The 57671-nt window shown below is 70.6% G+C and carries 51 protein-coding genes and 1 riboswitch (2 of these 52 running past the window's edge); of the genes, 18 read left to right on the top strand and 33 right to left on the bottom strand.

Annotation, left to right across the window (positions count from 1 at the left end; translation table 11 throughout):
* Together murJ and G531_RS0102975 are read right to left on the bottom strand one after the other, a co-directional pair.
* Positions 1-1617, bottom strand: partial view of a murein biosynthesis integral membrane protein MurJ gene (gene murJ, locus G531_RS24305; RefSeq protein ID WP_145978736.1) — the 5' portion only. 2583 nt of this gene lie to the left of the window's left edge; the window shows 1617 of its 4200 coding nt (coding positions 1-1617); the start codon lies at positions 1615-1617; its stop codon lies off the left edge, out of view.
* An 89-nt stretch (positions 1618-1706) separates the two neighbouring features.
* On the bottom strand, positions 1707-3776 hold the full coding sequence (locus G531_RS0102975; protein WP_145978735.1) for a DUF6049 family protein: 2070 nt from the start codon (positions 3774-3776) through the stop codon (positions 1707-1709).
* 166 nt (positions 3777-3942) lie between these two features.
* On the opposite strand from G531_RS0102975, the gene G531_RS0102970 reads away from it, so the two are divergent.
* Together G531_RS0102970 and G531_RS24300 are read left to right on the top strand one after the other, a co-directional pair.
* On the top strand, positions 3943-4746 hold the full coding sequence (locus G531_RS0102970) for a PP2C family protein-serine/threonine phosphatase (RefSeq protein WP_026926109.1): 804 nt from the start codon (positions 3943-3945) through the stop codon (positions 4744-4746).
* A gap of 5 nt (positions 4747-4751) precedes the next feature.
* The gene (locus G531_RS24300; protein ID WP_026926108.1) at positions 4752-6437 is read left to right on the top strand and encodes an FHA domain-containing protein; all 1686 of its coding nucleotides are present in this window, start codon (positions 4752-4754) and stop codon (positions 6435-6437) included.
* Between the two features lie 84 nt (positions 6438-6521).
* On the opposite strand, the gene G531_RS0102960 is transcribed toward G531_RS24300, so the two are convergent.
* Positions 6522-7913, bottom strand: coding sequence for an FAD-binding protein (locus tag G531_RS0102960; RefSeq protein WP_026926107.1), 1392 nt, complete (start codon positions 7911-7913; stop codon positions 6522-6524).
* 198 nt (positions 7914-8111) lie between these two features.
* Here G531_RS0102960 and G531_RS0102955 point away from each other — a divergent pair, with 198 nt between their 5' ends.
* From G531_RS0102955 to rplI, 8 genes are all read left to right on the top strand, one after another.
* A complete protein-coding gene (locus G531_RS0102955) occupies positions 8112-9188 on the top strand; it encodes an RDD family protein (RefSeq protein ID WP_026926106.1) in 1077 nt (358 codons plus the stop codon).
* Positions 9189-9228: 40 nt separating this feature from the next.
* Positions 9229-9804, top strand: coding sequence for a dCTP deaminase (gene dcd / locus G531_RS0102950; RefSeq protein WP_026926105.1), 576 nt, complete (start codon positions 9229-9231; stop codon positions 9802-9804).
* A gap of 8 nt (positions 9805-9812) precedes the next feature.
* Positions 9813-10634: a hypothetical protein gene (locus tag G531_RS20050; protein ID WP_051214969.1), complete on the top strand. Its 822-nt coding sequence runs from the start codon at positions 9813-9815 to the stop codon at positions 10632-10634.
* Between the two features lie 72 nt (positions 10635-10706).
* Positions 10707-12545, top strand: coding sequence for an AMP-dependent synthetase/ligase (locus G531_RS20045; protein ID WP_035757067.1), 1839 nt, complete (start codon positions 10707-10709; stop codon positions 12543-12545).
* 269 nt (positions 12546-12814) lie between these two features.
* Positions 12815-13102 (top strand): 30S ribosomal protein S6, encoded by a 288-nt coding sequence (rpsF, locus tag G531_RS0102935; RefSeq protein ID WP_026926104.1) that lies wholly within the window; start codon positions 12815-12817, stop codon positions 13100-13102.
* 92 nt (positions 13103-13194) lie between these two features.
* Complete coding sequence (locus G531_RS0102930) at positions 13195-13782, top strand: single-stranded DNA-binding protein (protein ID WP_026926103.1); 588 nt, start codon at positions 13195-13197, stop codon at positions 13780-13782.
* 98 nt (positions 13783-13880) lie between these two features.
* Positions 13881-14117, top strand: coding sequence for a 30S ribosomal protein S18 (gene rpsR / locus G531_RS0102925; RefSeq protein ID WP_026926102.1), 237 nt, complete (start codon positions 13881-13883; stop codon positions 14115-14117).
* A gap of 14 nt (positions 14118-14131) precedes the next feature.
* Positions 14132-14581 (top strand): 50S ribosomal protein L9, encoded by a 450-nt coding sequence (rplI, locus tag G531_RS0102920; RefSeq protein ID WP_026926101.1) that lies wholly within the window; start codon positions 14132-14134, stop codon positions 14579-14581.
* An 80-nt stretch (positions 14582-14661) separates the two neighbouring features.
* On the opposite strand, the gene argE is transcribed toward rplI, so the two are convergent.
* The 8 genes from argE to G531_RS0102880 all read right to left on the bottom strand — a co-directional run bounded on the left by argE (position 14662) and on the right by G531_RS0102880 (position 21833).
* Positions 14662-15822, bottom strand: coding sequence for an acetylornithine deacetylase (gene argE, locus G531_RS0102915; protein ID WP_026926100.1), 1161 nt, complete (start codon positions 15820-15822; stop codon positions 14662-14664).
* 19 nt (positions 15823-15841) lie between these two features.
* The gene (locus G531_RS0102910; protein WP_026926099.1) at positions 15842-17164 is read right to left on the bottom strand and encodes an MATE family efflux transporter; all 1323 of its coding nucleotides are present in this window, start codon (positions 17162-17164) and stop codon (positions 15842-15844) included.
* A gap of 16 nt (positions 17165-17180) precedes the next feature.
* On the bottom strand, positions 17181-17594 hold the full coding sequence (locus tag G531_RS20040) for a DUF2568 domain-containing protein (RefSeq protein WP_035757064.1): 414 nt from the start codon (positions 17592-17594) through the stop codon (positions 17181-17183).
* Positions 17595-17657: 63 nt separating this feature from the next.
* Positions 17658-18101, bottom strand: coding sequence for a GNAT family N-acetyltransferase (locus G531_RS0102900; RefSeq protein ID WP_026926098.1), 444 nt, complete (start codon positions 18099-18101; stop codon positions 17658-17660).
* A gap of 33 nt (positions 18102-18134) precedes the next feature.
* Complete coding sequence (locus G531_RS0102895) at positions 18135-18647, bottom strand: hypothetical protein (RefSeq protein ID WP_026926097.1); 513 nt, start codon at positions 18645-18647, stop codon at positions 18135-18137.
* Between the two features lie 183 nt (positions 18648-18830).
* Positions 18831-19694, bottom strand: a complete 864-nt coding sequence (locus G531_RS0102890; protein ID WP_081683774.1) for an ABC transporter permease — start codon at positions 19692-19694, stop codon at positions 18831-18833.
* Positions 19694-20671: a daunorubicin resistance protein DrrA family ABC transporter ATP-binding protein gene (locus tag G531_RS20035; RefSeq protein WP_035757061.1), complete on the bottom strand. Its 978-nt coding sequence runs from the start codon at positions 20669-20671 to the stop codon at positions 19694-19696. The genes G531_RS0102890 and G531_RS20035 overlap by 1 nt, the downstream gene beginning before the upstream one ends.
* A gap of 571 nt (positions 20672-21242) precedes the next feature.
* The gene (locus G531_RS0102880) at positions 21243-21833 is read right to left on the bottom strand and encodes a hypothetical protein (protein ID WP_026926095.1); all 591 of its coding nucleotides are present in this window, start codon (positions 21831-21833) and stop codon (positions 21243-21245) included.
* A gap of 185 nt (positions 21834-22018) precedes the next feature.
* Between G531_RS0102880 and G531_RS0102875 the strand changes: the two genes are divergently transcribed.
* The 3 genes from G531_RS0102875 (at position 22019) to G531_RS20030 (ending at position 25190) form a co-directional block, all read left to right on the top strand.
* A complete protein-coding gene (locus G531_RS0102875) occupies positions 22019-24334 on the top strand; it encodes a beta-glucosidase family protein (protein ID WP_051214968.1) in 2316 nt (771 codons plus the stop codon).
* 185 nt (positions 24335-24519) lie between these two features.
* Positions 24520-24756 (top strand): ribbon-helix-helix protein, CopG family, encoded by a 237-nt coding sequence (locus G531_RS0102870; protein WP_145978734.1) that lies wholly within the window; start codon positions 24520-24522, stop codon positions 24754-24756.
* Positions 24753-25190, top strand: a complete 438-nt coding sequence (locus G531_RS20030) for a type II toxin-antitoxin system VapC family toxin (protein ID WP_035757058.1) — start codon at positions 24753-24755, stop codon at positions 25188-25190. The genes G531_RS0102870 and G531_RS20030 overlap by 4 nt, the downstream gene beginning before the upstream one ends.
* A 7-nt stretch (positions 25191-25197) precedes the next feature.
* On the opposite strand, the gene G531_RS0102860 is transcribed toward G531_RS20030, so the two are convergent.
* The 7 genes from G531_RS0102860 to G531_RS0102830 all read right to left on the bottom strand — a co-directional run bounded on the left by G531_RS0102860 (position 25198) and on the right by G531_RS0102830 (position 30548).
* Positions 25198-25623, bottom strand: coding sequence for a hypothetical protein (locus G531_RS0102860; protein ID WP_026926092.1), 426 nt, complete (start codon positions 25621-25623; stop codon positions 25198-25200).
* Positions 25624-25700: 77 nt separating this feature from the next.
* A complete protein-coding gene (locus tag G531_RS20025; RefSeq protein WP_051214986.1) occupies positions 25701-26510 on the bottom strand; it encodes a metallophosphoesterase family protein in 810 nt (269 codons plus the stop codon).
* Positions 26511-26548: 38 nt separating this feature from the next.
* Positions 26549-27064 carry a ferritin gene (locus tag G531_RS0102850; protein WP_026926091.1) on the bottom strand — a complete coding sequence of 172 codons (516 nt, stop codon included), beginning with the start codon at positions 27062-27064 and terminating at the stop codon, positions 26549-26551.
* A gap of 5 nt (positions 27065-27069) precedes the next feature.
* Positions 27070-27648, bottom strand: a complete 579-nt coding sequence (locus G531_RS20020; RefSeq protein WP_145978733.1) for a nucleoside/nucleotide kinase family protein — start codon at positions 27646-27648, stop codon at positions 27070-27072.
* Positions 27645-28454: an energy-coupling factor transporter transmembrane component T family protein gene (locus G531_RS0102840; RefSeq protein WP_051214967.1), complete on the bottom strand. Its 810-nt coding sequence runs from the start codon at positions 28452-28454 to the stop codon at positions 27645-27647. The genes G531_RS20020 and G531_RS0102840 overlap by 4 nt, the downstream gene beginning before the upstream one ends.
* Positions 28451-29902 (bottom strand): ABC transporter ATP-binding protein, encoded by a 1452-nt coding sequence (locus G531_RS0102835; protein WP_026926089.1) that lies wholly within the window; start codon positions 29900-29902, stop codon positions 28451-28453. Before G531_RS0102835 ends, G531_RS0102840 begins: the two co-directional genes overlap by 4 nt.
* Before the next feature lies 1 nt (position 29903).
* Positions 29904-30548 carry an ECF transporter S component gene (locus G531_RS0102830; RefSeq protein ID WP_026926088.1) on the bottom strand — a complete coding sequence of 215 codons (645 nt, stop codon included), beginning with the start codon at positions 30546-30548 and terminating at the stop codon, positions 29904-29906.
* Positions 30549-30623: 75 nt separating this feature from the next.
* A riboswitch (TPP riboswitch) is annotated at positions 30624-30731 on the bottom strand.
* A gap of 130 nt (positions 30732-30861) precedes the next feature.
* Between G531_RS0102830 and G531_RS24295 the strand changes: the two genes are divergently transcribed.
* Both G531_RS24295 and G531_RS0102820 read left to right on the top strand, forming a co-directional pair.
* Positions 30862-31680: an alpha/beta fold hydrolase gene (locus G531_RS24295; RefSeq protein WP_051214966.1), complete on the top strand. Its 819-nt coding sequence runs from the start codon at positions 30862-30864 to the stop codon at positions 31678-31680.
* 71 nt (positions 31681-31751) lie between these two features.
* Entirely contained in the window at positions 31752-32759 is a 1008-nt protein-coding gene (locus G531_RS0102820) for an MsnO8 family LLM class oxidoreductase (protein WP_211221754.1), read from the top strand.
* Positions 32760-32834: 75 nt separating this feature from the next.
* Here the strand turns inward: G531_RS0102820 and G531_RS0102815 are convergent, their stop codons facing one another.
* From G531_RS0102815 to G531_RS0102795, 5 genes are all read right to left on the bottom strand, one after another.
* Positions 32835-34406, bottom strand: a complete 1572-nt coding sequence (locus G531_RS0102815) for a DUF4073 domain-containing protein (RefSeq protein WP_026926086.1) — start codon at positions 34404-34406, stop codon at positions 32835-32837.
* Positions 34407-34549: 143 nt separating this feature from the next.
* Positions 34550-35857: an MFS transporter gene (locus G531_RS20010; protein ID WP_081683773.1), complete on the bottom strand. Its 1308-nt coding sequence runs from the start codon at positions 35855-35857 to the stop codon at positions 34550-34552.
* Positions 35858-36938: 1081 nt separating this feature from the next.
* The gene (locus G531_RS0102805) at positions 36939-38114 is read right to left on the bottom strand and encodes a thiolase family protein (protein WP_026926085.1); all 1176 of its coding nucleotides are present in this window, start codon (positions 38112-38114) and stop codon (positions 36939-36941) included.
* Between the two features lie 65 nt (positions 38115-38179).
* On the bottom strand, positions 38180-40357 hold the full coding sequence (locus G531_RS20005) for a transglycosylase domain-containing protein (protein ID WP_051214965.1): 2178 nt from the start codon (positions 40355-40357) through the stop codon (positions 38180-38182).
* A gap of 224 nt (positions 40358-40581) precedes the next feature.
* Entirely contained in the window at positions 40582-43344 is a 2763-nt protein-coding gene (locus tag G531_RS0102795) for a cation-transporting P-type ATPase (protein ID WP_026926084.1), read from the bottom strand.
* A 234-nt stretch (positions 43345-43578) separates the two neighbouring features.
* Between G531_RS0102795 and G531_RS24290 the strand changes: the two genes are divergently transcribed.
* Both G531_RS24290 and G531_RS0102785 read left to right on the top strand, forming a co-directional pair.
* Positions 43579-44601, top strand: a complete 1023-nt coding sequence (locus G531_RS24290; protein WP_145978634.1) for a class F sortase — start codon at positions 43579-43581, stop codon at positions 44599-44601.
* A gap of 240 nt (positions 44602-44841) precedes the next feature.
* Positions 44842-46086, top strand: a complete 1245-nt coding sequence (locus G531_RS0102785; RefSeq protein WP_051214963.1) for an endonuclease — start codon at positions 44842-44844, stop codon at positions 46084-46086.
* A gap of 78 nt (positions 46087-46164) precedes the next feature.
* On the opposite strand, the gene G531_RS19995 is transcribed toward G531_RS0102785, so the two are convergent.
* Positions 46165-47463 carry a YibE/F family protein gene (locus tag G531_RS19995; RefSeq protein ID WP_145978635.1) on the bottom strand — a complete coding sequence of 433 codons (1299 nt, stop codon included), beginning with the start codon at positions 47461-47463 and terminating at the stop codon, positions 46165-46167.
* Positions 47464-47635: 172 nt separating this feature from the next.
* Here G531_RS19995 and G531_RS0102775 point away from each other — a divergent pair, with 172 nt between their 5' ends.
* On the top strand, positions 47636-48550 hold the full coding sequence (locus G531_RS0102775; protein WP_026926082.1) for a DNA-3-methyladenine glycosylase family protein: 915 nt from the start codon (positions 47636-47638) through the stop codon (positions 48548-48550).
* Between the two features lie 45 nt (positions 48551-48595).
* On the opposite strand, the gene G531_RS19990 is transcribed toward G531_RS0102775, so the two are convergent.
* The 9 genes from G531_RS19990 to G531_RS19975 form a co-directional block, all read right to left on the bottom strand.
* A complete protein-coding gene (locus tag G531_RS19990) occupies positions 48596-50053 on the bottom strand; it encodes a sensor histidine kinase (RefSeq protein WP_051214961.1) in 1458 nt (485 codons plus the stop codon).
* A gap of 4 nt (positions 50054-50057) precedes the next feature.
* Positions 50058-50750 (bottom strand): response regulator transcription factor, encoded by a 693-nt coding sequence (locus G531_RS0102765; RefSeq protein ID WP_026926081.1) that lies wholly within the window; start codon positions 50748-50750, stop codon positions 50058-50060.
* 85 nt (positions 50751-50835) lie between these two features.
* Entirely contained in the window at positions 50836-51816 is a 981-nt protein-coding gene (locus G531_RS19985) for a cobalamin biosynthesis protein (protein WP_035757054.1), read from the bottom strand.
* Positions 51816-52340: a bifunctional adenosylcobinamide kinase/adenosylcobinamide-phosphate guanylyltransferase gene (locus tag G531_RS0102755; RefSeq protein WP_026926080.1), complete on the bottom strand. Its 525-nt coding sequence runs from the start codon at positions 52338-52340 to the stop codon at positions 51816-51818. The genes G531_RS19985 and G531_RS0102755 overlap by 1 nt, the downstream gene beginning before the upstream one ends.
* Positions 52341-52345: 5 nt before the next feature.
* A complete protein-coding gene (locus tag G531_RS0102750; protein ID WP_026926079.1) occupies positions 52346-53116 on the bottom strand; it encodes an adenosylcobinamide-GDP ribazoletransferase in 771 nt (256 codons plus the stop codon).
* Between the two features lie 13 nt (positions 53117-53129).
* Entirely contained in the window at positions 53130-54143 is a 1014-nt protein-coding gene (gene cobT / locus G531_RS0102745) for a nicotinate-nucleotide--dimethylbenzimidazole phosphoribosyltransferase (RefSeq protein WP_026926078.1), read from the bottom strand.
* A 31-nt stretch (positions 54144-54174) separates the two neighbouring features.
* Positions 54175-55260, bottom strand: a complete 1086-nt coding sequence (gene cobC, locus G531_RS19980) for an Rv2231c family histidinol phosphate aminotransferase CobC (RefSeq protein ID WP_051214960.1) — start codon at positions 55258-55260, stop codon at positions 54175-54177.
* Entirely contained in the window at positions 55254-55868 is a 615-nt protein-coding gene (gene cobO, locus G531_RS0102735; protein ID WP_026926077.1) for a cob(I)yrinic acid a,c-diamide adenosyltransferase, read from the bottom strand. The genes cobC and cobO overlap by 7 nt, the downstream gene beginning before the upstream one ends.
* Before the next feature lie 140 nt (positions 55869-56008).
* A protein-coding gene (locus G531_RS19975; protein WP_051214959.1) for a penicillin-binding transpeptidase domain-containing protein crosses the window boundary here: on the bottom strand, positions 56009-57671 show its 3' portion. The gene runs 233 nt beyond the window's last position; only the last 1663 of its 1896 coding nucleotides appear in the window; its start codon lies beyond the right edge, outside the window; its stop codon occupies positions 56009-56011.

Raw genomic sequence — 57671 nt, 5'->3', positions numbered from 1 at the left:
GAACGCCATCAGCGTCCAGCCCACGTACGCCGCGTCCTCCGCCCCGGCGCCGTGACCGAACAGCAGCCGGACCACCGGATGGGCCAGGGCGAGGAAGGCGACCGCAGCGGGCAGGACCAGGGAGGTGGCCAACCGGATGGTCCGTAGGGTCTCCTCGCGTACGCCGGCCAGATCCCCGTTGGCGGCCAGCCGGGAGGCCGAGGGCAGCATCGCGGTGGCCAGGGACACCGTGATCAGCGAGTGCGGCAGGACGAACATCAGGTAGGCGTTGTTGTAGACCGTGAGACCGGCCCCCGACCCGCCCGCGGTCGCCGAGGTCGCCAACCGGTCGACCACGACCAGCACCAGCTGGTTGACCGCGACGAAGCCCAGGGTCCACTTGGCCAGATGGAAGGTGTGGCCCAGCCCCTGACCCTTCAGGTCGAACCGGGGACGGTACCGATAGCCGATCTTGCGCAGCCAGATCACCATCACCGCCGACTGCACGATGATGCCGAAGGTGGCGCCGCCACCGAGCAGGCCGGCCTGGGGTCCGGTGAACGGGGACGCGCCGTCGGAGGTGCCCCAGATCCCCAGATAGAGGCCCAGCACCAGCAACTGGATGATGTTGTTCGCGATCGGGGCCCACATCATCGGGCCGAAGTGGTCGCGGGCGTTCAGCACCTGACCCAGCAGGAAGAACACGCCGTAGAAGAACACCTGCGGCATACACAGGTACGCCAGGAACACCATCGACTTCCAGTGTTCGGCCAGCTCGGGCGCCCGCCAGGCGTCGGCGGAATAGATCGTGGTGACCACCGGGGCGCCGACGGTCAGGATCAGCGTGACCGCGCCGATCAGCAGGCTGAAGGCGGTGATGATCCGGTTGGTGTACGCCTCACCCCCGTCGGCGTCGTTCTTGGCCGCGCGGACCAGCTGCGGCACCAGGACCGTGTTCAGCGCACCACCGGCGAACAGGATGTACAGGCTGGTCGGGATCGTGGTGGCGATGTTGAACATGTCGGCCTGGCGGGTGCCGTTGCCGAGCACGAACGCCAACAGCGCGACCCGGACGAAGCCGAGGATGCGCGAGACCATGGTGCCGGCTGCCATCAGCGCCCCGGCCGAGAGCAGGCGCGAGGTCGCGGCCCGCCCGCCGTCGCGGTCGGCAGTGCCCGAGTCGGGCCCGGGCGAGTCGGCCGAGTCGGCCGAGTCGGAGCCGGGGGAGTCAGGGCCGTCGGCGGGGGAGTCGGGGTCGGGGCGGTCGCCGTCCGAGCGCGGCGACATCGACCGATCCGGCGCCTCGGGAGCCGAACCCGCCGACACCGGATCGACCACCGGCAGGACGGTGGTCTCCGCGTCCGCTGCGGACACCGGCCCGTTCCCCGTCCCGCCGTGCGGCGCCTGCCCGGTCCCGCCGGAGGGCAGGGGCGCGGTCGCGTCGTCGGCGACCACCGGCAGTGCCGCGGTTTCGGCGTCGGCGTTGACCGGGGCAGTGCCCTGTTGCCGGGTCAGCGGTGGCGTCGGCAGCGGCCGGGTGCGTACCGCCTCGGGCTCGTCCGGGCTGTCGGCCGGGGCCCACGAGTCGGGCGCCCGGCGGTCGCGCTGCGTGGGCTGGTCCGAGGTCGAGAGAGGCACCGTGTCGGGGAGGTCATCCCGGCCGGCGGGAGGCGTGCCTCGCCACCTGGCCTGTGCTGGATCGGTGGTGATCTCGCCGTGTGGATCGGTCACTCCCGATTACCTCCCCCGGGTTGGTCGTTCGGCTGGGCTCCGGCAAGTCTCTCACGGGTAACCTGCCGAATCCGTAACGCTGTGGCGGCCAGGAGCACGAGTCCTGACGCGATGACGATGATCCAGCCGATCTGGCCGAAGTTGGTCGCCTCGACGGTGAGCCGGATCGGATGACCCAGGCGGATCCCGCCCGGGGTGGACACCTGGGCGGTGACCTGCACCGGCCCGTTCACGCTGGCGCGCGGCTGGATCGGGACGGTGACCGACTGGCCACTGGGCACGATCACATCGGTCACCGTGTCGATCCGCAGCCGCTGCGGGGCGTCGGAGTCGAAGACCAGGGACACCTGGACGTCACGGTCCAACCGATTGGTCACCGTCACCGGGAAGGAGCCGGTCTGCCCCGACATGATCACCGACGGCTGCGAGGACACCGAGACCTCCGACCCGCGGATCAGCCCGTCCAGAAACTCGGTCTGCGGGTCGAGATAGCCGGCGAAACCCGTGGGGTTGCCCCGCCACCACGCGCTGTGCGCCCGCAGCAGCGACCGGGCGACCACCGATTGCAACTCGCTCGGGTCGACCATCACCTGCAGGTACGCGGCGTACTGCTCGTTGAGCGTCGAGATCCGGCCGAGCTGAATCGGATTCAACTGCGCGGCGGCGTCGGCGGCGGTGTACTCGAACTGGGTGGTACCGCCGCTCGGAGGGCGTTCGCGCACCAGGGTCTGCAGCGGCTGGGAGCGGGTCCAGGGGGCCTGGGCCGCCACCTCGGCGCGGGCATCCTCCGCGGAGGTGAGCACCCGCACCTGGGTCGGTTTCGGGTCCAGGGTGGCGGTGAGGTACCCCTCGGCGAGCAACCGCTGCGTCCGCTGTACCACCGTCCCGGCCGGCTGCGGGCCCGGGCCGCCGGACAGCAGGTCGGCGTCGTAACCGATCACCGGCGCGCCGGCGAGGGAACCGATCACGGACTGGTCCCCGACGGTGGTGGAGGCCAGGATCGCCGCCGGCCGAATGCGTTCCAGTAGCGGGATCGTGTCGTTCGACAGCGCTCCGCCGGGTTGGTAGGCGAGCAACGGCAACCCGTTGTACTCGGTGAACTCCGAGGTGGCGGCCAGCGATTGGGTGAGCAGCGACTGATCGGGCTGGTCGGCCAGGGTGTTCAGGTCCGGAACCGCCGCGAGGAGCCGGTAGCCGCGATCCTTGGGCAGGTTCGCCAGCTGGGTCAGGTACGCCCGGGCCTGATCGGCGCCGGCTCCCTCCTGCAGGCCGTCGGGGGTCTGCACCTGATAGCCGTCGCTCATTATCGTCAGTTCCCGGATCAGGTTCGGGTCGATCGCCCAGGAGACATCGCTGCGCTGGGCGATCCGGATGAGCTGGTGCAGGCGATTGCCCTCGCTCAGGTCGTCGGACAGGTGGTCGTCGCTGAACACGCCCTCCCGGATCATCGAGGGGGGACTGCTCAGGATCGCGATCGTGGGAGCGGTCACCGTCGCCGGGGTGACGGTGCGCGCCGGCACGGTGACCAGGGTCCGGCCCCGGCCCAGGGTCTGGTTCCCGCCGCGGCCGACCTGCCCCAGGGCATGCGCGCCGATCAGGTAGTTCCCGACCCCCAGACCCAGGTCGGCGACCTTGACCCGCACCTCGAACGGGAGGCTCTCCCCAGGGGCGAGTTCGGGGTGTTGCTCGTTGGTCAGGGTCTGGAAGGCGCCGTCGGAGGTCATCCGGCGGCCCAGCGGCGTACCGGCGTCGCTGGCCAGCGCCGAGGCCAGGTCGGCGCGCGTGTTCAGGGGTGTCCGATCACGCCAGAAGAGCACCTGCAGATCGGTGACCGGCTGATCGGTGTTGTTCGTCGCGGTGCCGCGCAGCGTCAGGGTCCCGTCGGGCCCGGGGAGCGCGGGGGAGAGTTCGGTGAAGGTCAGGCCGACCTGCTGGGTGGTGTCGGCGGCGTACGCGGCCGGCATCGGGACGGCCCCGTCGGGGCCGCCCAGCAGCGGCGCCAGGGTCAGCAGAGCCAGCAACACGATCAGCACCAGGCGGGTGCTGCCACGACGAACTCGGCTCACGGCGGTCAGTGTAGTTGGGGGACCTCTGAAACTACGGCTTCAGCGGTGGAGGGTGGCCGCAAGGGGGCCCGAACACCGCCCGAGGCTGAAGTAGTGGTGCAGGTGACCTGGCCCTGGCGCCAGGAAGAAGGGCGCGCGTCAAGCCCTCGAGCATTAGGGTGACCGCGTGGACATCCTGACGTACGGAGCACTGACCCACCGCGGAGCGGTCAAGAGCGCCAACGAGGACGCAGTGCTGGCACTCTCGCCGGTCTTCGTGGTGGCCGACGGGGTGTCCGGCTCGGTGGGCGGGCAGGTGGCGAGTCGGCTGATCACCGATCGGTTCGCCGAACTGGCGCTGACCGCGCCGCTCACCCCCGACCAGGTGGTCGCCACGCTGGAGGAGTGCCACCTGGCCGTACGCCGGGCCCAGATGCAGGACGGGCACGAGGCCGCCTCGACCGCCTGCGGCGCGGTCGGCCTGTCGGTGGGGGACCAGGCGTACTGGATGATCTTCAACGTGGGCGATTCCCGGGTGTACCGGCTCAGCGGGGAACCCTGGGAACTCACCCAGGTGAGCGTGGACCACTCGCTGGTCCAGGAGATGGTCGATGCCGGCCAGCTCACCCCCGAGCAGGCCCGCAAACATCCCGATCGCAACGTGGTGACCCGGGCGGTCGGGGCCGAGGAGCCCTTCGACCCGGATTTCTGGCTGGTTCCGATGGTGACCGGGGACCGGCTGCTGCTGTGCTCCGACGGCCTGCTGCGGGAGACTCCGCTGCCCCGGGTGGAGGAAATCCTGCGGGGCACCCCGGATCCGATCGAGGCTGTGGACAAGTGCCTTGCGCTGGCCCTGAGGCTGGGCGCGCGTGACAATGTGTCAGTGATCGTGGTCGACGTCGGAAGTCTCACCGAGGACACCGACCTCACCCGGGCCCGGGTGGGCGGCATCGAGGAACTGACCGTGGCGATCTCCGAGAACGGGAGTTGACGACAATGGTGAACACAGCCGGGGAGAACCCCGCCGGGATGAGGACGACCGGGAAATGGCGCGCGGTGTATGCGCCCGGACGGTGGGTGGTCCTGTCCGGGCCGACGTCGCTGGTGATCCTGCAGCCCGCGCCGCCGAAGGCCTCGGCGAAGCTCAACCAGATCTGGGAAACCCTGGTGGGGGCGGATTCCCTGGAGAACCTGGTCGAACAGCTGGCCCAGTACCGGCTCGACATGATGCCTGATTTCGCGGCCTTCTTCTGGGCCGGGAACCAGATGCGGTCGCTGGTCCGCGGCCAGTTGCAGGTACGCAACCTGGACACCTCCGAGGTGATCGCCGACGGGGCGGGCTACCTCACCTGGAACGAGGTCGGACTGGGCGATGTGCGCCGGGTCCGGGTGGAAATGGAAACCGTCGAGATGGACCGGGTGCTGCAACTGCCGCTGGTGGTCGGCGGGGTCGCGGCCTCGGTGATCGATCTCGATGCCACCGATGCCGCGGTGATCCGCAGCCCCCAGGACGCCGGTGCCGCCCACGCCGGGGCTGGGCAGGCCGGGTCTGGGCAGGCCGGGGCTGTCCGGGCCGGGGTTGCCGGGGCCGGGGCCGAAGGCCTCGGGGAGACCGAGCCGATGGCGATCGAGGATCTCGACACCCAGTACGATCGGCCGGCCCAGGGCCGACCCGAGCCGGCGGCCCCCGACGCGAACCCGTTCGCTTTCCCCGCGGCGGGCCGGCCCGCCGAACGCCCCGCCGACCGGTACGCGGCCGAGGCGCACGCAGAGGAGGCCGACGTCCCCGGCGCCGGAGCGATCCCGCCCTATCCCGGCCCGCCGGCCCCGGTCGGGGCCGCCGCGGCGGGCGGGCCGATCCCCGGGGGCCCGGCCGGCCCCGCTCCCCTCCCGTTCGGGGGCCCGGGTGGGCCGCAGGGTCCGGGTCAGCCGGGTGGGCCGCAGGGTCCGGGGCAGCAGGGTGGGCCGCAGGGCCGGCCCGATCCGTTCGGCTTCAGCCCCGCCGCGGGCGCGCAGAGCCAGCCCCAGCGCGGGTACGGCGAGCAGGGCGGTCCCGGCTACGGTGCGGGGTTCAGCCCCGCGTACACCCCGCAGCGGCAGGCGGATGCGCCGCCGCCGCAGCATCAGCAGTGGGCGGCTCCGGAGCGTCCGCAGGGTCCCGGCCAGCCGGGTCCGGCACCCCAGGGACCCGGTGCGCAGGGCCCCGGACCGCAGCAGTTGGAGGAGGGCATGGTCCTCGCGGTCGAGTGCAGCCTCGGCCACCCCAACCCACCGGAGAACCAGCGCTGCCGGGTGTGCGGCAACCCGACCGGCGGGCAGCCGCATCCGGTACCGCGACCGGTGCTGGCCGTGCTGCGGCCCAGTTCCGGCGGCGAGGTCGAAGTGGATCGGCCGGTGCTGATCGGACGCTCCCCGGCGGCGAACCGGGTCGGCCGCGAGCAGTTGCCGAAGCTGCTGACCGTGCCCAGCCCCAGCAACGACATCTCCCGGACCCACCTCCAGATCGCGCCGGAGGGCTGGGAACTGACGGTCACCGATCTGCATTCGACCAACGGCACCGCGCTGTTGTGGCCCGGTCGGCACGAGGCGGAGCGGCTGACCCCCGGCGAGGCGGTCCGGATCCAGCCCGGCTGCATCCTCGACCTCGGCGACGGCATCCGGATCAAGGTCGATCAGCCCTGACCCGGATCGATCGACCCGGACCCGGAGCAATCAACTGACGGGAGCGGGCCGGCCACCGTGGGCCGGCCCGCACCCGCGGGTCGCTCAGGCCGGCGTCGCGGCGAGGGCGGCGTGGATCGCGTCGGCGGCGCGCAGTCCACCCACCCCGGCCCAGGCCAGACCCCCGGCATAGTACGGGGCGTACACCCCGCCGGCGTCCGCGCCCACCGCGTACACCGGCCCGGCCACCGCCGCGCCGGCGGCATCCTGCAGCCGGAACTCGCCGGTCACCCGGAGTCCGCCGGTGGTGAAGGTGATGCCCGGGATCAGCGCCACCGCCCGGAACGGCCCCTGGGCCACCGGATCGGCGAACCGGGTCCGGGCCGGGGACAGGTCCACCGTCGGGTCGCCGTCACGGCAGACGGTGTTGTACTCCGCCAGGGTCCGGGTCAGCGTCGCGGGGTCCACGCCCCAGTCGGCCACCTGGTCGACCAGCTCGGCCAGGGTGTCGGCCCGGGCGGTGCGGGCGCCCAGATCGGCGGCCAACTGGAACGAATCATGGTCGCCACCCCCGCCGGCGGTGCCCGGCGCGACGCCGAGGCGCAGCACCCGCTCCCGGTACACCCGGTCGTCGAAGATCGCCAGATAGCGGGGATCCGCGCGCCGCGCCGCGTGCTGCGGCATGACCTCTTCCAGGACGCCGGAGCCCTCGTCGACGAAGCGCAGGCCGTCCCAACCGACGATGACGCAATGGTCGGTGTAGTACTGCCCGACCCGGATCCAGTTGATCGGGGTCTCGTAGTGGATCGGATAGGCCAGCGAATGGCCGTAGAAGGTGTCCAGCCGGTCGGTCACCGCGGCCCCCAGCCGCTGCCCGATCTCGAGCGCGGTGCCCCGACTCTCCACGTTGCCGCGCAGGACGATCCGGGACAGGTCACCGCCGACATGCTGTTGGACCAGTTCCTTGCTGGCGTGATAACCACCCGAGGCGAAGATCAGGCCGCCGGCGCGGACCGCGTACGCCGCATCCCAGGCGCCGGTACCGGTGATGGTGAGCGAACCGTCGGCCACCTGCACGTCCTCGACCCGGGTCCGGCCGACATAGGTGCCACCGCCGTTGAGGAAGCGCTGGTACAGGTGCAGGGCGACCGGTTCCTGGATACCGGTGGTGGTTCCGGCGAAGCGGCGGCCACGGCCGACGCCGATGATGTCCTCCTCCGGCTTCAGCTCGACCCCGATCTCCTCGAGGTAGTTCCACAGTTCGTCGACCCCCTCGACCAGGGCGGCCTGCAGCGCCGGGTCACCGTCGGGAGCGATCCGGCGCAGGGTGTCGCGATCGTTGGCGGTCCACACGATGCCGCCGGAGAATTTCATCGAGCCGCCGGGACGCTCGGAGGCCTCCACCAGACAGACCGACAGTCCGCGATCGAGGCCACGATTGGCGGCGACCAGGCCACCCATTCCGGCTCCGACCACGACGAGGTTGTAGTAATCCATGGGCGCACCTTTCGCCGACCAGGATTCCGCGGCTCTACGTTGAGGCGCAGATCTCCGTTATTTCGCGATGGTACACGAAACTTCGGTGCGCGGGGTCGAAGGGGAGAGGTCGCGGGTCCGTTGGAGCGGGGAATGCGCCACCGGCCGCGCTACCGTAGCCCGCGAGTGCTGATGGACCCGGCGAACTGCAGGAGGGTGATGACCGAGTCGTACGCCCCCGCCCCCGGTACGCCCGCTCCGGGCAACTCCGGGATTCCGGCGGCCGAGGGGCCCACTGCCGAGCCGGCCGGGCTGGGTCTGCGCTTCCTGGCCGCGGTGGTGGATTCGATCGTGCCGCTGGTGGTGGTCGCGGCGTACGGGCTCGGCCTGACGGTGATCACCAACGCGAATGTCCTGCTGGTGGTGACCGTGCTGGCCGGGCTGATCCTGCTCGGCTGGGCGGGCTTCGTCTGGTGGTCGGGGGCCGAGCGGGCCGCGACCCCCGGCATGCGCGTGCTCGGGCTGGAGATCGTCGGGATCCGCGACGGGCGGCAGATCGGGTGGGGACGCTTCGCCGCCCGACAATTGGCCGCCGGGGTGCTGGCCGCCCTCATCGTCCCCTACATCCTGATGCTGGTGTGGCTGGTGATCGACGATCAGTACCGGGGCTGGCACGACCGGGCCGCCGGGGCCATCGTGGTGTCGCAGCGGCCGGTGGCCCGGGAGCGGCCGATGGCGCCGCAGCCGCGACCCCGGGCGCGTACGGTCGGCCTGCCGGCGCATCTGACCGCAGCCGCCGGTACGCCGCCACCCCCGGCACAGCCGGCACCCCCGGTCTCGGCACAGCCGGCACCTCCGGTCTCGACGCCATCCCCGCGTCCGGTCTCGACGCCGGACGACCCTGACGCCACCTCGGTCGCCCCGCCGGGCAGCCGGCACACCCCGCCGACGGTCCGGTCCGCACCGGAGGTCGGCTGGGTGATCGCCCTGGCCGACGGGCGGCGGCTCCCGGTGCGTCCGGCCGTGCTGCTCGGCCGCAATCCCGAACCCCGGCCGGGCGAACCCGCCGCCCCGGTCCGGGTGGACGACGCCACGCGTACGGTCTCCAAGACCCACCTGCTGGTTGCCCTCGACCGGGACGGGGTGTTCGTGATGGATTGTGGCTCGACCAACGGCTCGGGGGTCGAGGAGCCCGGCGGCCGGTTCCGCCGGCTGAATCCCGGCGAGGCGGCGCGGGTCGGCGAGGGACAGCGGGTCTCCTTCGGCGATCATGTGCTGCAGTTGCTGCGTGAGTGAGCGGTAACCTCGGCGCGAATGAGCCGGTAATCTCGGCCCCATGCTTCTGTCAGACCGAGATCTGCGGACTCAGATCGATGCCGGCCGGATCGTGCTCGATCCGTACCTGCCCGCCATGGTGCAGCCCTCCAGCATCGACGTACGCCTGGATCGGTACTTCCGGGTCTTCGAGAACCACAAGTACCCGGTGATCGACCCGGCCGAGCCGCAGTCCGAACTCACCCGGCTGGTCGAACCCGACGGCGACGACCCGTTCGTGCTGCATCCCGGCGAATTCGTCCTCGGGGCGACGTACGAGTCGGTGTCCCTGCCCGACGACATCGCTGCCCGGTTGGAGGGCAAGTCCTCACTGGGCCGACTCGGGTTGTTGACCCACTCCACCGCCGGATTCATCGATCCCGGCTTCTCCGGTCACGTCACCCTCGAGCTGTCCAACGTCGCGACGCTGCCGATCAAACTGTGGCCGGGGATGAAGATCGGCCAGTTCTGCTTCTTCCAGCTCACCTCTGCGGCGGAGTTCCCCTACGGATCAGAACGCAACCAGTCCCGGTACCAGGGGCAGCGCGGACCGACCCCGAGCCGCTCGGCGCTGAATTTTCATCGGACCCAGCTCTGAGTGTGTCAGTGCCGGTGGCGTGGGTCGCCGCCGTGGTCGGCATGCTCTGCTACGGCGCGGCCTCGGTGATCCAGGCCGTGGCCGCGCGCCGGGCCACCGGCGCCCGGGTGGTGGTGCAGCCGGGCTACCTGGTCGGGATGGGCCTGGATCTGCTGGCCTGGGTGTCGTCGGTGGTCGCGATGCAGGCGCTGCCGCTGTTCACCGTGCAGGCGGTGCTGGCCGGGTCGTTGGCGGTGACGGTTCTGCTGGCCCGGCTGTTCCTCGGGGCGCGGCTGTTGCGCCGCGACGTCGTGGCCGTGGTCGCCACGGTGATCGCGCTGGTCGTGGTCGGTGCGGCGTCCGGCACCGAGGCCGCGGTGCGGCCCTCGATCCTCTTCGACGAGGTCCTGCTGGTCGGGCTGGTCGGAGTCGGGATCGCCGTGGCGGTGCTGTATCGCCGGCACCATCCGGCGGTGATGGCCGTGCTGGCGGGCCTGGGGTTCTCCGGGGCGGCGGTCGGTGCCCGCGGCCTGCCCCTGGACCATGGACTGGTCGGGCTGCTGGGGTCGTGGACCCTCTGGCTGGTGCTGGGCTTCGGCGCGATCGGGATGCTCGCCTATGCGCGGGCCCTGGAGCAGGGCAGCGTCGGCCCGGCCACCGCCCTGCTGTGGGTGGTGGAGATCATCGTGCCGGGCGTGATCGGCTGGTACTGGTTGGGCGACACCGTCCGGCCGGGGTGGGCCTGGCCGGCGGTGCTGGCGATCCTGGTCGCGACGGTGGCCTGCGGGGTGCTCGCCTTCAGCCCGGCCCAGCCCGAACAGGCCCCGGCCGAATCCGAGCCCGGTCAATAGTCCACCACCGGCGGTGTTGCCGAAGCCACTGGGCTACGGTGGAGTATCACGGACGAAGGTGAGCAGAAGTCAATGACAGCAGAAACCCTGGGGCGGCTGTTCGAACGGTCAACGAAGACCTGGCCCACCCGAACGGCCCTGCGGATCGCCGAAGGATCCGATTTCGCGGTGACCAGCTATGCCGAGTTGGGTCAGGAGATCACCTGGCTGGGCGCGGCCCTGATCGATCTCGGCGTCGAGCACGGCGATCGGGTAGGGATCTTCTCCGGCAATCGGCCGGAGTGGTTGGTGGCCGATCTGGCCTGCCTGCACATCGGCGCCGTCACCGTTCCGCTCTACCAGACCTCGACCCCGCACCAGGTCCACCACATCCTCGCCGACTCCGGCGCCAAGGTCATCTTCGTGGCCGGGCAGTCCGAGGCCGAACGGGTCGGCGCGGTGGTCAACGAGCTTGCCGATCCGCCCGTGGTGATCAGCTTCGATCCCGGCGTACAGCTGGACGCGGCGGCCGGTCAGGGCCGGGTCTGCACCGATTTCGCCACCCTGCTGGCCCGGCACCCCGACCGGGCCGAGGAGGTCCGGGCCCGGGCCGACCGGGTCACCGGAACCGACCTGGCGACGCTGATCTACACCTCCGGCACCACCGGGGAGCCCAAGGGCGTGATGCTCACCCATCAGGCCTTCCTGCACGAGATCGAATCCTGCGTGGACGCGTTCCCGTTGGACTGCGAGGACCAGGGGCTGGCCTTCCTGCCGCTGAGTCATTCCTTCGAGCGCGCCTGGAGTTTCCTGCTGCTGTCGCTGGGTGCGCAGATCACACTGTTGCCGGATCCGAAGCGGATCGCCGAGGCGATGCCGCAGACCCGGGCGAACGTGATGGTGAGTGTGCCGCGGCTGTACGAGCAGGTGTACGCGGTGGTGCACCAGAAGGTCGCCGGTTCCAAGGTACGCAGCGGCATCCTCAAGTGGGCCCTGGAGGTGGGCCGGCAGGCCCAGCTGGCCGGGGACAAGCGCAGCCGCGTCCTCACCGAGCAACTGCGGATCGCCGACAAGCTGGTCTTCTCCAGCATCCGGGAGGCCATCGGCGGGCCCAAGAAGCTGCTGTCCTCCGGCGGGGCGCCGCTGCGCCAGGAGGTCGCGGAGTTCTTCTGGGCCGCCGGCATCCTGATCAACGAGGGCTACGGGCTCACCGAGGCCGCGCCGCTGATCACCTTCAACCGGCTGCACGGTTGGCAGTTCGGCACCGTGGGCCAGGTCCTGCCGGGCGGGGAGTTGAAGATCGTGCCGCCACCGGAGAGCACCTTCGAACCCGGACACGGCGAGATCTGGTTCAGCGGCCCCAACATCATGGTCGGCTACTGGAACAAGCCCGAGGCGACCAGCCAGGTCATCGTCACCGACCCCGACGGCAAGCGCTGGCTGCGCACCGGGGATGTCGGCTGGATCGACGAGCACGGCTATCTGCGGATCACCGACCGGATGAAGGACCTGATCGTCACCGAGGGGGGCAAGAACATCGCCCCCGGCCCGCTGGAGGCCGAACTGATGGCCGACCCGCTGATCGAGTACGCCGTCGTCATCGGGGACAACCGGCCCTGCCTGACCGCCCTGATCCGGCCCTACGTCCCCGAGCTGGAGCGGATCGCCGGGGAACTCGGCGTACACGGACCGGTGGAGGAACTGGTCCGCAACCACAAGGTGCGCCACGTGGTGCACCAACGGATCGCCGAAGCGACCGCCGACCTGCCCGGCTATGAACAGATCCGTGGGTTCACCCTGATCCCCGAGGAGTTCAACCTGGACAACGGGATCCTCACCCCGACCCTCAAGGTCCGGCGGCGCGAGGCGATCCGTCGCTACGGTGCCGACATCAAGGAGATGTACGACACCATCGCGAACCGGGTGAAGTAGCGCCGCGCCCGCGGGTCGAGCTTCACCACATCCACCCAACGTCACCATCGGTAACCCGGCGTCCCGGCGCGCCGAAGCTGCGGACCCCACTGTGACGCTGCCTGACCGCACCGAAGCGCGATTCCGGACTTGGTCCGGGGTCGCAAACCCGATAACGTTGTCCCTTGGTTCATCGAACCGCCCGGGCCACCGATTGGGCCGGGCAGCATTCGCCCTCCTGCCATGGGACAGACCCATGGCCGCAAGACCAGAGGAGGTGGAGTACGCGTATGCGCAAGTACGAGATCATGATGATCATCAGCCCCGAGCTGGACGAGCGTCAGGTGACTCCCCGGGTGGAGAAGTACCTCGAGCTGATCACCAACAACGGCGGCAGCGTCGACGAGTTCGATCTGTGGGGCAAGCGTCGGCTCGCCACCGAGATCAACAAGAAGACCGAAGGCATCTACGTCGTGCTCAAGCTGACCAGCACCCCTGCCGACGTGCAGGAGCTGAATCGTCAGTTCGGCATCAACGAGCAGATCATGCGCACCAAGGTGTTCCTGCTCGACAAGTGAGCCCCGATCACCGGACTGCGGCCCACTGATTTTTTGTCGGGGGCCGGTGGCAGTCTTGGTCCCGAAGCATCGACGATCGATCCGGAGAGTTCATGGCAGGCGAAACAATCATCACGTTGGTCGGCAATCTGACCGCCGACCCCGAGCTGCGATTCACCCCGTCGGGGGCAGCGGTGGCCAACTTCACCGTCGCGTCCACCCCGCGGAACTTCGACCGACAGGCCAATGAATGGCGTGACGGCGAAGCCATGTTCATCAACTGCGCCGTGTGGCGGCAGGTGGCCGAGAACGTCGCCGAGTCGCTCACCAAGGGCACCCGCGTCGTCGTGCAGGGCCGACTCAAGTCGCGCTCCTACGAGGCGCAGGACGGCTCGCGGCGGACGGTGTTCGAACTCGATGTCGACGAGATCGGGCCGTCGTTGCGGTACGCGACCGCGAAGGTGACCCGCACCAGTGGCGGCGGATCCGGCGGCGGTGGCGGCAACTACGGCGGCGGTGGCGGCGGTGGCAACTACGGCGGTGGCTCCGATGGGGGCTACGGCGGTGGCGGTCAGCCGCGCCAGCAGCAGAACGATCCCTGGGGCCAGGGCAGCCCGGCCAACCAGGGCAACCAAGGTGGGAACCGTTCGGCGGGCAACGATCCCTGGGCGCAGGCCCAGAACGAGGATCCGCCCTTTTGATCCCATCCGGCCCGGGCTCCGGGCCCCCTCCCCTCGGGGAATCCTCAATCGAACCATTCCGGCGCAAGCCGGGCTCAACTGAAAGGGAGAGCACCACAATGGCATCACCTCGCAAGCCGATGAAGCCGAAGAAGGCGGTACCGGTCAAGTCGACCCGGGTCGCCAACATCGACTACAAGGACATCAACACCCTGCGCAAGTTCATCTCCGAGCGCGGCAAGATCCGTGCCCGTCGGGTGACCGGACTGTCCGTGCAGGATCAGCGCAAGATCGCCCTGGCGATCAAGAACGCGCGCGAAGTCGCCCTGCTGCCGTACGCCTCGACGGCCCGCTGAGAAAGGACACCAGCATGAAGCTCATCCTGACTGCCGCGGTGGACCACCTCGGGATCGCCGGCGACGTCGTCGACGTCAAGGACGGCTACGGCCGCAACTACCTGCTGCCCCGCGGGTTCGCCCTCCGGTGGACCAAGGGCGCGGAGAAGCAGATCGAGGGCATCAAGCGGGCGCGCGACGCCCGGGAGATCCGCTCGCTGGATCACGCCAAGGAGGTCCGCGAGCAGATCGAGGGCCTGACCGTGCAGGTTGCGGTCAACGCCGGCGAGAACGGCAAGCTGTTCGGTGGCGTCACGGCCGCCGACATCGCCCAGGCCGTGAAGAAGGCCGGTGGCCCGGCCCTCGACAAGCGCGCCATCAAGATCGCCAAGCCGATCAAGCAGGTCGGAACCGCGTCGGTGGGCGTCAAGCTCCACGATGCCGTGACCGCGAAGCTCCCGGTGGAGGTCGTCGCCGCTCAGTGAGCGACCCCACCAGCTGAACGGCCGGTCCCCACGTGGGGGCCGGCCGTTCTGGGTTCGAGTGTGCTCGGGGTGGGCCGGGTTCAGCTCAGTTCGGCGATCAGGCTGAGGACGAACTCCTCGGCGGCGACCAACTGCTCCAGTGGGACGAACTCGTCGGCGCGATGGGCGACCTGGATGTCGCCGGGGCCGCAGACCACCGCGGGCATCCCGGCCCGGGAGAACTGACCCGCCTCGGTGCCATAGGTGACCTGATCGGTCGACGGGATCCCGCCCAGCCGGTGCGCCAGGGCGACGACGTCCGCGTCCGGGTCGGTGCCCAGCCCGGGCACCTGCACCCGCGCCTCGATCCGCAGGAAGGTCGCCGGGTCGACCGCCTGCATCTCGGCCTCGAGTTCGGCCGCCTTTGCCCGGATCCGGTCCATCGTGGCGTACATGTCGACCGCGGGAATGGTCCGGAAGTCGAATTCGAAGGTGCAGTCCTGCGGGACGGTGTTCACCACGATGCCACCATGGATCAGGTTCGTGCCGATTGTGGAGTACATCACTTCGTAGCCCTCGTCGAAGGGACCCTCGGTACGCCAGGAGACCCCGATCTCGCGGAGGAAGCCGATCAGCCGGGCGGCGTACTCGATCGCGTTGACGCCCTGGTTGGTGAGCGAGGAATGCGCGGCCCGGCCCCGGACGGTGGCAACGCCCATCGTCACCGACTTGTGCCCGGTGATCACCCGCATCATCGACGGTTCCCCGATCACCGCGGCGCGCGGGGCCAGGCCGCGCTCGGCAATGTCGCGGACGATCTGCTCGCCGCCGACACAGCCCGGCTCCTCGTCGTAGGAGATCGCCAGATGGATCGGCTCGGTCAACCGGGCGGCGATCATGTCCGGCAGCAGGGTGACCAGGACCCCCAGGTAGCCCTTCATGTCGGCCGAGCCGCGGCCGTACAGCTTGCCGTCGCGGACCTCGGGGGTGAACGGGTCGCTGGTCCAGTCCTGTCCGTCGACCGGGACGCAGTCGGAGTGCCCGGACAGGATCACCCCGCCGCTGCGGGTTCCGTCGGCGGCCGGCACGGTGATCAGCAGATTCGCCTTCGTCCCGTCCGGGTTGGGGCAGAGCTGCGGATCCAGCCCGAGCCGGGTCGCCTCGGCGGCGATCAGGTCGATCACCGGGCGGTTGCTGATCCGGCTGGTGGAGTCGATGCGGATGAGGCGTTGGGCCCAGTCGAGGCTGCGGGGTTCCGGCATGGCGCCACCTTAGCCCGACTCAGCGCGCGCCCAACCGCATCCAGCGGGAACCGCGGGCGCGGGCAGTCAGGGTCACCCCCCGAGCCAGCATGAACACCCCGAACGCGATCCACAGCCAGACCAGGCCGGCCCGGGTCTGGTCGACCAGCAACGCGCAGGGCAGGTACGCCACCAGGGTGATCACCCCGGCGACGGCGAGGTAGCGGGCGTCCCCGGCTCCGATCAGGACGCCGTCGAGGACGAAGACCACCCCGGCGATCGGCTGCAGGGCGGCGACCACCAGCAGCATCGCCGAGATCTGCGCCTGCACCGCCGGGTCCGGGGTGAACACCGCCGGGAGCACCCGGTGCACCGCAACGATGAGGATGCCGAAGACCACTCCGGCGCCCACTCCCCAGACCACCAGGCGGCGGGTGATCGTGCGGGTGCTGGCGGCATCCCCGGCCCCCAGGTAGCGGCCGACGATCGCCTGGGCGGCAATGGCCAACGCGTCGTGGGCGAAGGCCAGGGTGGACCAGATGGTGTACCCCACCTGGTGGGCGGCCAGCACGATCGAGCCGTGGTGGGTGGCCACGAAGGTGGTCACCGTGATCGCGCCCTGCAGCGAGATGGTGCGCAGGAACAGCCAGCCCCCCGAGCGTGCCGCGCCGAGCACCCCGGCGGGGTGGAACCGCAGCCGCACCCCGTGCCGCCGGGCTCCCCGGATCACCACGAATCCCAGGATCAGCGACCCGATTCCCTGCGCGATCAGCGTGCCCAGCGCCGAGCCGGCGATCCCGAGGCCGACCCCGTACACCAGGAACACATCCAGCGCGATGTTGGCCAGGTTGATCGTGACGGTGACCTTGAGTGGGGTGCGGGTGTCCTGCAATCCGCGCAGCACCCCGGTGGAGGCGAGCATGGTCAGCAGGAACGGGAAACCGAAGGACGCGATTCGCAGGTACGCCCCGGCCGCCCGGGCCGCCTCGGGTGGGGCGCCGTACAGGGCGATGATCGGCTCCTGCAGGAACTGCAGGGCGATCGTGATGGCGACCCCGAGGAGCGCGGCCAGCACGATCCCGTCGATGCCCCCGGCCAGTGCCCCGCGCCGGTCGCCGGCGCCCAGCCGACGCGAGACCGTCGCGGTCGTCCCGTACGCCAGGAAGACACACAGCCCGTTGATCAGCCCGATGATGTTGGTCGCCACGGCCAGTCCGGCGAGTTGGGTGGTCGCGAGGTGTCCGATGATCGCGGAATCGGCGAGCAGCAACAGGGGCTCGGAGACCAGCGTGGCGAAGGCCGGGACGGCCAGGGCGAGAATCTCCCGGCTCAGGCCGCGCGGGGGTGGGGGCTGGTCCGACACAGGGCCAGCGTAGAGCCTAGGCCGGGGGTCGCCGGGGTGGTTTCGGTGCCCGGTGCGCGGGGTCTGCCCCCGAGTGGGGCGCCGCTGCTCCCGGTGTCGCTGCCCCCGGCAGGGTGGGTGCGGTGCGGGCGACCCCGACGTGCGCGACGACGATGATCAGGGCCAGGACGGCAGCGGGAATCGGCCATCCGGCCAGGAACAGCAGCACCACCGCGGCCCCGAACACGACGACCTTCACGACCACCTTGACCGGGCCGGGTGCCCGCGATCGGGGCGAGGCCGCGAACGCCCAGCCGATGATCGCCACCGCCGCGGCGGCCACCCCGAGCAGCCCGCCGGGTACGCCGCCACCGGCCAGGGCGGACGTGGCGACCCCGATCGCCGCCCACGCGCCGAGCTCGGCGAGAAAGACCAGCGTGAGCCAGAACACACTGCCAGCGTAGTCCGGGCGGGGCGGGGCAGGACGGCTCGGGAGGGAGCCGGCCCGGCGCGACTACGACGCCGTCATGGCCTTGCGCATGGTGACGTGTCGAATACCCGCCTCCAGGTACGGCTCGGAGGCGACGGCGTACCCCAGCGACTCGTAGAACCCGGCGGCATGCTCCTGGGCATGCAGCTCCAGGGTGAAATCCCCGGTGGCCCGGTCCCGGGCCACCTCTTCCAGGGCCGCCATGATCCGGCGGCCGAGGCCGGTGCCGCGCCGGGCGCTGCGGACGGCGACCCGGCCGATGAGCACGGTGGGGGAGCCGACGTCGAGCAGGCGTCCGCTGGCCACGGCGTCCTCGCCGTCCAGACCGACCAGGTGGACGGTGGTCGGCAGGTCGTCGGCGGCGTCGAGTTCGAGTTCCTCGCTGACCCCCTGCTCGTCGATGAAGACCTCCCGGCGTACGGCCAGGTAGCGATCCATCAGAGCAGCGTCACAGACCTCGAACCTCATGTCCGCAGGCTACGGCGTCGCCGCGCCGACCGGCTACGCGACGCGGTCGGCGGGATCCAGGCGCAGGCCGATCGTGGCATCGGTGGCGTCGAACATGGTGGTCGGGTTCAGGGCTGCGGCGAAGCGGTCCATCTGGTCCTGGCTCTCGGCGACCACGGTGGCCGCCAGATTGAAGCGACCGGCCTCGCGGGAACCGTTGGTGCCGCCGCGGGCGAGCACGCCGAGCGATTCCCGCAGTTGGGTGACCCGGTCGGCCAGGGCGTTGACATCGAAGCGGGAGTCACTGATCATCCAGGCGCGCAGGTAGCGCGCCGCGGTCAGGTCCGGGGTGGCCGGCCCGGACATGTCGACCCCCACGATCGAGGTCGACTCCGCCATCAGCACCTGCATCACCTCGCGGTACGCCGGATGCGCCCACAACTGCGGCAGTCCCCGGCTTTCGGGCAACAACACCGCGAGGGCTCCCGTGTGCCCCTCGGCGTCCTGGTCCCGATTCGGTCCTACGTATACCTGGGCGACCTGCTCGAGCTCGATGGTGGCGCTCAACAGATCCGCTATGCCGTCCGGCGATGAGCCGGAACGGGCCCGGTACACCAATCCGTGGAAATGCATCCTGCCCCCTTCAGCAGAAGAAACCCGGCTGTGCAACCCGCTGAGGCTGAGTGTAACCATCCCTGTCAGCGCGCAGAGGCGGGGGTGCCTCTGCGCGCTGCGGGTGGGGGTGGGGGCTCAGCGGGCCGAGATCTTCTTGAACCGGGCCACGCACAACGGCACGAAGATGGCGAGCATCACCACCGAGCCGATCAGCACGGTCGGCACCGGGTGCTGCATCGGCCAGGTGTCGGGCAACGGGGCCGATCCGGTGTTGCCGAACAGCTCCCGGGCCGCCTGGACCAGCCCGGAGACCGGGTTCCAGTTGGCCAGGAACTCCAGCGGGCCCGGCAGGTTCGAGGACTGGACGAAGGCGTTCGAGATGAACGTCAGCGGGAACAGCACCATGAAGGAGGCGTTGTTGATCGTCTCCGGGGTACGCACCAGCATGCCCAGCAGTGCCATCACCCAGCTGAACGCGTACGCGAACAACAGCAACAGCCCGACTCCACCGAGGAAGGACATGAAGCCATTGGTGAAGCGCCAACCGACCACCAGCCCGGTCAGGATCATGATCACCATCGAAATGGCATTCAGCACCAGGTCGGCACTGGTCCGTCCGACGATGACCGCGATCGGATTCATCGGCAGGGTCCGGAATCGGTCGATCAGGCCTTCCTTGAGGTCCTGGGCCATCCCGGATCCGGAGAAGGTGGCGCCGAAGACCACGGTCTGCCCGAAGATGCCGGCCATCAGGTAGTTGGTGTAGTCGGTGCCCTCCACCCGGATCGAGCCGCCGTAGACCTGGCTGAACAGCAGCACGAACATGATCGGCTGGGCGACGGCGAACAGGATCATGTCCGGGGACCGGCGCAGTTTGATCAGATTCCGGTTGGTGATGGTCCAGCAGTCCGACAGCACGGCTGCCGCTCCGCTGACAGTCGGGACCAGACGTCGGCTGGTCGCCTGGGTGACCGGGGCGGTGAGGGTGTCGCTGGTCATCAGGCGACCTCGCTCTCGGTATCGGTGTCGGCCACGGCACCATGGCCGGTGAGGGACAGGAATACGTCGTCCAGGGTGGGCCGACGCATGCCGGCATCGTGCAGGGGTACGCCGCCGGCAGACAGTTCCCCGAGCACCAGTTGCAGCTCGGCGGGCCCCTGCTCGACGGCCACGTCCAGATCCCGCGGACTGGTCACCCGGACCGGACCGGCACCGTGGCGCTGCAGCACATCGCGGGCGACGTCCTGGTCGACGCCATCGACCAGGGTGATCACGACCCGGTGGCCGCCGACCTGGGCCTTCAGCTCGTCGGCGGTGCCCTCGGCGATCACCTTGCCCTGATCGATCACCGAGATGTGATCGGCCAGTTGGTCGGCCTCCTCGAGGTACTGCGTAGTGAGCAGCACCGTGGTACCGGTCTGCACCAGGTCCTCGATGATCGCCCACAAGGCAAGTCGGCTGCGCGGATCCAGACCGGTGGTCGGTTCGTCCAGGAACAGGATCGGCGGGTTGATCACGATCGCGCAGGCCAGGTCGATGCGGCGACGCATGCCGCCGGAGAACCCCTTCACCGGCCGATCGGCGGCGTCGACCAGATCGAAGGCCTCGATCAGCTCGGTCGCCCGGGCCCGGGATCGGCGCCGGCCCAGGTGGTAGAGGCTGCCGACCATCGCCAGGTTCTCCCGGGCCGTCAGGTTCTCATCGACCGCGGCGTACTGACCGGAGGCGCCGATGATCTCGCGGACCCGGCTCGGTTGCTGCAGGACGTCCAGCCCACTGACCGTGGCGGTCCCGGCGTCCGGTCGGATCAGGGTGTTCAGCACCTTGACGGTGGTGGTCTTGCCGGCGCCGTTGGGGCCCAGCAGCGCCTTCACGGTGCCCTCGGGCACCGACAGGTCGAGCCCGTCCAGCGCGCGCACCTCACTTTTTCGGGTGCGATAGATCTTGGTGAGACCGGTGGCCTCGATGATGGCCATGGCTCTCCCTTCGTTGGGGGCCGGTGTCTCCGACCTCGATCGAGGCTAGAGGTCGAATAGGACAGCTCGTGTCCTCAGTGACCCGGTTGGGGTGGGGGCTGTCGTCCACTGTGTCAGGCGGGGCCACCGCGATGCATCCGAATTACCCCTGATCGCGACCCTGAGCCGGCGTGCTCCGCGCCTGCCCCGGGGGGTAGCCCCGGGCGGGTAGGTCGGCGCCGGCCGGATCACCCCGGCCCGCGGGCCCTGGTGCAGTTCGCGGGCTGAAGTCCCGGTCAGCGGGCCCTGGTGCAGTCTCGGGCAGCGCGCCTCGGTGCTGTTCGCGGGTCCAGCTCGAGTACGCGGGCCCGCGTGCGTTGCGCGGGTCCTGCAGGGCCCGCGCCCTCGATGGCGGGCCGCGAGCTCCGATACGTGCCCGCAAACACGCGCGTTGCCTCGCTGCTGGCCGCCCTTCACCCGGTGTACGCGGGCCCCGGTGCGGCAGCCCGCGCGTACGACCCGATCACCGGGCCGTACGGCTGCCGATTCCGGCGGGCAATCGTCGCCGGAGAGGTCGGGATAGCCGGATGGATCACACCGACGGCATGACCCCCAACGCGGCCAGCAGAGCGGGTACGGCGAGGAGCACCACCAGCAACACCAGCGGGCCGGCGGTGAAGCCCAGCACCGGAATCCACCTGCGCAACCGGAAGCGCCGGCGGTAGGAGACCGCCAGGACTCCGAAGCCCGTGGCGAGCAGCAGGAAGAACAGGACGTAGGCAAGGGCCTCGGGAGTGAGCCGGCCCGGGCCGCCGAGATAACCGAGCAGCAGGGCAACGGCCTGCCCCACACTGCCGAGGGAGTAGATCGCGAGGGTCCCGAAGGCACCCCACAGGGTGAGCCCGAGCAGGCGCTGCAGTGGTCCGCGCGGTCGACCCGATACCGATCCCAGGGCCGCGGCCGCCCCGATCACTTTGAGTGCGACCACGAGCCAGTTGAGGACCGTGAACGCCTCGGCGTACGCCGCGTTCGGGCCGACGGCGAGGAACCCGGTGGCCTCGAACCACAGGTTGAACACGGCGAAGCCGAGGCAGCAGGCAGCGGTCACCAGTGCGACGGCAATGACCGCCGGCCCGGGGCGCTCCTCGCTGAGCGAGAGTTCGTCTTCGAGGAGTTGGGTCATGGTCGGCCTCCGAATCGGTCCGCCCGACGGGTGCGGGGCGTACCGTCCATGCTCGTCCGGCGCGGTACCCGAGGCATCCGAACTCCACCGGACCCGTCCCCCGGAACCGGGGTAGCTCGCCTCAGGTGGATCACCGGGCCGTACGATGCCGATACCGGCGGGCCGCCGTCGGAGGAGGGGCCGAGATGACCGGATCGAGCGATCTCACCGAGTTCCGCGCAGCCGACATCCCACGGGTCTTGGCGCAGCTGACCCTGCCCGAGAAGGCGTCGCTGCTGTCCGGCTCGGACTTCTGGCACACCCGGGCGATTCCCCGGCTGGGGATCCCGGCGATCATGCTGACCGACGGGCCGCACGGGCTGCGCAAACAGGCCGGGGCGACCGATCACCTCGGGCTGCACGCATCGGTGCCGGCCACCTGCTTCCCCAGCGCGGCCGGCCTGGGCTCCACCTGGGACCGCGACCTGGTGCGGCGCGTCGGGGCCGCGCTGGGTGCCGAGGCGCGCGCCGAACAGGTGGCGGTGCTGCTCGGGCCGGGCATCAACATGAAGCGGACCCCGCTGTGCGGCCGCAACTTCGAGTACTTTTCCGAAGACCCGCACCTGACCGCCGAGCTGGCGGTCCCGATGGTCGTGGGGGTGCAGTCGGCCGGGGTCGGGACGTCGCTGAAGCATTTCGCGGTCAACAACCAGGAGACCGACCGGATGCGGATCAACGCCGAGGTGGACGACCGGACGCTGCGCGAGATCTACCTGGCCGCATTCGAACAGGTCGTCACCCGGGCCCAGCCCTGGACCGTCATGTGCTCCTACAACCGGATCAACGGCACGTACGCCTCGCAGGACCCGTGGCTGCTCACCGAGCTGCTGCGCGGGGAGTGGCGCTATCCGGGGCTCGTGGTCTCCGACTGGGGTGCGGTCGATGATCGGGTGGCCGGGGTCGCCGCCGGCCTGGATCTGGAGATGCCCTCCTCCGGCGGGCTCAACACCGACCGGATCGTCGCTGCGGTGCGCTCCGGCGAACTGGCCGAGGCCGACGTCGACCGGGCGGCGACCCGGGTGCTCACCCTGGTCGCCCGGGCCGGCGAAGCCGGCACCGACCCGGCCCCGGTCGACTTCGCCGCCCACCACGCGTTGGCCCGGGAGGTGGCTGCCGCCGTCGCGGTGCTGCTCACCAACAACGGCGTCCTGCCGCTGGATCCGGCCGCCCTCGACGCCACCGTGCTGATCGGCGAGCTGGCCCGAACCCCGCGCTACCAGGGCGCCGGTTCCTCCAAGGTCAATCCGACCCGGCTGGTCAGCATCCTCGATGCGCTGACCGAACGCGGCCTCGACCTGCCGTACGCCCCCGGCTACCGACTCGCCGAGGCCGCCGACGCACCCGGGCAGGACAGCAGCGACGAGCAACTGCGTACCGACGCGGTGGACCTGGCGCGCGGCCGGACCGCGGTGCTGGTGCTCGGGCTGCCCGCCGCCGATGAGTCCGAGGGCTACGACCGCGACCACCTGGAACTGCCCGAGAGCCAGCGCAGTCTGCTCGCCGAGGTCGCGGCGGTGGCCGACCGGGTCGTCGTGCTGCTGGCCCACGGTGCGGTGGTGACGGTGGCCGAGTGGATCGACCACGCCGATGCGGTGCTGGACCTGTGGCTCGGCGGGCAGGCCGGCGGGCAGGCGGCGGTGGACCTGCTGCTGGGCGAGGCGACCCCGTCGGGTCGCCTGGCCGAATCGATCCCGCGGACGCTGGCCCAGGTCCCCGCCCAACTGAACTTCCCGGGCGCCAATCAGGTGGTCCGGTACGGGGAGGGGCTGTTCATCGGCTATCGCGGCCTGGACGCCACCGGCGCCGAGGTCTCCTTCCCCTTCGGACACGGGCTCACCTACACCACGTTCGCGTTCGGCGATCTCACCGTGACCACCACCCCGATCACCGACGCCACGGCGCTCGACGCGGTGGTGATCCGGGTCGAGGCGTACGTCAGCAACACCGGGGACCGGGCCGGGGTCGCGGTCCCGCAGCTCTACCTGGGCCGACCCGGGTCGGCAATCGCGCGGCCCCCGCGCGAACTGCGCGACTTCGCGCGGATCCCTCTGGAACCGGGGGCCACCGCGCGGGTGGAGTTCACCCTGACCCGACGGGCCCTCAGCCACTGGGACACCGCGCGGGGCGGGTGGGCCGTCGAGCCCGGTCCGGCCGAGATCGCCGTCGGGGCCTCCTCCCGCGACCTTCCGTTGACCGCGACCGTCGAGGTGAGCGCGCCGCAGCCCCGGGTGCGCCTGGATGGCACGGCCACAGTCGGGGAGTGGCTGGATGATCCCGAGGCCGGGCCCGCGTTGCGTGCCGTCCTCGGGCAATCCGGGGCGGACGCCGAGGATCCGACCATGGACACCTTCCTGCGGGCTCTGCCGATGGCGCGGGCCGCGGTGATGAGCCTCGGCCAGGACATCAGCTCGCAGGACATCGTGGCCCTGATGGAACGCCATGGGGCCGAAACCTCGGACTGACCGGGCGCCGGCCGTCCGGCTCCCCACAGTGCGGCCTGCAGGTCCAGAACCAAGGACTCGTCCCGGGCGTGCTCGAGTGGGAAGCCGAGGTTGATCCGCTCCCGGTACCGAGAGTCCCATTGTCGGCACTGGCGGGTGAGTTTCACATCCTGAGCTCCGGCTATACCCGGAGCTATACTCCGAGTATGTCCAAGGTGATGATCTCGTTGCCCGATGATTTGCTGGCCGAGGTGGATGCGGAGGCGAAGCGCCGCTCGACGAGTCGCAGCGCGCTCCTTGCCGCGGCGGCCCGGCGGGAGCTCAGGCGCCGGGATCCGGTCCAGCTCGCAGTTGCAGTCGAGCGATCGGAGCAGCGCTTCCGGAATGCCGGGAGCTTCGAGTCGGCCGACCTCGTGCGCGCCGATCGCGACCAGCGTCGATGACCGGCCTGCTGGTCGACACCTCGGTCCTGATCAAGTGGTTCCACTCCGACGGCGAGAGTGAGCTGGCTGAGGCACGCGCGATCCGAGATGCGCACGTCCGCGGTGTAGTCGATGCGTACGTGCTCGACCTGGCGCTCTATGAGGTCGGAAACGTGCTGACACGTGCCTTGGGATGGCAGGCGGTCGAGGTGGCCGCTCAGCTGGACGACCTGGTGGCGATCGTTGGCCCGCCCCTGGTGATGTCGCAGGGATGGCTGCATCAGGCCGCTCGGATCGCGGAGACCCATGGCCTGTCGTTCTACGACGCCAGTTGGGCTGCCGCCGCCGCAGCGCTGAAGATTCCCTTGGTCAGCGCGGACCGGCGACTGGTGACCGCCGGCCTGGCCGAGACGCCGACGGTCGTGGCGACGAGACTGCACCTCACCGCCACGTAGCCGCGCGCTAGGCGTTCGCGCGCAGCAGGTTCTCCCCATTGCCCAACTGCTGGGGCTGCCCGAACGACATCGGCCGGGTCGCGGTCGCCGGTTTGTACGGCAGGGCGAGCTGGAGCGAGGCCTCCAGTTCCGAGCCGTACCCCTCGGTCAGCACGGCGTCGGTCCGGCTGCCGTCGTCCTTGGTCAGGGTGATGTCGACGGCCACCACGGCCAGCTCGTAGCGCCCGGCCGAGGCCCGGACGTGATCGTAGGCCGCCTGGGCCGAGGTCGCCAGGTCGGTCAGTCGGAACTGCTGCAGTTCCCGTTCCCCGTCGAAGGTGATCGCCAGCACGAACGGGATCAGCGGTCCGCCCCGGCCGATCTCGTCGGTGGCGTGGCGCATCGCCTCCTCCATCATGTTGCTGATGTCGAGGAACTGGATGGTGTCCTTCATGGGGGCCTCCTGGCGAATGTTTCCTGTGGGCCTGTCGGCCGGGGTCGGGGAGTTGCTGGGCGTACAGTCGCGCGGGGTCAGCCCCGCAGGATTGCCCGGACCGGATCGGGGTCGTGGTTGTGCCGCCGTTTCCACTCCCGCGGGTAGCCCAACGACACCTCCTCGAAGCGGACCCCGTCGTGGTAGGTGGTCCGGGGGATGTGCAGGTGGCCGTAGACGACGGCCTCGGTCGGGAAGCGCAGGTGCCAGTCGGCGGTGAGTTCGGTACCGCACCACTGGGGCAGCACCTGATGGGTCATCACCCGGGTCGGGGCGCGCAGCAGCGACCAGTGGTTGACCAGCACGAACGGTGGCCCGTCCCCGGCCTCGGTGAGCCGGCGCTCGAAGTGCGCCACCCGCTCATGACACCAGTCCTCGATGGTGGCGTACGGACTGGGATCGAGCACCTGTTCGTCGCGGACCACGATCCGGGCGGCCCGGGCCGCGGCCAGCGACTCGGTCTTGGTGCTGGTGCCCGGCGCCAGCCAGGAATAGTCGTACAGGCAGCACAACGGCGCGATCCGGGCCCGGTCCCGCCACACCGGATAGGGATCCTCCGGGGTGAGGATGCCCAGCCCGCGACAGAACTCGATCAGCGCGTCGTAGCGGGCCGGTCCGGGCAGCTGCCGGACCTCGCGGTCGATCGTCCACAGTTCGTGATTGCCGGGCACCCAGATCACCCGGGCGAACCGGCCGGCGAACATCGCCAGATTCTCCTCGATGTCATCGAGGCGCTCAGAGATGTCGCCGGCCAGGATCAGCCAGTCCTCGTCGTGGGCGGGGTGGATCCGCTCCACGATCCGGCGATTGTCCGGGAGCCGGATGTGGGTGTCGCTGACCGCCCACAGGGTCGGTCCGCCGGCGCCGGCCCGGGGCGAGGGTGTGCTCAGAGGGTCGCTCCGGTGTCCTGGGCCCCGCGTGCGCCGAGCTCGGCGTCCAGCCGCAGCACCCCGGCCGAGTCGTGGGCGGTCATTTTCAGCTGGCCGACGATGTGGTGCACGGTGTCCTCCTCGCGGATCTGCTCGCTCAGGAAGGTGTGCAACAGCGGCCGGCAGTCCAGATCGCCCTCGGCCTCGGCCAGCCGCCACAGGTTGCGGACCGATTCGGAGATCTCCCGCTCGTTGGCCAGCGCCGCCTCGAACAGACCCTGCGGCGAGGTGTCGGCCACCGTCGGCGCGTCGATCCCTCCGATCACACCCTTGTTGCCCCGGGTGATCAGGTGCTGCAGGAAGGTGTTGGCGTGGACGATCTCCTCGTCGGCCTGGATCCGCAGCCAGTTGGCCATCCCCACCAGTTCCTGCTGCTCCATCTCCACCGCGAGCTGCCGGTAGACCAGGGAGGAGGCGAACTCCTGGGTCACCTGTTCGTTGAACGCGGCTTCCAGCTTGTCACTCATCTTCATGCGGCTCAGCCTATGCGCTCGGTACCCGGCTCGCCGGTCACCTCGACCACCAGATCAGCCAGCTCCCAGGGGCGGTGGGCGGCCCAGTGCGCCCGCTCCTGGGCCGCCCACTGCTCCCAGTGCGCCTCGAACGTCGCCCCGTCCCGGGCCAGCGCAGCCGTACGCCGGGCCCCGGCCTCGCGGTCCAGCCAGATCCGCAGCAGGGCGGCCGGGGCACTGGCCGGCGTCAGTGCGCCGCACCCCTCGATGATCAGCGGCCGATCCGGGTCCAGGGACACCCAGTCCGCCGGCCGCCCGGCGACCCAGTCCCAGCGGCGGAACCCGGGCGTGAGCGGGGCGAGCAGGTCGCGTGCGACCATCTCGGCGGCGGCGGCCAGCCCGTCCCAACCCGGGTAGCACTCGTCCAGACCGACCAACTGCGTCCCCGGCAGCGCGGCGTGCAGGGCGCCGGCCAGAGTGGTCTTCCCGGCGCCGGACCCGCCGTCGATCAGGATCACGAACCGGTCGCCGCGTCGGCGCAGGCCGGGCACCAGCAGGTCCAGCACGCCACTGAAGTCGGGCTCGATTGCCCGCGCAACGGTCATCCGGCGGACCCGACCCAGTGGAAGGTCCCGAACCCCAGCGACATGGCCACCGCCAGGACCACGATCAGCACCGCGACACCGATCCCGACGACATCGGCGCGCCCCAACCGCGACGGCCGCGCCCAGGTCCGCGGCGGCCCGTCCTCGGCACCGAACCCGCGCGCCTCCATCGCGGTGGCCAGCCGGCTGCCGCGCCGGATCGCGAGGACCAGCAGCGCGAAGGCCATCGACAGCCAGCGTCGCAGCCGGCCCGTGTCACCCAGGCCCCGCGCCCGCCGGGCCAGCGCGAGGGTGCGCCAGTCGGCGGCGAACAGCCCCAGCATCCGGACCCCGGCCAGCGCCCCGAGGACGAACCGGGCCGGCAGCCGGACGATCTGGGCGAGACCGTCGGCCAGTTCGGTCGGATCCAGGTCGCCGAACAGCAGCAGTGCCGACAGCCCCAGCGCCAGGACCCGCAGGAAGACCGCCAGCGCGAGGGTGAGGGAGTTGTCGGTCACGGTGATCAGCAGCCAGTGGAACCACACCCGGCCGCCCTGTTCGCCGTACAGCGCCATCGACGTCCCGGTGATCGCCGCCAGGATCAGCAGGACCCCCAGTCGGCGCGCAATCTGGGCGATACCGAAGCCGACGGCGAGCGCGGCAATCACCACCGCGACCAGGGCCGTGGCCGCGCTGAGCCAGTCCAGGGTCAGGATCAGCGGCCCGGACACGATGATCGCAATCACGATCCGGGTGACCGGGTTGAGCCGGTCCAGCCGGGTGCCGGTCGGGGTGGGGCGTACGCTCGGCGCGGTCTCGGCGATCATCCGGCGACCTCGATCCGGTGCCGACCCAGCAGCGCGAGAAAGTCCGGGTCATGGGTGACCGAGACCACCGCACGGCCCTCGCCGAGGATCCGGCCGATCAGCCGGACCAGGTCGATCCAGGTACGCCGGTCCTGCCCGAAGGTCGGCTCGTCGAGGAAGATCAGCTCGGGTTCGGTGGCCAGCACGGTGCCGACGCTGAGCCGCCGCTTCTGCCCGCCGGACAGGCTGAACGGGTTGGCCCCGGCCAGTCGGTCCAGGTGCAGCACCGCCAGCAACTCCGCGACGCGGGCGTCGATGGCCGATTTCGGGTGGCCCAGGGCGTGCAGTCCGACCGCGAGTTCGTCGGCGACGGTGGCCGCGACGAACTGGTGCTCGGGATGCTGGAAGACCGTGCCGATCCGGGTCAGCAGATCCTTGGCCCGCCAGCTGCCCGGATCGTGCGGGTCGGGCGTACGTCCGAAGCGACGCCGGCGCGCCGGTGGTTGCAGGTGCTCAGCGACCCGGATCCGCCCGCCCAGGCGGGGCAGCAGCCCGGCCAGGGTGAGCGCCAGCGTGGTCTTGCCCGCGCCGTTGGGGCCGGTGATCGCCGTCGCGGTGGCCGCGGGCAGCCCGAGGTCGAGGCCGCTGCGGACCGGGGTGTCGTAGCCGATCGCCAGGTCCTCGGTGGTCAGCAGGTCCGGGCCCGGGGCGTACGCCGGGAGCCCGAGATCGGGCAGCTCGGCACCGGGGACCCAGACCCCGGCGGCCAGCAACTCCGCGCGCCGGGCGGTGAACACCTGCGCCGGGGCACCGTCGGCCAGGATCCCGCAGTCGGGGCCGAGCACGATCACCCGGTCGACCAGGTCGAGCCACAGTTCGGGGCGGTGCTCCACCAGAATGACGGTGGTGTCGGCCGCGATCCGGCCCAGCGCGTCCCGGACATCGCGGATCCCCGCCGGATCGAGGTTGGCGGTGGGCTCATCGAGCAGCAGGACGGGGGTCCGCATCGCCAGCGCGCCGGCGATCGCGAGCCGCTGCTGCTGACCTCCGGACAGCCATTCGGTGGGCCGGTCCAGCGGCAGCCGACCCAGCCCGACCGTGTCCAGGGCCGCCCGGACCCGCGGCCAGATCTCCTCGGCCGGGACTCCGAGGTTCTCCAGACCGAAGGCGACGTCGTCGCCGACCCGGGCCAGCACGACCGAGGCGTCCGGGTCCTGCAGCACCAGCCCGACGCGACCGCGCTGTCGGGTGGGATGCTTCCCGTCCAGCAGCATGGTCCCGGTCTCGTCGCCCTCCTGCCCGCCGCCGAGCACGCCGGCCAGGGCGTGCAGCAGCGTCGATTTGCCCGAGCCGGAGGCGCCCAGCAGCAGCACCCGCTCCCCGGCCTCGATGGTGCAGGTGATGTCGCGGACCGCCCAGCTGGTCCGCGCCGCGTGCCGCCACCCCCAATCGGTGAGTTCGATCCGCACCTCAGACGCTCGGCCGGGCCTCCCGGCCGGCAGCGAAGCGATCCAGCGCACCGGTACGCGCCAGCGTGCGCATCAGCAGCCAGCCCAGCAGGCCGGCCAGGACGGCGCCGGAGAGCATCGTGCAGCCGGCGTAGATCGCATTGAACGCCGGCGACTTGGCCCAGTTGCCGAGGATGAATTCGTTGACGAACGCGCCCAGTCCGGCGCCGACCCCGGCCAGCACCGCGACCGGAAGCGTGAAGCGGCGGTAGCGCAGGGCGGCGAACACGATCTCGGCACCCAGGCCCTGGGCGAACCCGGAGTACATGGTGGTCCAGCCCCACTGATTGCCCATCGCCATCGAAACGAACGCGGCGATCAGTTCGACCAGCAGCGCGGCACCGGGTTTGCGGATGATCAGGGCGCCCAGCGGTCCGGCCAGGAACCACACGCCGGCCGCGAGCCCGCCCAGACCGGGGGTGACGGCGTCCATGGCGGCGAACCAAGCGTACCCGATGGTGTTCCACCCGACGAAGATCACCCCGCAGGCCACTCCCAGCACGGCGGCGACCACGATGTCGACCACGCGCCAGCGCAGTCGGCCGGTGCCGGCGGGGCGGGTCTGGTCCTCGCCGAGGTTGGCGGAATTCGACGATGTTGCGGTCATGGTGTGCCCTTTCGTGACGCATCGGGCACGGGAACCTGCCACCGGCGCGGGTCGTTGGACGACCGGAGTCAGTGGAGCGGTTGAAGAGAGCCTCCCTGCGCTGGCATGACCCAGATCAGGTTCGACGGTCGAAGGTCTGACCTTCCTCTCAGCCCGGTGCCCCGGACTCCCGTGTGTTATTCCACGATAGGTCCTCCCCGGCGGGGCTGTCCATCGACGTGTGGCCGCCGATCAGGGACGAGGGGGATCAGGGACGAGGGACAGGGGTCGGGGATCGGTGGACGCGGATCCGGTGCGCGGCGCACGATGGACTATGACCGAGATCCGGACGGTACCGGTGGAGCCGGGCGCCGCCGTGGAGGTGCGTACGGCGGGGAGCGGGCCGCCGCTGCTGCTGATCCAGACCGCCCTGGCCCCCGAGGAGTTGGTTCCGCTCGGGGCCGAGCCGCTGATCGCCGAGCGCTATCGGGTGATCGACTGCCGTCGGCGCGGCTACGGCGCCAGTTCCGCGGCGACCGGCCCCGGTTCGATCCCGCGGGACGCCCGGGACTGCCTGACGGTCCTGACCGCGCTCGGCATCGACCGGGCCCATGTGCTGGGGACCAGCTACAGCGCCGCCGTGGCCCTGGAACTGGCCGCGCTCGAACCGGCCCGGGTGCGTACGCTCACCCTGATCGAGCCGCCGCCCCGCCACGGCCGCTCGGCCGAGACGTTTCTGGCCGCGAACCGGGACCTGCGGGACTGTTTCGCCCGTGCCGGGGTGACCGCAGCACTGGAACTGTTCAGCCAGGCGCTGGGGACCCGGAGCTGGCGGGCCGAACGGGCCGAGACCGCCCCGGACGTGGTCGCCCGGATCGAAGCGGACGCGGTCACCTTCTTCACCGCCGACCTGTCGGCGCTGGAGGCCTGGACCTTCGATCCGGCCCGGGCAGCCGCGGTGACGGCCCCGGTGCTGTATCTCGCCGGGGCCGCCAGTCCGGCGTTGTTCGCCCCGGTTCGGGACTGGGTGCGGGAATTGTTCCCCGACTGCGCGGAACACACCGTCGCCGGGGCCGGCCACGACCTGCCGATGAGCCATCCCGGGGCGGTGGCGGCGCTGCTGGCGGCCTTCCTGGCGGCCCATCCCGACTGAGCCGGGGGCCGCCGGTGGGGGAGCCCGGGTTACGGTGGGGCCCATCGATCCTGAGCGAGGTGCCCATGCCCGTGTCCCAGTCGCGTCTGTCCGGTGTCCCGATCTCCATCCTCGACCGTGCGAACAATCGAGAGGGGAGTACGCCCGCCGAGGCCCTCGCGGCGGTGATCGCGCGGGCCCGGCGCGCCGAGGAACTGGGCTATCACCGATTCTGGGTCGCCGAGCACCACGCGGTGCCCGGGATCGCCGGCTCCACCCCGACCCTGCTGATGGCCGCGATCGCGGGGCGTACCGAGCGGATCCGGGTGGGATCGGGCGGGGTGATGCTGCCCAACCATCAGCCACTGGTGGTCGCCGAACAGGCCGCCACGCTGCAGGCGCTGTTCCCGGGCCGGATCGATCTCGGGCTGGGGCGTTCGGTCGCCTTCACCTCGGCGATCCGCGCCGCCCTGCGGCAGGGCAAGGACGCCGCCGAGCGGTTCGGGGACGACCTGGCCGAGCTGCTGTCCTACCTGGACGGGACCGCGGCGATCACGGCGCGCCCACCGGATCGTGGTGCGACCAGGCCGTTCGTGCTGGCGATGGGTCGGGGGCAGGAGTACGCCGCCCGGGCCGGGCTGGGGGTGGTGGTCGGTGGGCCGGCCTTCACGGGGAACTCGCCGGGGGCCGCGACGAATGCGCTGCAGCGCTATCGCGATGAGTTCCGGCCGTCGGCCTGGTACGCCGAACCGTATGTGATCGTGTCGGCGAACGTGGCGATCGCCGACACCGCAGAGCAGGCTCGGGATCTGTTGCTGCCCGAGGCCTGGGCGATGACCGCGTCGCGCACGATCGGTGACTTCCCGCCGCTGGTTTCGGTCGCCGACATCCGGGCCCGGACGCTCACCCCGCGGCAGGAAACCATGCTCGAGGAGTACCTCACCGCAACCATTCACGGCACCGCCGACCAGGTGGCCGATCGACTCGCCACGCTGCTGGAGCGTACCGGGGCTGCCGAATTGTTGGTCACCACCAACACCTACGACACCGGCGCCCTGGCCGAGCTGGATCGTCGCCTCGTGGAGCTCTTCCGTCCCTGAGGTACGCGGGCCCGCCGGACCCGCGTACCCCACCGGGAACCGCGAACTCCACCGAGCCCGCGGGACCCTACGAGGTCAGTTGCCCTTCTTGGTCAACACCGGGAAGTCGACCGACTTGATCATCTTCTGCGCGATGAAGTCCCAGGCCTCCACCCGCACCCGATCGGGGTAGACCTTGACCCGCAGCCCGCTGGCGTGCTCCCCGTCCAGCCGGGTCTCGTCCTTGTCGCCGTCGGGCACGTACGCATTCAGCAGGGCGCCGGTGTTCACCACGGGGAAGCCCTGCGGGTTGCCGGTGCCGGGCACCTGGTACTGGCCCCACCAGTCATTGAGTTCCAGCGACCAGTGGGAGTGGCTGGTGAACATGACGATGTTGTCGTACTTGCCCAGGATCGTGCTGAGCTGCTCCAGCTGGTTGTAGTCGTTGTACCACGGGCTGTGACTGGCCGACACGGTCTGCGGCAGCAGCTGGTGGCTGGCCAGCAGCACCGGCTTCCCCTGCGAATGCCAGTACGCCAGTCGCTGGTCGAGCCACTGCAGCTGGGCATCGGTCATCGTGACGAAGGGTTCCTTGCCACCGGAGGCGACGTCGTCATAGAACTCGGTGCCGATCACCAGCACCGGGACCCCCTCGACGACATGCTCCTGGTAGTGCTTGTCGGTCTTCGCGAGCTGGGTGAGGAACCGCTGCAGGTAGACATCGGAGCCCTCGGGTCCGTAGAACTCGTGGTTGCCGGCGGAGTAGATCTCCTTGCCCGAGGCGTGCGGGGTGGCGTCGTGGACCGCCTTGTACTCGTCGTACAGCGCCTGCGAACCGTTGTCGACGGTGTCGCCGTTGAACACCACCGCCGACGCGCGGTCCGGCATCGCGTTCAGCTGGCTGATCGCCGAGGTGTAGTGGGACAGGCCACCCTGGACGTCACTGAGCACATCGATGTTGACCGGCTTGCCGGTCGGTTCGCCGAGCGGGGTGGCCAGCTTGATGTCGTCGATCGCCCACCAGAAGTCGTTGAAGCCGTTGTGGTACGACCAGGTGAACTGGGCCTTCTTGGCGCCCTGGGGCACCTGCAGGTCGATCGTTTCCCGGTTGCTGAAGGTGGTCCGGTCCAGCGTGCGTACCGTCTGCTTCGGGCCACCGTCGTAGGAGACCTCGACGGTCGCGGTCTGCCCGGCCTTGCCCTGCTTGTAGTGCGAGTCGAACGACAGCACCAGGTTGCTCTGCTTCTTCACATCGATCTGCGGGGACACCAGGGCGGTGTTCAGCCGCTCCGCGCCGGCGGTACGCTGCCGCTCGCTCTCCACCACCGCGACCTGGCCGGAACCGCGGGTGAAGTAGTGCCGCTCGGCGGGACCCTCGACGGCCCAGGACCAGTTACGGATGTCGGTCAGGGTCCAGCCGCGCCAGCGCTCCTCACCGGTGACCCCCTGGGGGATCTGGTTGGTCCAGCCCTTCGGGACGTTGTGGGTGAACAGCACCGGGTTGGCGACGCTCTCGAAATCCTCGGTCCACAGCACGTCCTCGGACATGCGGTACGGGGGGTTGTTCGGCGGGGCGGCGGGGGCGGTGGTGCTGGTCCACACGGTGGCGGCGGTCAGCAGGCCGGTGGCGGCGAGGGCAGCGGACGCCAGAACGGGACGACGGCGCATCGGATTCCTTTCGGGGAAGAGCAGCTCGAGGCTGAGACAGGCCGAAAGCCTGTCAGCGAACTGTGAGCGCCACCGCTCAGTAGGTTGTCCTTACTATGGCGGGCAGATGAACGGCCGGCCCGGTCCGCCGCCGAAAATCCGGATCAGTCCCGGGCCCGGCCGAACCGGAACGACACTCCCGCCACGATCGCGAGTACGCCGGCCACGGCGGTCGGCCAGAAGCCGTGCGCGGGCTCGCGGGCCAGCCAGCCGGCGACCGCGGCACCGGCCGAGATCCCCAGAGTGAGCCCGGTCGCCAGCAGCGTCATCATCGAGGACAGGCGGCGACTGGGGGCGATCTGCTCCATCCGGGTGTAGGAGCTCACGATAATGCTGCCCACCCCCAGCCCCAGCAGGATGCTGATCGCGATCGCGGGGCCGACCGCGGGCAGGGTCATCATCGCCAGCCCGCCGATCAGGACCAGGACCCCGCCCCCCAGCACCCGTACGCCCAGCGGCACCCGGGGCGACAGCCGGACGACGAGCAGACTGGCGATCGCGCTGCCCACCCCGACGCAGCCGTAGACCAGGCCGGTCAGCTCCGGGCGACCGCGCTCATCGAAGACCGCGGTGAGGGCGGTCTGGGTGGCTCCGAAGGTGGTCCCGGCGGCGAACACGCTGAGCACCGGGGACCACATCGCCGCCCACGGCAGCCGGATCCGTTCGCCTTCGGGGGAGGTGGTCTCGCGCGGCGTACGGGTGTTGCGGCGGGTGGCCAGGTACGCCAGGAACAGGCCCTGACCCAGCACGGTGAACGCCAGCATCACCCACAGGGCCGGGTTCGGACCCAGCAGGCCGACCAGCAGACTGGCCAGCACCGGACCGAGGATGAATCCCAGTTCATCGACCGCGCTCTCGTACCCCAGGGCGGTCCGGATCAGGTCCGGGGTGCGGTGCTGGCGGGCCAGTCGGGACCAGTGCGCCCGCGCGATCGGTCCGGTCTGCGGATTGGCGAAGCCGACCACCGCGGCGCACCCGAGCACGACCGGTGCGCCGGCGCCGCCATTGACCGCGGTGTAGATGCCGAGCAGTCCCAGCACCTGGATGACGGTGCAGCTCGCGATCACCGGCAGCGGGCCGTAGCGGTCGGCCAGTCGCCCGATCATCGGGGCACTCAGGGCCGATCCGATCCCGATCGCGGCGATGGTCAGACCGCCCAGACCCAGCCCCAGGCCGGACGCGCTGACGTACAACAGCAGACCCAACTGCAGGGTGGACGCCGGGACCCGGCCGATGAAGCTGGTGATCAGGAACGGCCAGCCGCCGGTCCGGATCAGGCTGGTCCGGGGGGTGTCGCTCGGGTTCGGGGTGGGGGAGGCGTCTGGGGTGGGGGAAGCGTCCGGGGTGGGGGAAGCGTCCGGGGTGGGGGAAGCAAAGGCGGGCGCAGGGCGTGCGGAATCCGCGGAACTCATGGGCATCGGCTTTCGGGTGCGTCGATCGGTCGCGCTCCCGACCTCACACGCGACCCGGTTCCCCTGACACTGCGCACAGTAGTGCCGCCGGGTCGGAAACCGAAACCGGCGGTCGTCCGCCCTGGCGCAGCCCCGGGGCAACGCTCCATGGTGCATGTGCGGGTCGTGGTGCGGTCGGCTGGCCCCGATCGAGTACGCGGGTCCTGCAGGGCCCGCGCGCCGGATGGCGGCTCGCGCATTCCAAGGCTCGGCCGCGAACTCCGAGGCCGGCCCGCGAACAGACAAGTTGCGTCGCTGGTGGCCATCCTCAGCTCGCTCGTCGGCCTGGTGCAGCTCTCGGGGTCGGGAGCTTCTGGTGTTTTCGCGGGTCCTCGCGCAGCTGGCGGGCCCGGATTCAGTACGCGGTTCCTGCAGGGCCCGCGGGCCCGATGGCGGCCTGCGAACTCCGAGGCTCGCCTGCGAACTCCGAGGCTCGCCCGCGGACTCCGAGGCTCGCCCGCGAACACCCAGGTTGCGTCGCTGGTGGCCTTCCTCGGTGCTCGTCGGCCTGGTGCAGCCCTCGGGTCGGGAGCTCTTGGGGTTTTCGCGGGTCTTCGCGCAGCCGGCGGGCTCGGGTGGAGTGCGCGGTTCCTGCAGGGCCAGCGGGCCGGATGGCGGCCTGCGCACTCCGGCGGCCGCCCGCGAACACCCAGGTTGCGTCGCTGGTGGCCTTCCCAGGCTCGTTCGTCGGCCTGGTGCAGCCGTCGGGGTCGGGAGCTCTTGGGGGTTTTCGCGGGTCCTCGTGCAGCTCGCGGGCGCGGGTGGAGTGCGCGGTTCCTGCAGGGCCCGCGGGCCGGATGGCGGCCTGCGAACTCCGAGGCCCGCCCGCGGACTCCGAGGCCCGCCCGCGAACTCCGAGGCCCGCCCGCGAACTCCGACGCGCGCCCGCGCGCCCCGACGCCGGCCCGCGCGCCCCGAGGCCGGCCCGCGAACACCGCACCCAAACCGGTCCTCCCCGAAACGCACTCTCCCCGAAAGAGTCACTGCCCGCCACGCAGGGCGACAGGCAGTGGAGGCGTACCGACCAGCGGCGTACCGGAACTCAGTAGCGGCGCAGCAGGGCGGCCAGGGCCTGCCCGCCACCGATGCACATCGTCACCACAGCGTGCTCCTTGTCCTCCCGGACGAGGAACTTGGCCGCCCGCAGGGTCAGGATCGCTGCCGTGGCACCGATCGGGTGACCCAGCGCGATCGCGCCACCGTACGGGTTGACCCGCTCGGGATCCAGCTTCGCGTCCCGCACGACCGCGACCGCTTGGGCAGCGAAGGCCTCGTTCACCTCGAAGACGTCGATGTCGGCGGGCACCATCCCGGTACGCTCCCACAACTTGGCCAGGGCCGGGACGGGGGCGTACCCCATGATCTCCGGCTCCAGCGCTGCAACCACGACCTCCTCGATGCTGACCAGGCCCTTCAGCCCGCGCTCGGCGACCGCCTTCTCCGAGGCCAGCACCATCGCGGCACCGGCATCGTTGATCCCCGACGCGTTACCGGCGGTGACGGTGCCGTCCTTGACGAACGCGGGACGCAGCTTGGCCAGCTTCTCCAAGGTGGTGTCCGGCTTGGGGTGCTCGTCGGTGGTGACCTCGACCGGCTTGCGGCCCGGGGTGGTGATGCTGATCATCTCTTCGGCGAACGCGGCCGCGGCGGCCTCGGTGACGGCCCGGCGCTGCGACTCCAGGGCGAACTCGTCCTGCTCCTCGCGGGTCACGTGGTAACGCTCGGCCACATTCTCCGCGGTGACGCCCATGTGGATGTTGTAGAACGGATCGGTCAGCAGCCCCAGGGTGCCGTCGACCAGGGTGTGATTGCCCAGGCGATACCCGTCGCGGGCGTTGAAATCATTGAACGGGACCCGGCTCATGTTCTCCGCGCCACCGGCGAGGGTGAGGTCCAGGCCGCTCCACTGCATCTCCTGGGCGGCCGACCAGACCGCCTGCAGGCCGGAGCCGCACAGCCGGTTCACCGTCAGCGCCGGCACGCTGGTCGGCAGGTCTGCGGCCAGCGCAACCCGGCGAGCGAGGTAGGCGTCCGGGCCGACCTGACCCACGCAGCCCATCACCACTTCCTGGATGTCGTCGGCGGCGACGCCGGACCGCTCCAGCGCGGCCTTGGCCGCGGCGGCGCCCAGTTCGTGCGCGGGAACGTCCTTCAGCGCACTCCCGAAGCTCCCGACCGGGGTGCGGGCGCCATCGACGATGATGATCTTGTTTGACATGACCCTAACCTTCGCAGAAATTCAACGCCGACGGAATAGCCTCACGCAGAAAAGTGAACGCTGATTCAGCCGGGTGACCGGGAGCTGCTCGGCGAGGCTGCCGGGGGATTCTGCCCCTGCCCCTGGACCTTCGGGTCGACCCGACCGAAACCGGTCCGCGGTTTGCCCTTGAGCGCCTCGGTCATCGCCGGACGCCACAGGTCCTGGCCGGCGTCACCGCCGCCGGAGCCCTCCAGGTAGGTGTTGCTGGCCGGCAACCGGATGCCCTTCAGGCTCGGGGTGGACCGCCGCCACTGCTCGGACTTCCAGTACGGGTGGGTCTTGTCGATCGCGATCATCGACACCGCGGCGACCTCCGGGGTGTAGCCGGCGAACCAGACGGCCTGGTTGTCGTCGATCGTGCCGGTCTTGCCCGCCTGGGGGTATCCCCCCGAGACCCGGGCCCGGGTACCGGTGCCCTGCTCGATCACCGACTGGAGGATCGAGTTCATCCCATTGGCCACCCGCTCGTCCATCACCCGCTTGCAGTCTGCGTTGGAGACCGGAATCTCGGTGCCGTCCTTCTTGGTCACCTGCTGCAGGATCACCGGGTTGCAGTGAATCCCGCCGGAGGCGAAGGTCGCGTACGCCTCGGCCATCTGCATCGGGGCGACCTCGGAGGCGCCGAGGGTGAACGACGGGAAGTTGTCCGGCGAAACGCCGTTGACGTCCTGCAACTCCACCCCCAGGCGCTGGGCCATCCGCGTGGTCTCACAGATCCCGGTTTCGCGCTCCAGCTGAACGAAGTAGGTGTTCACCGACCACATCGCGGCGGTCCGCATGTCCATCACTCCGTTGTGGCCGGTGGAGTTGGCCGGCTCCCAGGGGCCGCTCTTGAAGGGACCGGAACAGGAGGTGAAGGTCGTCCCGCCGAACTGCATCCGCTCTGCCGCGTCGTAGGTCTTCGAGATCGGGATCCCCTTCTCCAGCGCGGCAGCCATGGTGAAGGCCTTGAAGGTGGATCCGGCCTGATAGCCCTCGGCGCCGCCCATGTCGACCTCGTTGCCCGGGCCCGGTGCGGCGTAGTTGTAGTAGGTGTTCCCGGCCGCCTGGTCGTTGCCCATCACCGGCCGGCTCTGCGCCATCGCCAGGATCAGCCCGGTGCCCGGCTGGACCATTGTCGTGGTCGAAATGACCGGATCTTTCGGATCGAACACCTTGTCGATCGCGGCCTGGGCCGCATCCTGGGTCCGCGGGTCGATCTGGGTGTGGATCTGCAACCCACCCCGGTTCAGCGTGTTGCGCCGCTCGGCCTTGGTCGCGCCCAGACCCGGGGTGTTCTCCAACTCCCGCTTCACGTAGTCGCACAGGAACGGGTAGCGGGTCGAGACACAGCCATTGCGGTTGGGCTGGACCTTGGACTTGTCGAACCCGACCTGCCGGGCCGTGGCGGCGTCCTCGGCGGACACCACATTCAGCTCGGCCATCCGGTTCAGCACCACGTTGCGGCGCTCCAGGGACACCCGGGGGTAGTTGACCGGGTCGGTCGCGACCGGATTCTGCACCATGCCGGCCAGCAGTGCGGCCTGGTCGAGGGTGAGGTCCTTCGCGGTGGTGTTGAAGTAATGATGGGCCGCCGACTCGACCCCGTAGGAGCCGTCGCCGTAATAGGCGATGTTCAGGTAGCGCTCCAGGATGTCGTCCTTGCTCAGCCGCTTCTCCAGGGCCACGGCGTACCGCAACTCCTGGATCTTGCGGGACATCGACTGCTCCTGGGCCTTCGCGACCCCCTGCTTGTCACCGTTCTGCGCCGCGGTTTCGACCTGGACCATCTTCACGTACTGCTGCGTGATCGAGGAGCCGCCCTGCGTACCGCCGGTGGAAGAAGTGTTGCGGACCAGCGCGCGCATGGTGGCCCGGGTGTCGATCGCGCCGTGCTCGTAATAGCGGTGGTCCTCGATCGCGATCTGCGCCTGCCGCATCACCGGAGCGATCTCGCTCAGCGGCTTGTAGGTGCGGTTCTCGTCGTAGAACTCGGCCAGCACCTCACCGGTGGACAGGTAGACCGTCGACTTCTCCGACTGCGGCGGGGTTTCCAGCTCCGCGGGGACGGTATCCATGCCGCTGGAGACCGTCTGGGCCGCCTGGGCCATCATGCCGGCCGCCGGGATGAACAGTGCGGCCACCAGGACGCCAGCAAAAATGCTGACGACGATGAACAGGGCGAGTCGCGAACCGAAGCGACCCAAGTTGCGTAGCAGCATGCGCGAACCCGGAGACATGCCTACACGGTATGTGTCCGGATCAAGCCGATCAATCCGTAACACGTTCCCGGGGCCGCTCCATCGGCGGCCGGTCCCGAATCGTTACCTCAGGGTACCGCTGTGCCCTCAGTGTGCCCGGCTCCGCCACGCACACGTTGCGGGGTCCGCACGTTCACATTCTGTGCCGGGTCCGCACGTTCACATTTTGTGCCGGGTCCGCACGTTCACATTTTGTGCCGGGTCCGCACGATCAGCTTGTCGATCTCGACCACGACGAACACCGCCACCCCGGCCAGCAGCGACGGCAGCCAGTCGAACAGCGGGACCGAGGCCGAGGCGAAGGCGGTGTGCATGAACGGGGCGTACACGAACAGCAACTGCAGCACGATCATGATCGCGACGGTGAGCCAGGACACCGGGTTCGTGGTGAACAACTCCTTGCGCAGCGAGGTGACCCGGGCGTACCGGCTGGCGAACAGATAAAAGATCTGTCCGACCACCAGGGTGTTCACCGCGACGGTCCGGGCCACCGCCAGGTCCTTGTCCAGCACCTGGATGCCGACCATGAACACGACGATGGTGATGGCGCCGATCAGCACGGAGACGTAGGCGATCCGGATCAGGCCCCACGCGGGCAGGATCGATCCACCCGGTTTGCGCGGCGGCCGGCTCATGATGTCGGCCTCGGCCGGCTCGAAGGCCAGCGCCAGCGACAGCGTCACCGCGGTGATCGTGTTCACCCACAGCACCTGGACCGGAGTCAGCGGCAGCGTCCAGCCCAGCAGCACCGCCACCAACATGATCAGCCCCTGCGCGCCGTTGGTCGGCAGGATGAAGATGATCGCCTTCTGCAGGTTGTCGTAGATGGTGCGGCCCATCTCCACCGCACGCTCGATGGTTGCGAAGTTGTCGTCGGCGAGCACCACGTCGGCGGCATCCTTGGTCGCCTCGGTGCCCTTGATGCCCATCGCCACGCCGATATCGGCCCGCTTCAACGACGGGGCGTCGTTCACCCCGTCGCCGGTCATCGCGACGACCTCGCCGTCGGCCTGCAGCGCCTTGACCAGCCGCAACTTGTGCTCCGGACTGGTCCGCGCGAACACGTCGTGGCGCTGCGCCAGCACCTGCAGTTCCTCGTCGCTGGCCTGCTCCAGCTCGGGTCCGGAGATCGGTTCCTTACCGATCCCGATGCCCATCTCCCGGCCGATCGCCGAGGCCGTGCCGGCATGGTCGCCGGTGATCATCTTCACCCGGATTCCGGCGCCGTGGCAGGCCCGGATCGCCGCCGTCGCTTCCTCCCGGGGCGGGTCGATGATCCCGTACAGGCCGAGGAAGACGAAGCCCCCGGCATCGACATCGGTCCGCTCGAGGGTGTCCGGTTCCCAGCGCCGCACCGCGGCCGCCAGCACGCGCAGGCCCTGGGCGCTCAGCTCGTCGATCTGCTGTTCCCAGAAGTCCCGGTCCAGCGGCTCGAGGTCCTCGGCCCGCAGGCCGGGCCGCCCGGGGGCCTGCTGGTGGTCACAGCGTTCCAGCAGCCGATCCGGCGCCCCCTTGAGGTGGATCAGCCGGGCGTGGCTGCCGTCGGGCAGGTCGGTGTCATCGAGGGTGGCCATGTACTTGTACGCCGAATCGAACGGCACCGCGGCCAGCCGGTCCTCGGATTCCCCGAACCCAACCTTCAGCCCGAACGTACGCAGGCCGCCGTCGGTCGGCTCACCGGACAGCACCCAGGCATCGCCTTCCTGGGTGACCGAGGAGTCGTTCGCGTACGCCGCCACCCGCGCCAGGGCGACCACGTCCGGGTGATCGGCCGGGTCGACCTCGGCGCCGTCGCGGGTGATCGTCCCCTCGGGGGCATACCCGGTGCCGGTCACGGCGTACGAGCCCTGCCGGGTGACCACCGAGCGTACGGTCATCTCGTTGCGGGTCAGCGTGCCGGTCTTGTCCGAGCAGATCACGGTGACCGAGCCGAGGGTCTCCACCGAGTTCATCCGGCGGGTGATCGCGTTGCGCTTGGCCATCCGCTGGACGCCGAGCGCCAGGGTGATCGTGAGCACCGCCGGCAGACCCTCCGGGATCGCCGCGACGGCAAAACTGATCGCCGCCATCACCAGCGACGCGATCGTCTCCTGCTCGTACAACAGCCAGGCGATGCCGAACATCACCACTGCCATGATCACCACGATGACCGACAGGGTCCGACTGAACTGCGACATCTGCCGGACCAGCGGGGTCTCCAGGGACTCCACCTCGTCCAGCATGTTGGTGATGTGGCCGATCTCGGTGTGGGTCCCGGTGCCGGTGACCACCCCGATGGCCGACCCGGCCACCACGGTGGTGCCCGAGAAGGCCATCGAACTGCGGTCGCCGACCCCGGCGTCGGCGGCCACGGGGTCGGGGCTCTTGTGGGCGGCGAGGGATTCCCCGGTCAGCGCCGACTCCTCGATCTGCAGATTGGTGGTGCTGGTCAGCCGCAGATCGGCGGGCACCTTGTCGCCGGCACTGAGCCGCACCACGTCGCCGGGCACCAGGTCCTCGGCGTCCACCGTGTGCCAGGATCCGTCGCGGCGTACCTGGGCATGGAGGGAGAGCATGTTCCGGATGCCCTCCAGCGCATCGGCGGCCTTGCCCTCCTGGAGGTAACCGATGGTCGCGTTGATCAGCACCACCGCGGCGATCACGATGGTGTCGACGACCTCGCCCAGCAGTGCGGTCAGCACCGCGGCGCCGATCAGGACGTAGATCATCGGATCGTGGAACTGCCGCAGCAGCCGCATCAGCGCCGATTCCTTCTTGCCCGCGGGCAGTTTGTTCGGGCCGAAGCGCTCCAGTCGGGCCGCGGCCTCGGCGCTGGTCAGCCCCTCGAGCGTGCTCGCCAGGCCGGTGGTGACCTCGGCAACGGCCAGCGAATGGGGTCGCTCGACCGGGTCGGCGGTGTGGTCGGCCATCAGGTCGGTGGTCGGTTCGGCCGACTTCGGATTCGTCATCTGCACCCCTCAGGCCCGCCCGGGGGCAACTGGCCTCGTCAGCTGTGATGGTGTCGCGCCCTTCAAGTCTAGGGATCGGGACGGTTCGGTGCCGCAGGGGAGGGGGGAGGCGCCGGGACCCTGTGTCCGGTCTCACATCTGTCCAGCATGAGCGGCAGTTTCCGCTGCCACGGCTGCGGCACGCGACCGGGTGGCTGCCTAGGCTGCTGGCTGTCCCCCATTCTCAGGAGTCCCATGGGCCAGCATCTCAGGAGACCTACGCGTCAGCTTCTCGGGAGACCCCTGGGCCGGCGCACCCGGCCGAGCACGCCGATCCTGATCCTCGCGGTGCTGTTGCTGCTGTCCCCGCTGGCCATCTTCGGCGCGATCTTCTGGCCGGCGCGCAGCAGTGAGCAGGTCAGCGCCGCGCCGGCGTGGCCGGCCGATCCGGCGTCCCCGGCCGCGCCGAGTACCGACGGGGACGGGGCACCCGAGCCCGCGGCCACCATGCCGACGCTGCAGGTTCCCGAACCCGACCCGGTCCCGGCGAACGAGCCGCCCGCCACACCGCAACCGGCCGCAGAGGCCGGACCGGGTACGGGGGACTCCGGGCAGCCGGGAGCCGACCGGCAGGGCGCCGGTCAGCAGGGCGCCGGTCAGCAAGGCGCCGGTCAGCAAGGCGCCGGTCAGCAAGGCGCCGGACAGCAGGAGGCCGGCAAGAGCGGCACGACCGGGTCGGGCACCACCGGGTCGGGCACCACCGGGTCAGGTCAATCGGCCAACGAGGGCGGGCGCTGCGTCAGCAGCGGCGGATCCTTCACCGGGGTGACCCGGTTCCAGCTCTCCCGGATGGGCGTGGACGTCCCGTTGCGGCCGGTCGGTGAGGATTCCACCGGGGCCCCGGGCGCTCCGCCGCTGAATCAGATGTACTCCGCGGCCTGGTACAACAAGTCGCCCCGGCCGGGCAGCGGCCAGGGCAACGTCATCATCAACATCCACTCCTGGGCCAGTGGCGCCGCGCTCGGCAACGACCTGCGTACCGGGATCCGGTCCGGGGATGTGATCCGCGTGGTCGGCGACGGTGGCCAGGTCGCCTGTTATCGGTTCCGCGACATGATCAAGTTCCGGGTGGCCGACTACGACCCCCGATCCGGGATCTACCACAACAAGTCCGGCCGGCCGCAGCTGGCAATCATGACCTGCTGGGACCGCAACAAGAGCACCGGGGAGTACGAGTCCCGGGTGATCATGTACGCCGATTACGTCGCCCGGGCCTGAGCGCCGCGCGGACGGATCGCGCATCCGCGCCCCGCGCGTTCATGGACCGGTTACCTGCCTGTCGCATCCTGCTACTTACACAGGTGTAGTTATCCCGAGTCTGTGGGAAAACCTGTGGATAACCTGCGTCCGGGAGTACGCCGTCGGCCAGGGGGAAGCTTCCGCCGCAGCCGCTCTTGGCGGGAACGCAGTGGCGCCGCAAGGGTGAAGCCGCCCACCCCTGCTACCTCAGGAACCCCCATGTCCCAGTCCTCCCGAACCTCCTCGGGTACCGCCCCCACCTCATCCACCGGGGACCGGCCGCGCACCGGCGTCCGCGCGGCGCTCGCACTGGTTCTGGCCACCGTGCTCACCCTGGCCGGCCTCGGCCTCGGTCAGGCCCACGCCGCGACGGCCAGCTCCGTCGCCCAGGCGATCTCCGCGAACTCCGGGACCGCCACCGTCCGCGGCTATGTCGTCGGGCAGCCCACCGCGACCAACACCGTGGTCACCTCCAACTACCCCTCCGACTACGCCCTCGCGCTGGCCGACAGCCCGACCGAGACGGCCCCCTCGCGCATGCTGTACGTCCAGATCCCCAGCCAGTTCCGCAGCACGTACGGGTTGCGGAGCAATCCGGGGCTGCGCGGTACGCAACTGGAGGTCACCGGCACCCTGGCGGCGTACTTCTCCCATCCCGGGCTGAAGGACCCCAGCGCCATCACCCGGGTCACCGCGACCCCCAGCCCCAGCCCGACGAGTTCGCCCAGCCCGACCAGCTCGCCCAGCCCGACCAGCTCGCCCAGCCCGACCTCCGGCACTCCGTCGACCGGCTACTACGCCGCCGCGGCGGGCAAGACCGGGCAGGCGCTGAAACTGACCCTGCACGACATCATCGACGACAACCGGCGCCTGTCCTACACCGCGGTCTGGGACGCGCTGAAGCAGACCGACGAGGATCCGCGCAACACCGCCAACGTGATCCTGCTCTACACCGGGAAGTCACAGGCCAAGAGCGACAACGGCGGCGGGGAGACCCAATGGAACCGGGAGCACGTGTGGGCCAAGTCCCACGGCGACTTCGGGACCACCGCCGGGGCCGGGACCGACATCCACCACCTGCGACCGGCCAACGTCACGGTGAACTCGATCCGATCGAACAAGGACTTCGACAACGGTGGCGCACCGGTCGCCGAGGCGCCCGGCAACTACACCGACGCCGACTCCTTCGAGCCGCGCGACGCGGTCAAGGGCGATGTGGCCCGGATGCTGATGTACATGGACGTCCGCTACGACGGCTCCGACGGCCCGGACCTGGAGCTGGCCGAGACCACCTCCTCGGGCACCCGCCCGCTGCACGGCCGGAAGTCGGTGCTGCTGCAGTGGCACCTGCAGGACCCGCCGGACGCGTTCGAGCAGCGCCGCAACGACCGGATCCAGCAGATCCAGGGCAATCGCAACCCGTTCATCGATCACCCGGAGTACGCCGGGGCCATCTGGGGCTGACCCCCGCACCGAACGCACCGGTCCCCGGCACCATCGCGGTGCCGGGGACCGGCGCGTTCAGTCGGGACGGGGCCCGGGTCAGCGGTCGACCAGGGCGTCGCCGCGCAGTCCGCCGCCGCCCCCATCGGTACGCAGCGAGATCTCGCCCCGATTGCGCTGGCTGGCGCCGACCACCGCCGCGGAGATCGCCGTGGTCAGCGGGACCGCCAGCACCAGGCCGATCGCGCCGACCAGGGAACTGAGGATCTCGGTGGCGAACATCTCGGTCTGGATCGTCTCCAGCATCGGCCGGTTGTAGACCGAGAGCATCAGCAGGGTGGCCAGGGCGGTGCCGGCGTACGCGAACACGATCGTGTACACCGTCGAGGCGATGTGATCGCGCCCGATCCGCATGCCCCGGCGGAACAGCACCGAGGTGCGGGTCTCCCCGCCGCCGGCGATCTCCCACACCGCGGAGGCCTGGGTGATGGTCACGTCGTTCAGCACGCCGAGACCGGCGATGATCATGCCGCACAACACCACCGAGGTCATCTTCATGTCCGGCGCGGAGGCGGCCAACTGCACGTCATCCTCGGCGGCCACTCCGGTCAGGTGGGCCCAACTGACCGCGACGTACCCGAGCACAGCGACTATCAACAACCCGAACAAGGTGCCCAGGAGCGCTGCTGTGGTTCTCGCGGAGAAGCCGTGGGTGGCGTACAGCACCACGAACATGATCGCCGAACATCCGATCAGGCCGACCATGATCGGGTTGGAACCCGAGATCAGCGCGGGGAAGATGAAGTACGCCATCATCAACAGCGAGAAGACCAGCCCGAGCAGGGCGGCGATCCCGCGCCGGGGTTGGGCGACCAGGATCACCACCGCGGCGAAGATGATCGCGAACACGATCAGGGGAGCGGTGCGCTCGAACTCCGCGAATTGGTACGCCGGAGGGGCGCCCTCCATCGGCACCCGGAAGAGCTTGATGTTCTGGCCGATCTGCACCCCGGAGGAGTAGACCGGAGCGGTCATCGTGATCTCGGGGATCTCCTGACCGGCCTCGGGGCCGTCCAGCATCAGCACCTTGACCTTGCCACAGGTCTGCTGCTGGTCCGCGCCGCCGGCCTGGGTGCTGCCGGTCAGCCCGTCACAGGGGATCGGCTGCGCCTCGACGATGCGACCGGTGGGGATCTGCAGCCCCGCCACGGAGTAGGTGGAAATGTCCGACTTCACGTGCGCGGCGGTATTGGTCGGCCACAGCATGATCAGTCCGCCGATGGTCCACACCGCCAGCGGGATCAGGGTGAGCAGCATGATGCGCAGCGCGCGGCGTTGCTGTGCCTTGGCTTCGGGGGTCAGCGGTGGCGGAGCCACATGGGAATGAGAATGCGCCACGATCACTCCTTGCCCCGGAGCCCGAGGCCACGCCGACAGCGCGGCGCAGTGCAGGGCGTTGCGGTATGGAACTTCATGATTCGGTGAATCTACCTCTCCTCCAGCGCGTCCCCGATGCCCGGGCGGCGGGTTTCGGGGTCCGAAACCAGGATCACAGCGTACTCTCGGCGCCGTGGGGCCAAAATCGCGTCAACTTCCGGCCCAGCCGCTGGGACCCTTCCTCGGGCCGCTGCGGCGCGGAGCCGGAGATCCCAGCGTACGCCGCGTCGGCGACGTGTGGTGGCGGGCCAGCCGTACTCCCGAGGGGCCGGTGTTGCTGGAGATCGCCGGGGGTGCCGAGGTCGTGGTGCGGGCGTGGGGCCCGGGTGCGGACTGGGCACTGACCGCGGTCCCTGCCCTGCTCGGTGCCGAGGACGACCCCAGCGGTTTCGAACCCCACCACGAGGTGATCGCCGCGGCGCTGCGGCAGTTCGGCGTACCCCGGATCGGCCGGACCCGCGCGGTCCTGGAGGCGTACGCCCCGGCGTGTCTGGAGCAGAAGGTGACCGGGCAGGAGGCGTACGCCTCGTATCGGACGTTGCTGCTGCGGCACGGCGAGCCCGCGCCCGGCCCCGCGAGCAGCGGGGACCGGGGGCATCCGGCGGCCGGGATGCGGCTGCCGCTGAGCGGGGAGCAGTGGGCCGCCCTGCCGAGTTGGGCGTTCATCCGGGCCGGGGTGGATCGCTCCCGGACCGTGGCGCTGCTGGCCGGGGCGCGCCGGGCCGACGCGCTGGAGCGTACGCTGACCCGCTCGGGACCGCAGGCCGATCAGGCGCTGCAGTCGCTGCCCGGAGTCGGGCCGTGGACCTCGGCCGAGGTACGCCAGCGGGCCCACGGCGATCCCGACGCGTGGAGCGACGGCGACTATCACGTCCCCGGGGCGATCACCCTGGCGCTGACCGGCGAGGTGCTGGACAACGACGCCTGCCGGGAACTGCTGGCGCCCTACTACGGGCACCGGCTGCGGATCCAGGCGCTCTGCCTGCGGATCGGATTGCCACCGCGCCACGGGCCACGGCGTACGCTGCCGACCCATCTGCCGCACTGACCCGCGTCGGCCCCGGGACTCGGAGCCCGATCCGGCGGCCGGGCCTCAGCGGCCGGTCGGCTCCTCGTGGCCGGTTCCGGCGGGCTCGGCCGCCGCGCGGGCGAGCTCCTCGCTGGCCCAGCCGGGCAGGAAGACGGTGAACTCCGCGCCGCCGTCCTCCTCGCCATTGCCCTCGGCCCGGGCCGCCCGGACCCACCCCTCGTGTCGGGCCACCGTCTGCGCGACGATGGACAGCCCGAGACCGGTGCCGGGGGTGTTCCGCGACCGATCCGAGCGATAGAACCGGTCGAAGATGTGCGGAAGGTCCTCCTCGGCGATCCCCGGCCCCTGATCGGAGATGACCAGGTGCGCCTCGTGCAGGGTGACGGTGATGGTGCCGCCGGCGGGGGAGAACTTCACCGCATTGTCCAGCAGGTTGGTAATCGCCCGCTCCAGCCCGTCGTGCTCGCCGTAGAGCCACCAGGGTTCCAGCGTCACCTGGAAGTGCAGCTGCGGACCGCGCAGCCGCGCCCGCTCCAGCGCGCTGTTGATCGGCACCCGCAGGTCGAGCAGTTCCTTGGCCGGGTGGGCGTACTCGCCGCGGGACAGCTGCACCAGGTCGTTGATCAGGCTGGTGAACTCCCGCAACTGGGCGGACACGTCCCGCAGGATCTCCCCGCGCGCCCCCTCGGGCAGCATGTTCGCCTTCTCATCGGCGACCAGCAGTTCGATGTTGGTACGCAGGCTGGTCAGCGGGGTGCGCAACTCGTGCCCGGCATCGGCGATCAGCCGGTTCTGCCGGGCGCGACTGGAGGCCAGCGAGGCCAGCATCGAGTTGAACGAGACCGACAGCTGGGAAAGTTCGTCGTTGCCGTGCACCTCGATCGGGTCGAGCACGTCGGTCTTGGCGATCCGGGTGACCGCGTCGGAGAGCTGGCGCACCGGACGCAGCGACTGGTTCGCCACCCAGCGGCCGAGCGCGGTCGACAGCAGGACGCCGGCCAGGCCCACCACGATCAGCACGTTGCGCAGCGAATCGAGCAGGCCGAGGGTGGGGGCGAGCGGTCGGCCGATCACCAGGGCGTACTGTCCGCCGTTGTCCGCGGTCAGCGGCACCGCGACCACCCGATAGGACTGCCCGTCGGAGGCAGTCCCGGTCCGGGTGGAGGAGCCGTGCTGCAGCCGGGCCACCGCCAGTTCGGTGGGGCCCAGCTCGAGCGTCTTCTGCTGCGGCGGGCGGATCCGGGTCCCGTCGGCTTTCAGCAGCACCAGGATCGTCTCGGTGGAATGCAGCGACTGCAGATCGACGCCGGCGAGGTTCGTCACGTCCCCGGCCACGGCGTCGGCGGTGGCCACGGCGGTGCCGAGCAGTTCCTGGTCGAGTTGGGCGTACAGCGAGGACTGCGCGTTGAAGTACCCGGCGACACCGCTGAGGATCGCCGACACCGCCACCGCGATGGCGGTCAGCAGGGTGATCCGGCGGGCGAGGGAGGGGGCCCGGAAGCGGAACCTCGGGAGCCTCACCGCATCACGGCTGGGTCTCGCGCATGGCGTACCCGACCCGGCGCACCGTCCAGATCAGCCGGGATTCACCCTGCGCCTCGAGCTTCTTGCGCAGGTAGCCCACATAGACCTCCAGCGAATTGCGCGAGGTCGGGAAGTCGAAGCCCCACACCTCCTTGAGCAACCAGGAGTCCTCCAACACCTTGCGCGGATTCTGCAGGAAGGCCTTGAGCAGGGCGAACTCGGTGCGGGTCAGGCTGATCTTGCGACCGGCGCGCACCACGTCGCGGGTGGCGATGTTCATCGACAGGTCGGCAAAGGTCAGCGTGCTGTCGTCGTGTTCACCGTTCGCGCCGCTGCCCGAGCGACGGACCAGGGCGCGCAAGCGGGCCAGCAACTCGTCGATCGCGAACGGCTTGGCCATATAGTCGTCGCCGCCGGCGTCCAGGCCGTCCACCCGGTCCCCGACCGCATCGCGCGCGGTCAGCACCAGAATCGGCACGTCGTTCCCGGTGGAGCGCAGCATCCGTGTGGTCTCCAGCCCATCCAGCCGGGGCATCATCACATCCATGATCACCGCATCCGGGCGGGACGCCGACAGCCGGGCCAGCGCCTCCACCCCGTCGACGGCCGTGGAGACTTCGTAACCGTTGTACTGCAGCGTACGGGCGAGGGAATCACGAACGGCTTGGTCGTCATCAACCACCAGGATGTGCATGCTTCATTCTCTCATCGGGTCGTCGCGGGCCTGGGCCGGACGCGGGAGGGCACCCACGGCCGGACCACGTCTGTTGCTGGACACTTTATGCGGGCGGTCGGACACTTTTCGGCCGAACGGCACGACGGGTCAGGTTGGATCGGACCCGGGCCAGGTGCCCCAGGCTCATCGCGGCGAATCCGCCGACCAGCGCGGACAGCATCGTGGTGCGCGGCAGATCGTCGGGGGTCGGCGCGGGACCGTCGCCGAGGGTCCCGCGGTCCTCCCACCGGCCGCCGTAGCTGTTCGACCCGCCCAGGCGTACGCCCAGGCCCCCGGCGAAGGCAGCCTCTATCCGACCCGCGTTCGGGCTGGGGTGCTTGCCGGCATCCCGGCGGACCACCGGCCACACCGCCGCGGCATTGCCCCCGTTGAAGAAGGTGGCCGGCACGGTGAGCAGCGCGGCCAGCCGGGCCGGCGCCCAGTTGACCAGGTCGTCCAGCCGGGCCGCGGCCCAGCCGAACCGCTCGTAGCGCTCGTTGTGGTGCCCGATCATGGCGTCCAGGGTGTTGATCGCGCGATAGGTCAGCAACCCCGGGATGCCGAACAGCGCCCCCCAGAACAGTGGCGCCACGACCGCGTCGGAGGTGTTCTCGGCAACCGACTCCACCGCGGCGCGGGCCAGCCCCTCGGCATCCAGCGACTCCGGATCGCGGCCGACCAGGCTGCGGATCCGCTTGCGCGCCTCGGGCAGATCGTGGGCCGCCAGCAGGGCGGCCACCGCCTCGCCCTCGCGCTGCAGGGAGCGCCCGCCGAGCACCGTCCAGGTGGCGAGGGTGGTCAGCACCAACCGGGTGATCGGCCGGTCCCGGCTCACCCGCTGCAACAGCCAGCCCAGCCCGGTCACCGGCAGCACCGCCAGGGCCAGGTGGGCGAGGCCGGCGGCCCGGGAGTCGGCGTAGGTGTGGCGCTCCAGCGCCGCAACCGCGTTGCCGTACCCGCCGACCGGGTGATTCTGCTTCGGATCGCCGATTCCCTCGTCCAGCAGCCAGCCGAAGACGAGGCCGCCGCCGTCGGCCCAGCCCATCACAGCTGCAACACCCGCCCCGCGACCACCAGATGCACCTCGTCGCAGCGGGCCGCGAAGAGTTGGTTGATCCGGCCCAGCCAGTCGGTGTACAGCCGGCCCGAGGCGTGTTCGGACACCAGGGTCCAGCCGACCTCGTTGGTCACCATCACCAGATCCTCCTCACAGGCGGCCCAGGCCTCCGCGGTCTCGAAAATCCGCTGGCGCAGTTCACCGTCCCAGCCGGTGGTGGTCCAGGCATTCAACTGATCCAGGTGGGCGCTCAGCCAGGTCCCGAGGCTGTCGACCAGCACCGGGTTCGCCGTCGCCCACAGCGCGGCTGCGACATCGGTGGTCTCGATGGTGCGCCAGTGGGCCGGCCGGCGCAACCGGTGGGCGGCGATCCGGGCCGCCCATTCCGCATCCTTGCCCTCGTCGGGCATCGGTCCGGGCGCCACGTAGTCGACGCGATCGGCGTCGGCCAGCAGTTTCTCGGCGTGGGCGGATTTGCCTGAGCGGACGCCTCCGATGACCAGCGTTTTCATGGGCACTATTTTCCCACGAGACACACCAGCAGCAGGGCGAGCCAGCTCAATTCGATCCCGGCGCCCATCACATCGCCGTTGATCCCGCCGAAGCGTCGGCGGCAGAGCCCGGTGAAGCCCCAACAGACCACCGCGGCCAGCACCGCGGCGGCCGGCCCCTGCCACCACGCCAGGCCGGCCGGCCGGCCGAGTGCGGCCAGTGCCCCGGCGGCGAGCAGCGTCCAGGCCGCGCCGGCCCAGCGCGGCAGGGTCTCGGCCATCAGCGCGCCCAGGCTCGAACCGGGCATGGCCGGCAGCCCGACCCGCGCGGACCAGGCCAGCGCCGAGCGCGACAGCACCACGGTGGCGCCGATCAGTATCCAGCCGAACGCCCCGGTCCCGGCCAATTCGCCGATCGCGACCGCCTGGCAGCCGAGCAGCAGGAGCAGCGCGGTCACCCCCATCGGCCCGACATCACCGCGTTTGAGGATCTCCCGGGCCCGTTCCGGCGTCCAGCCGCCGCCCAGGGCGTCGGCGACGTCGGCGACCGCGTCCACATGCATGGCCCGGGTGCCCAGCACGATGGCGCCGAGCACCAGCAGGCCGGTCAGCAGGCCCGGCAGCCGGGCCCAGGAGCCGAGGGCGGCGACCAGCGCGGCCAGGCCGCCCAGCGGCAGGACCGCGATCGGGGCCAGCGCCATCGCGTACCCGGCAATGCCGCGGGAGGGGATCACCCGGGTCGGGAGCACCGTCAGCGTGCCCACCGCCAGCCGCAGCCCGTCCCGCCACCGGCTCATCGGCCCTCCGGGATCACAGGTCGGCGAGCAGCGCCAGCTCGCCCAGCACCGCCACCGCGGCCCGCAGCACCGGCACCGCCGCCATCGCGCCGGAACCCTCGCCCAGCCGCATCCCGAGGTCCAGGATCGGGGTCAGCCCGAGCCACTCCAGGCCGGCGGCCTGTCCCGGTTCGGGGGAGCGGTGGCCGGCGATGAACCAGTCCTTGGCGCCCGGTTCCAGGGACTCCGCCAGCACCGCCTCGGCGACCGCGATCACCCCGTCCAGCAGCACCGGTACGCCGTTGCGGGCGGCCTCGACCATGCAGGCGGCGCCGGCGGCCAGGTCGGCCGAGCCGAGCGCCCGCAGCCGGGCCACCGGATCGTCGGGATGGCCCCCGGTGCGCTCCAGGGCGGCCTGGATCAGGCCAGCCTTGTGCGCCCGGCCGGCTTCGTCCAGGCCGGTGCCGGTGCCGGTGACCGTGTCGGCGGGTACGCCCAGGGTGGCCGCGATCAGGGCGGCCGAGGGGGTGGTGTTGCCGATGCCGAGATCGCCGACGATCAGCAGGTCGGCGCCGGCGGCGAGTTCGTCCCGGGCGATCCGGGTGCCGGCGTCCAGGGCCTGCTGGGTCTGGTCGGCGGTCAGTGCATCGGCCAGGTGGATCGGCTCCGAACCCGCCCGGACCTTGTACTGCGACACCTCCGCCGGCGCGGTCAGCTCGACCGCCACCGCCAGGTCGCGCAGGGTGACCGTCGCGTTCGCCTGCCGGGCCAGCACGTTGATGCCCGCGGTCCCGCCGAGGATCGCGTACGCCATCGCCGGGGTGATTTCCGCCGGGTACGCCGACACCCCGTACGCCGCAACGCCGTGATCGCCGGCCAGCACGACCGCGCGAACCCGATCCAGGGGGCGCGGCGGGCAAGTCCCCTGGAAGGACGCGACCCGGGCGCCGAGTTCCTCGAGCCGCCCGAGGGCTCCGGTGGGTTTGGCCTGGGCGTTGCTGCGGGCCAGCGCCTCGGCGTACACGGTGGCGGAGGGGGGCGTGATCACGGGGTTCCTTCCCGGTAGGGGCGTGTTGACTCTAGTCCTTCGGGCCCGGGGTGCCCGGGTGGGGGCCACGATGCAGCAGCGGGCCCAGCGCGCCGAGCAGGGCGTCGGTGAGGTGGGGTTCGCGCACCGCGATCCGGATCCACTGCGGGCCCAACCCCGGGAAGGTGTCGCCGCGCCGGACGGCGAACCCGGCCGCGCGCAGCGCCTCGCGTACGCCGGGGCCGACCTCGACCAGCACGAACGGGGCCACCCCCGGCACCGGGGCCAGGCCCAGCCCTCGCAGGCCGGAGTCGAGGTAGTCGCGGTACTGCTGCAGCACCATCGCCTCGTCGGCCGCCTCGGCGCGCGGCCCGGGATCGGCGGTGGCGATCATCGCCGCGATCGCCGGGGTGGAGACCGACCAGTTCGGCTGCTGGGCCGCCATGGCCGCGATCACCGCCGGGTCGCCCACGGCGTACCCGGCGCGGAGGCCGGCCAGCCCCCAGGTCTTGGTCAGCGAGCGCAGCACGACCAGGCCGGGCATGTCCGGCGCGATCATCGTGTCCGCCTCGGTACCGGTGGCGGTCAGCGGCACGGCGTCCAGAAAGGCCTCGTCGACCACCAGGATCCGGCCCGGGCGCAGCAGCCGGTGCAGGGTCGCTGCCGGGTGCCGGACCGCGGTCGGGTTGGTCGGGTTGCCGACGAAGACCAGGTCGGCATCGGTGGGCACCTGCTCCGGGTGGAGCGCGAACCCGTCGGCCGGATCGGTCAGTACCCAGGTGGGCCGGTTGCCCACCGCGCGCAGGGCGGTCTCCGGTTCGGTGAACTGCGGATGCACCACGGCCGCCGGGGCTGCGGGGTAGGCGCGGGCGAGCAGGGTGAAGGCCTCGGCGCCGCCGGCGGTCGGCAGCACCATGGCCGGATCGACGTCGTGCGCGGCGGCGAGCGCGGTGCGGGCCGGGGCCGGGTCGGGGTAGGCCCCGAGGTCCCCGATCGTGGCGGCGATGATCTCGGCCAGCCACGGCGGTGGGGCGCTGCGCCGGACATTCACCGCCAGGTCGAGCAGCCCGGGGCCGACCTCCCGGTCCCCGTGGTGCCCCAGATCCGGCAGCGCCGGCCCGGCCGGATCGTTCACCACTCGATGCCCTTCTGGCCCTTCTGACCGGCATCGAAGGGGTGTTTGATCTTGGTCATCTCGGTGACCAGATCGGCGATCTCGATCAGGCGCGGGTCGGCGTCGCGGCCGGTGATGATGACGTGCTGGAAGCCGGGGCGCTCGGTCAGGGTCGTCACGATGTCGTCGAGGTCGAGCCAGCCCCACTTGACCGGATAGGTGAACTCATCCAGGACGTACAGCGTGTGCTCCTCGGCGGCGAGCCGGCGCTTGATCTCCTGCCAGCCCTCCACCGCGAGCGCCTGATGGTCGTCCGGCGCCCCGGGTTTGCGCTTCCAGGACCAGCCCGAGCCCATCACGTGCCATTCGACCGGGCCCCCTTCGCCGGTCTGGTCATGGACCCGGCCCAGGGCCTGCAGCGCGGACTTCTCCCCGATGTGCCACTTGTCCGACTTGACGAACTGGAACACCGCGATCGACCAGCCCTGGTTCCAGCCGCGCAGAGCGGTGCCGAAGGCCGCGGTGGTCTTCCCCTTGCCGGTGCCGGTGTTGATGATCGTCAGCGGCCGGTGTCGGCGCTGCCGGGTGGTCAGACCGTCGGTGGGAACGACGTCAGGGGTTCCTTCGGGCATCGGGAAGCTCCTTCGGACAGGGCTCTACGGCGCGATAGCGCCGTTTCGGTGCGCTCATTGTTCAGCGGCCTCAGTCAGCGGCAGTTTGCCGATCCCGCTGGGGCATTGAGTGCATCGATACGGTCATGTGCTGCTGCAGCCTACTGCTGGAGGAACTGCTTGATGATCGGCCCGGCGGTGGATCCGCCGGACTGGCCGTCCTTGACCCACACCGCGACCGCGATGTCGTCGGCGTACGCGATCATCCAGGCATGGGTCTTCAGCGGGGTGTCATTGCCGTACTCCGCGGTGCCGGTCTTGGCGCCCTTGGCCACCCCCTGCAGGCTGGACCCGGTGCCGCGGCTGACGGTTGCCTCCATCATCTGGGCCAGCTGATCGCCCTCGGCCTGGGTCAGCGGCTTGCTCGGCTGGGGCGGGAACTTCTGATCGATCAGGTACGGCACGACGGTCTTGCGGGCCTGCACCGAGGCGGGCACCGCCGCCATCGCCATCGCGTTCGCCTCGACCTGGCCCTGCCCGATCAGCGAGGCGGCCAGCTCGGTCTTGGTCGCCGCCTCCGGCAGGTTGCCGAAGAAGGAGGCGAACCCGGCGTCGTAGTCCTGGCCCAGCCCCAGACTGGCCGCGGCCTCCCGCAGCTGCTCCACCGAGAGTTTGCCCACCTCGTTGATGAAGGCGGTGTTGCAGGAGGTCTCGAGGGCCGCGCTCAGCGTCATCGTGCCGTTGCGGTTGCTGGGGAAGTCGGAGTAGTTCTTGAACTGGCGTCCGTCCACGGTCGCGGTCGGGGAACAGTTCACCTGGGAGTCGGGGGTCATCCCGGTGCGCAGCAGGGCCAGCGCGGTGACGACCTTGTAGGTCGAGCCGGGGGCGTAGCGACCGAAGGTGGCATCCGGATTGCCCGCGGAGCCGTCGGAGTTGGCTGCGGCCACCAGCTTGCCGGTGGAGGGCTGGATCACCGCGATCGAGGCGGCACCGCTGACGCCGCCGATCACCTTTTCGGCCTTGCGCTGCAGATCGATGTCCAAGGTGGTGGCGATGTCCCCGCCGGTGGTGGCGCCGACGTCGAGCACGGTGATCGGCTGGGTGGTCGCCGGGGTGGCCGTCGCGCCGGGCGCCGGGGTGGGCGTGGTGCGTGGCACCAGGGTCACCTTGACCGCCGGCGTACCCCGGAACAGCTCGTCGTAGCGGGACTGCAGCCCGTTCATCCCGGTCTGGTCCCCGGGCAGCAGCGCGCCCTTGGAGTCGGCGACCTGTTTGTCGGTGGCGGTGCCGACGGTGCCGATCAACTCGGGGGCGAAGGTGCCGTCGATGGGCAGGGTGCGCGCGCCGCGAATCGTCTCGGCGCCGGGAATCTTGGAGACATCGGGCTGGTCGGCCTGGATCCGCAGGGTGATGGCCTCGACGAAGGCCTGGGCGCCGGCGGACTTCACCTTGGTGACGTAGTTGTCCCGGTTGATCTTGAGCGCGTCGGCGAGCGCACCGGCCGAGGACTCCGCGGTCGCCGCGTCGACCTTGGCCTTGTTGATGCCGTAGCGCAGGATCGCTTCCTCCTGGGCGATCGGCGTACCGAATTTGCCGAGGATCCGGCCCCGGGTGGCCTGGGTGTTCTGGTGCACCATCCGGGTCTGCTCGGTGAGCTGCGGATGGATCACGTTGGGGTTCCACTGCAGCGTCCACTTGTCGTTCTGGAACTGCAGGGTGGCGGCGGTGGTGTACTCCCAGGGGCCCGACGGGAAGGGCCACACGAACTTCAGGCCCACCGAGGCGGCGTCGCCGGAGCGGCTCACATTGGTCGAGGTGACCGTC

Source organism: Granulicoccus phenolivorans DSM 17626 = NBRC 107789 = JCM 15570 (assembly GCF_000423085.1).
In the GTDB taxonomy this organism is placed as follows: domain Bacteria; phylum Actinomycetota; class Actinomycetes; order Propionibacteriales; family Propionibacteriaceae; genus Granulicoccus; species Granulicoccus phenolivorans.
The sequence above is the reverse complement of the archived record's forward strand: the minus strand, read 5'-3'. Positions and strand labels throughout refer to the sequence as shown.

Coding starts and splice junctions, on each gene's coding strand:
- G531_RS19985 (WP_035757054.1), bottom strand. CDS start 51,816: ATGGGCTGGGCCGACGGCGGCGGCCTCGTCTTCGGCTGGCTGCTGGAC.
- G531_RS24295 (WP_051214966.1), top strand. CDS start 30,862: ATGACCGAGATCCGGACGGTACCGGTGGAGCCGGGCGCCGCCGTGGAG.
- G531_RS0102765 (WP_026926081.1), bottom strand. CDS start 50,750: ATGCACATCCTGGTGGTTGATGACGACCAAGCCGTTCGTGATTCCCTC.
- G531_RS0102785 (WP_051214963.1), top strand. CDS start 44,842: ATGTCCCAGTCCTCCCGAACCTCCTCGGGTACCGCCCCCACCTCATCC.
- G531_RS20020 (WP_145978733.1), bottom strand. CDS start 27,648: ATGACCGTTGCGCGGGCAATCGAGCCCGACTTCAGTGGCGTGCTGGAC.
- G531_RS0102805 (WP_026926085.1), bottom strand. CDS start 38,114: ATGTCAAACAAGATCATCATCGTCGATGGCGCCCGCACCCCGGTCGGG.
- argE (WP_026926100.1), bottom strand. CDS start 15,822: ATGCCGGAACCCCGCAGCCTCGACTGGGCCCAACGCCTCATCCGCATC.
- G531_RS20005 (WP_051214965.1), bottom strand. CDS start 40,357: ATGCTGCTACGCAACTTGGGTCGCTTCGGTTCGCGACTCGCCCTGTTC.
- G531_RS0102880 (WP_026926095.1), bottom strand. CDS start 21,833: ATGACCCAACTCCTCGAAGACGAACTCTCGCTCAGCGAGGAGCGCCCC.
- G531_RS24290 (WP_145978634.1), top strand. CDS start 43,579: ATGGGCCAGCATCTCAGGAGACCTACGCGTCAGCTTCTCGGGAGACCC.
- cobO (WP_026926077.1), bottom strand. CDS start 55,868: ATGCCCGAAGGAACCCCTGACGTCGTTCCCACCGACGGTCTGACCACC.
- rpsR (WP_026926102.1), top strand. CDS start 13,881: ATGGCATCACCTCGCAAGCCGATGAAGCCGAAGAAGGCGGTACCGGTC.
- G531_RS20010 (WP_081683773.1), bottom strand. CDS start 35,857: ATGAGTTCCGCGGATTCCGCACGCCCTGCGCCCGCCTTTGCTTCCCCC.
- G531_RS0102860 (WP_026926092.1), bottom strand. CDS start 25,623: ATGAAGGACACCATCCAGTTCCTCGACATCAGCAACATGATGGAGGAG.
- G531_RS0102930 (WP_026926103.1), top strand. CDS start 13,195: ATGGCAGGCGAAACAATCATCACGTTGGTCGGCAATCTGACCGCCGAC.
- G531_RS0102850 (WP_026926091.1), bottom strand. CDS start 27,064: ATGAAGATGAGTGACAAGCTGGAAGCCGCGTTCAACGAACAGGTGACC.
- G531_RS24300 (WP_026926108.1), top strand. CDS start 4,752: ATGGTGAACACAGCCGGGGAGAACCCCGCCGGGATGAGGACGACCGGG.
- dcd (WP_026926105.1), top strand. CDS start 9,229: ATGCTTCTGTCAGACCGAGATCTGCGGACTCAGATCGATGCCGGCCGG.
- G531_RS0102960 (WP_026926107.1), bottom strand. CDS start 7,913: ATGGATTACTACAACCTCGTCGTGGTCGGAGCCGGAATGGGTGGCCTG.
- G531_RS20030 (WP_035757058.1), top strand. CDS start 24,753: ATGACCGGCCTGCTGGTCGACACCTCGGTCCTGATCAAGTGGTTCCAC.
- G531_RS20045 (WP_035757067.1), top strand. CDS start 10,707: ATGACAGCAGAAACCCTGGGGCGGCTGTTCGAACGGTCAACGAAGACC.
- rplI (WP_026926101.1), top strand. CDS start 14,132: ATGAAGCTCATCCTGACTGCCGCGGTGGACCACCTCGGGATCGCCGGC.
- G531_RS0102955 (WP_026926106.1), top strand. CDS start 8,112: ATGACCGAGTCGTACGCCCCCGCCCCCGGTACGCCCGCTCCGGGCAAC.
- G531_RS0102875 (WP_051214968.1), top strand. CDS start 22,019: ATGACCGGATCGAGCGATCTCACCGAGTTCCGCGCAGCCGACATCCCA.
- G531_RS0102755 (WP_026926080.1), bottom strand. CDS start 52,340: ATGAAAACGCTGGTCATCGGAGGCGTCCGCTCAGGCAAATCCGCCCAC.
- G531_RS0102890 (WP_081683774.1), bottom strand. CDS start 19,694: ATGACCAGCGACACCCTCACCGCCCCGGTCACCCAGGCGACCAGCCGA.
- G531_RS0102815 (WP_026926086.1), bottom strand. CDS start 34,406: ATGCGCCGTCGTCCCGTTCTGGCGTCCGCTGCCCTCGCCGCCACCGGC.
- rpsF (WP_026926104.1), top strand. CDS start 12,815: ATGCGCAAGTACGAGATCATGATGATCATCAGCCCCGAGCTGGACGAG.
- G531_RS0102870 (WP_145978734.1), top strand. CDS start 24,520: ATGTCCAAGGTGATGATCTCGTTGCCCGATGATTTGCTGGCCGAGGTG.
- G531_RS0102750 (WP_026926079.1), bottom strand. CDS start 53,116: ATGAGCCGGTGGCGGGACGGGCTGCGGCTGGCGGTGGGCACGCTGACG.
- G531_RS0102830 (WP_026926088.1), bottom strand. CDS start 30,548: ATGACCGCAACATCGTCGAATTCCGCCAACCTCGGCGAGGACCAGACC.
- G531_RS20035 (WP_035757061.1), bottom strand. CDS start 20,671: ATGGCCATCATCGAGGCCACCGGTCTCACCAAGATCTATCGCACCCGA.
- G531_RS0102795 (WP_026926084.1), bottom strand. CDS start 43,344: ATGACGAATCCGAAGTCGGCCGAACCGACCACCGACCTGATGGCCGAC.
- G531_RS0102840 (WP_051214967.1), bottom strand. CDS start 28,454: ATGATCGCCGAGACCGCGCCGAGCGTACGCCCCACCCCGACCGGCACC.
- G531_RS0102900 (WP_026926098.1), bottom strand. CDS start 18,101: ATGAGGTTCGAGGTCTGTGACGCTGCTCTGATGGATCGCTACCTGGCC.